This is a genomic window from Rhodococcus sp. NPDC059969 (genome assembly GCF_042738325.1).
Taxonomy (GTDB): domain Bacteria; phylum Actinomycetota; class Actinomycetes; order Mycobacteriales; family Mycobacteriaceae; genus Rhodococcus_F.
On the sequence record NZ_JBHWUF010000002.1, the window covers coordinates 367,386 to 424,400 of the forward strand.

At 62.8% G+C, this 57,015-nt stretch carries 51 protein-coding genes (1 of these 51 cut by a window edge); 27 read left to right on the plus strand and 24 right to left on the minus strand.

Translation table 11 applies throughout. The annotated features are described in order from the left end of the window. Positions 1-151 precede the first annotated feature (151 nt). The 4 genes from cobF (at position 152) to ACFWAD_RS10690 (ending at position 4,260) form a co-directional block, all read left to right on the plus strand. Positions 152-892, plus strand: a complete 741-nt coding sequence (gene cobF / locus ACFWAD_RS10675; protein ID WP_378543465.1) for a precorrin-6A synthase (deacetylating) — start codon at positions 152-154, stop codon at positions 890-892. A gap of 75 nt (positions 893-967) precedes the next feature. After that, a complete protein-coding gene (locus ACFWAD_RS10680; RefSeq protein ID WP_378532549.1) occupies positions 968-2,134 on the plus strand; it encodes a diguanylate cyclase in 1,167 nt (388 codons plus the stop codon). Between the two features lie 43 nt (positions 2,135-2,177). Then, positions 2,178-3,353, plus strand: a complete 1,176-nt coding sequence (locus ACFWAD_RS10685) for a diguanylate cyclase domain-containing protein (RefSeq protein ID WP_378543468.1) — start codon at positions 2,178-2,180, stop codon at positions 3,351-3,353. A gap of 40 nt (positions 3,354-3,393) precedes the next feature. Continuing rightward, entirely contained in the window at positions 3,394-4,260 is an 867-nt protein-coding gene (locus ACFWAD_RS10690; protein WP_378532554.1) for an Fpg/Nei family DNA glycosylase, read from the plus strand. Here the strand turns inward: ACFWAD_RS10690 and ACFWAD_RS10695 are convergent. After that, positions 4,253-5,128: a LysR family transcriptional regulator gene (locus tag ACFWAD_RS10695; RefSeq protein ID WP_378446383.1), complete on the minus strand. Its 876-nt coding sequence runs from the start codon at positions 5,126-5,128 to the stop codon at positions 4,253-4,255. The two genes, ACFWAD_RS10690 and ACFWAD_RS10695, sit on opposite strands and share 8 nt — an antisense overlap. Positions 5,129-5,200: 72 nt before the next feature. Between ACFWAD_RS10695 and ACFWAD_RS10700 the strand changes: the two genes are divergently transcribed. Next, entirely contained in the window at positions 5,201-6,433 is a 1,233-nt protein-coding gene (locus ACFWAD_RS10700) for an MFS transporter (protein WP_378543471.1), read from the plus strand. Between the two features lie 46 nt (positions 6,434-6,479). Here ACFWAD_RS10700 and ACFWAD_RS10705 read toward each other — a convergent pair whose 3' ends face one another. From ACFWAD_RS10705 to ACFWAD_RS10730, 6 genes are all read right to left on the minus strand, one after another. Continuing rightward, positions 6,480-7,259: a DUF427 domain-containing protein gene (locus ACFWAD_RS10705; RefSeq protein WP_378543474.1), complete on the minus strand. Its 780-nt coding sequence runs from the start codon at positions 7,257-7,259 to the stop codon at positions 6,480-6,482. A gap of 57 nt (positions 7,260-7,316) precedes the next feature. Next, entirely contained in the window at positions 7,317-7,793 is a 477-nt protein-coding gene (locus tag ACFWAD_RS10710) for a nitroreductase/quinone reductase family protein (protein WP_378543477.1), read from the minus strand. Positions 7,794-7,992: 199 nt separating this feature from the next. Next, the gene (locus tag ACFWAD_RS10715; RefSeq protein WP_378543480.1) at positions 7,993-9,786 is read right to left on the minus strand and encodes a DEAD/DEAH box helicase family protein; all 1,794 of its coding nucleotides are present in this window, start codon (positions 9,784-9,786) and stop codon (positions 7,993-7,995) included. Continuing rightward, on the minus strand, positions 9,786-10,646 hold the full coding sequence (locus ACFWAD_RS10720; protein WP_378543483.1) for an SDR family oxidoreductase: 861 nt from the start codon (positions 10,644-10,646) through the stop codon (positions 9,786-9,788). Before ACFWAD_RS10720 ends, ACFWAD_RS10715 begins: the two co-directional genes overlap by 1 nt. 59 nt (positions 10,647-10,705) lie before the next feature. Next, the gene (locus ACFWAD_RS10725; RefSeq protein ID WP_378543486.1) at positions 10,706-11,608 is read right to left on the minus strand and encodes a dihydrodipicolinate synthase family protein; all 903 of its coding nucleotides are present in this window, start codon (positions 11,606-11,608) and stop codon (positions 10,706-10,708) included. A 33-nt stretch (positions 11,609-11,641) separates the two neighbouring features. Further along, entirely contained in the window at positions 11,642-12,427 is a 786-nt protein-coding gene (locus tag ACFWAD_RS10730) for an aldolase (protein ID WP_378532569.1), read from the minus strand. A 166-nt stretch (positions 12,428-12,593) separates the two neighbouring features. Here ACFWAD_RS10730 and ACFWAD_RS10735 point away from each other — a divergent pair, with 166 nt between their 5' ends. Together ACFWAD_RS10735 and ACFWAD_RS10740 are read left to right on the plus strand one after the other, a co-directional pair. Beyond that, complete coding sequence (locus ACFWAD_RS10735; RefSeq protein WP_378532571.1) at positions 12,594-13,184, plus strand: helix-turn-helix domain-containing protein; 591 nt, start codon at positions 12,594-12,596, stop codon at positions 13,182-13,184. After that, positions 13,181-13,606, plus strand: coding sequence for a hypothetical protein (locus tag ACFWAD_RS10740; RefSeq protein WP_378543491.1), 426 nt, complete (start codon positions 13,181-13,183; stop codon positions 13,604-13,606). The genes ACFWAD_RS10735 and ACFWAD_RS10740 overlap by 4 nt, the downstream gene beginning before the upstream one ends. 7 nt (positions 13,607-13,613) lie before the next feature. On the opposite strand, the gene ACFWAD_RS10745 is transcribed toward ACFWAD_RS10740, so the two are convergent. From ACFWAD_RS10745 to ACFWAD_RS10755, 3 genes are read right to left on the minus strand one after another with little or no spacing between them, the layout of a single operon-like run. Beyond that, complete coding sequence (locus ACFWAD_RS10745; RefSeq protein WP_378543494.1) at positions 13,614-15,086, minus strand: carboxylesterase/lipase family protein; 1,473 nt, start codon at positions 15,084-15,086, stop codon at positions 13,614-13,616. Then, positions 15,083-16,612 (minus strand): carboxylesterase/lipase family protein, encoded by a 1,530-nt coding sequence (locus ACFWAD_RS10750; RefSeq protein ID WP_378543497.1) that lies wholly within the window; start codon positions 16,610-16,612, stop codon positions 15,083-15,085. Before ACFWAD_RS10750 ends, ACFWAD_RS10745 begins: the two co-directional genes overlap by 4 nt. 29 nt (positions 16,613-16,641) lie before the next feature. Further along, on the minus strand, positions 16,642-18,051 hold the full coding sequence (locus ACFWAD_RS10755) for a dihydrolipoyl dehydrogenase family protein (protein ID WP_378543500.1): 1,410 nt from the start codon (positions 18,049-18,051) through the stop codon (positions 16,642-16,644). A gap of 82 nt (positions 18,052-18,133) precedes the next feature. Here ACFWAD_RS10755 and ACFWAD_RS10760 point away from each other — a divergent pair, with 82 nt between their 5' ends. Continuing rightward, entirely contained in the window at positions 18,134-18,886 is a 753-nt protein-coding gene (locus tag ACFWAD_RS10760) for an SDR family oxidoreductase (protein ID WP_378543503.1), read from the plus strand. Beyond that, positions 18,886-20,208, plus strand: coding sequence for an NAD(P)/FAD-dependent oxidoreductase (locus ACFWAD_RS10765; RefSeq protein ID WP_378543506.1), 1,323 nt, complete (start codon positions 18,886-18,888; stop codon positions 20,206-20,208). The genes ACFWAD_RS10760 and ACFWAD_RS10765 overlap by 1 nt, the downstream gene beginning before the upstream one ends. 3 nt (positions 20,209-20,211) lie before the next feature. Here the strand turns inward: ACFWAD_RS10765 and ACFWAD_RS10770 are convergent, their stop codons facing one another. Further along, the gene (locus ACFWAD_RS10770; RefSeq protein ID WP_378543509.1) at positions 20,212-20,715 is read right to left on the minus strand and encodes a hypothetical protein; all 504 of its coding nucleotides are present in this window, start codon (positions 20,713-20,715) and stop codon (positions 20,212-20,214) included. A 172-nt stretch (positions 20,716-20,887) separates the two neighbouring features. On the opposite strand from ACFWAD_RS10770, the gene ACFWAD_RS10775 reads away from it, so the two are divergent. The 4 genes from ACFWAD_RS10775 to ACFWAD_RS10790 are packed head-to-tail and all read left to right on the plus strand — an operon-like array spanning position 20,888 to position 25,029. Then, positions 20,888-22,882, plus strand: coding sequence for an ArnT family glycosyltransferase (locus ACFWAD_RS10775; RefSeq protein WP_378543512.1), 1,995 nt, complete (start codon positions 20,888-20,890; stop codon positions 22,880-22,882). Between the two features lie 45 nt (positions 22,883-22,927). Next, positions 22,928-23,398, plus strand: coding sequence for a MarR family winged helix-turn-helix transcriptional regulator (locus ACFWAD_RS10780; protein ID WP_378543515.1), 471 nt, complete (start codon positions 22,928-22,930; stop codon positions 23,396-23,398). 37 nt (positions 23,399-23,435) lie between these two features. Then, a complete protein-coding gene (locus ACFWAD_RS10785; protein WP_378543518.1) occupies positions 23,436-24,251 on the plus strand; it encodes an ABC transporter ATP-binding protein in 816 nt (271 codons plus the stop codon). Beyond that, positions 24,211-25,029: an ABC transporter permease gene (locus ACFWAD_RS10790; protein WP_378543521.1), complete on the plus strand. Its 819-nt coding sequence runs from the start codon at positions 24,211-24,213 to the stop codon at positions 25,027-25,029. The genes ACFWAD_RS10785 and ACFWAD_RS10790 overlap by 41 nt, the downstream gene beginning before the upstream one ends. A gap of 12 nt (positions 25,030-25,041) precedes the next feature. On the opposite strand, the gene ACFWAD_RS10795 is transcribed toward ACFWAD_RS10790, so the two are convergent. Then, entirely contained in the window at positions 25,042-25,485 is a 444-nt protein-coding gene (locus ACFWAD_RS10795) for a helix-turn-helix domain-containing protein (RefSeq protein WP_378446399.1), read from the minus strand. A 942-nt stretch (positions 25,486-26,427) separates the two neighbouring features. Here ACFWAD_RS10795 and ACFWAD_RS10800 point away from each other — a divergent pair. Continuing rightward, positions 26,428-27,240, plus strand: coding sequence for an FAD:protein FMN transferase (locus ACFWAD_RS10800; RefSeq protein WP_378446401.1), 813 nt, complete (start codon positions 26,428-26,430; stop codon positions 27,238-27,240). A gap of 2 nt (positions 27,241-27,242) precedes the next feature. Here ACFWAD_RS10800 and pgi read toward each other — a convergent pair whose 3' ends face one another. Next, entirely contained in the window at positions 27,243-28,898 is a 1,656-nt protein-coding gene (gene pgi, locus ACFWAD_RS10805; RefSeq protein WP_378532595.1) for a glucose-6-phosphate isomerase, read from the minus strand. A 92-nt stretch (positions 28,899-28,990) separates the two neighbouring features. On the opposite strand from pgi, the gene ACFWAD_RS10810 reads away from it, so the two are divergent. Beyond that, positions 28,991-30,445, plus strand: a complete 1,455-nt coding sequence (locus tag ACFWAD_RS10810; protein WP_378543526.1) for an NAD-dependent succinate-semialdehyde dehydrogenase — start codon at positions 28,991-28,993, stop codon at positions 30,443-30,445. 74 nt (positions 30,446-30,519) lie between these two features. On the opposite strand, the gene ACFWAD_RS10815 is transcribed toward ACFWAD_RS10810, so the two are convergent. Beyond that, the gene (locus tag ACFWAD_RS10815) at positions 30,520-30,846 is read right to left on the minus strand and encodes a chorismate mutase (protein WP_019744757.1); all 327 of its coding nucleotides are present in this window, start codon (positions 30,844-30,846) and stop codon (positions 30,520-30,522) included. 316 nt (positions 30,847-31,162) lie between these two features. Here ACFWAD_RS10815 and pcrA point away from each other — a divergent pair, with 316 nt between their 5' ends. Beyond that, on the plus strand, positions 31,163-33,655 hold the full coding sequence (gene pcrA / locus ACFWAD_RS10820) for a DNA helicase PcrA (protein WP_378532599.1): 2,493 nt from the start codon (positions 31,163-31,165) through the stop codon (positions 33,653-33,655). A gap of 76 nt (positions 33,656-33,731) precedes the next feature. Here the strand turns inward: pcrA and ACFWAD_RS10825 are convergent, their stop codons facing one another. Continuing rightward, positions 33,732-34,754: a M23 family metallopeptidase gene (locus tag ACFWAD_RS10825; RefSeq protein WP_378532601.1), complete on the minus strand. Its 1,023-nt coding sequence runs from the start codon at positions 34,752-34,754 to the stop codon at positions 33,732-33,734. Between the two features lie 232 nt (positions 34,755-34,986). On the opposite strand from ACFWAD_RS10825, the gene ACFWAD_RS10830 reads away from it, so the two are divergent. The 3 genes from ACFWAD_RS10830 to sucD all read left to right on the plus strand — a co-directional run bounded on the left by ACFWAD_RS10830 (position 34,987) and on the right by sucD (position 39,095). After that, positions 34,987-36,828 carry a hypothetical protein gene (locus tag ACFWAD_RS10830; RefSeq protein ID WP_378543529.1) on the plus strand — a complete coding sequence of 614 codons (1,842 nt, stop codon included), beginning with the start codon at positions 34,987-34,989 and terminating at the stop codon, positions 36,826-36,828. A 179-nt stretch (positions 36,829-37,007) separates the two neighbouring features. Further along, a complete protein-coding gene (sucC, locus tag ACFWAD_RS10835) occupies positions 37,008-38,177 on the plus strand; it encodes an ADP-forming succinate--CoA ligase subunit beta (RefSeq protein ID WP_003946426.1) in 1,170 nt (389 codons plus the stop codon). Between the two features lie 15 nt (positions 38,178-38,192). After that, positions 38,193-39,095 (plus strand): succinate--CoA ligase subunit alpha, encoded by a 903-nt coding sequence (sucD, locus tag ACFWAD_RS10840; RefSeq protein WP_322001789.1) that lies wholly within the window; start codon positions 38,193-38,195, stop codon positions 39,093-39,095. A 42-nt stretch (positions 39,096-39,137) separates the two neighbouring features. Here sucD and ACFWAD_RS10845 read toward each other — a convergent pair whose 3' ends face one another. Next, positions 39,138-39,773, minus strand: coding sequence for an IMPACT family protein (locus ACFWAD_RS10845; protein WP_378543532.1), 636 nt, complete (start codon positions 39,771-39,773; stop codon positions 39,138-39,140). An 86-nt stretch (positions 39,774-39,859) separates the two neighbouring features. On the opposite strand from ACFWAD_RS10845, the gene ACFWAD_RS10850 reads away from it, so the two are divergent. From ACFWAD_RS10850 to purH, 4 genes are all read left to right on the plus strand, one after another. After that, complete coding sequence (locus tag ACFWAD_RS10850; RefSeq protein WP_378543535.1) at positions 39,860-40,909, plus strand: DUF5336 domain-containing protein; 1,050 nt, start codon at positions 39,860-39,862, stop codon at positions 40,907-40,909. Positions 40,910-41,027: 118 nt separating this feature from the next. Continuing rightward, complete coding sequence (locus ACFWAD_RS10855; protein WP_378543538.1) at positions 41,028-42,569, plus strand: DUF6350 family protein; 1,542 nt, start codon at positions 41,028-41,030, stop codon at positions 42,567-42,569. 6 nt (positions 42,570-42,575) lie between these two features. After that, positions 42,576-43,295, plus strand: a complete 720-nt coding sequence (gene purN / locus ACFWAD_RS10860; protein ID WP_378532610.1) for a phosphoribosylglycinamide formyltransferase — start codon at positions 42,576-42,578, stop codon at positions 43,293-43,295. Further along, a complete protein-coding gene (gene purH / locus ACFWAD_RS10865) occupies positions 43,288-44,847 on the plus strand; it encodes a bifunctional phosphoribosylaminoimidazolecarboxamide formyltransferase/IMP cyclohydrolase (RefSeq protein ID WP_003946407.1) in 1,560 nt (519 codons plus the stop codon). The genes purN and purH overlap by 8 nt, the downstream gene beginning before the upstream one ends. Before the next feature lie 79 nt (positions 44,848-44,926). Here the strand turns inward: purH and ACFWAD_RS10870 are convergent, their stop codons facing one another. The 3 genes from ACFWAD_RS10870 to ACFWAD_RS10880 all read right to left on the minus strand — a co-directional run bounded on the left by ACFWAD_RS10870 (position 44,927) and on the right by ACFWAD_RS10880 (position 47,168). Further along, positions 44,927-45,148: a hypothetical protein gene (locus ACFWAD_RS10870; protein ID WP_003946391.1), complete on the minus strand. Its 222-nt coding sequence runs from the start codon at positions 45,146-45,148 to the stop codon at positions 44,927-44,929. Between the two features lie 451 nt (positions 45,149-45,599). Continuing rightward, positions 45,600-46,568 carry an alpha/beta fold hydrolase gene (locus ACFWAD_RS10875; protein ID WP_317827313.1) on the minus strand — a complete coding sequence of 323 codons (969 nt, stop codon included), beginning with the start codon at positions 46,566-46,568 and terminating at the stop codon, positions 45,600-45,602. Positions 46,569-46,595: 27 nt separating this feature from the next. Further along, positions 46,596-47,168: a DUF4126 domain-containing protein gene (locus ACFWAD_RS10880; protein ID WP_283302094.1), complete on the minus strand. Its 573-nt coding sequence runs from the start codon at positions 47,166-47,168 to the stop codon at positions 46,596-46,598. An 85-nt stretch (positions 47,169-47,253) separates the two neighbouring features. Between ACFWAD_RS10880 and ACFWAD_RS10885 the strand changes: the two genes are divergently transcribed. From ACFWAD_RS10885 to ACFWAD_RS10895, 3 genes are read left to right on the plus strand one after another with little or no spacing between them, the layout of a single operon-like run. After that, entirely contained in the window at positions 47,254-47,670 is a 417-nt protein-coding gene (locus tag ACFWAD_RS10885; protein ID WP_378532617.1) for a VOC family protein, read from the plus strand. A gap of 54 nt (positions 47,671-47,724) precedes the next feature. Beyond that, positions 47,725-49,101, plus strand: coding sequence for an ATP-binding protein (locus tag ACFWAD_RS10890; RefSeq protein WP_378446415.1), 1,377 nt, complete (start codon positions 47,725-47,727; stop codon positions 49,099-49,101). Between the two features lie 9 nt (positions 49,102-49,110). After that, positions 49,111-51,048 carry a VWA domain-containing protein gene (locus tag ACFWAD_RS10895; protein WP_378543541.1) on the plus strand — a complete coding sequence of 646 codons (1,938 nt, stop codon included), beginning with the start codon at positions 49,111-49,113 and terminating at the stop codon, positions 51,046-51,048. Here the strand turns inward: ACFWAD_RS10895 and ACFWAD_RS10900 are convergent. Then, positions 51,045-52,070, minus strand: a complete 1,026-nt coding sequence (locus tag ACFWAD_RS10900) for an agmatine/peptidylarginine deiminase (protein WP_378543544.1) — start codon at positions 52,068-52,070, stop codon at positions 51,045-51,047. The genes ACFWAD_RS10895 and ACFWAD_RS10900 overlap by 4 nt on opposite strands. Beyond that, positions 52,067-53,014, minus strand: coding sequence for a nitrilase-related carbon-nitrogen hydrolase (locus tag ACFWAD_RS10905; protein WP_378543547.1), 948 nt, complete (start codon positions 53,012-53,014; stop codon positions 52,067-52,069). Before ACFWAD_RS10905 ends, ACFWAD_RS10900 begins: the two co-directional genes overlap by 4 nt. 149 nt (positions 53,015-53,163) lie before the next feature. On the opposite strand from ACFWAD_RS10905, the gene ACFWAD_RS10910 reads away from it, so the two are divergent. Further along, complete coding sequence (locus tag ACFWAD_RS10910) at positions 53,164-53,781, plus strand: TetR/AcrR family transcriptional regulator C-terminal domain-containing protein (RefSeq protein ID WP_378543550.1); 618 nt, start codon at positions 53,164-53,166, stop codon at positions 53,779-53,781. On the opposite strand, the gene ACFWAD_RS10915 is transcribed toward ACFWAD_RS10910, so the two are convergent. The 3 genes from ACFWAD_RS10915 to ACFWAD_RS10925 all read right to left on the minus strand — a co-directional run. Further along, entirely contained in the window at positions 53,778-55,304 is a 1,527-nt protein-coding gene (locus tag ACFWAD_RS10915; protein ID WP_378543553.1) for an APC family permease, read from the minus strand. The genes ACFWAD_RS10910 and ACFWAD_RS10915 overlap by 4 nt on opposite strands. After that, a complete protein-coding gene (locus ACFWAD_RS10920) occupies positions 55,301-56,200 on the minus strand; it encodes a universal stress protein (protein WP_378532628.1) in 900 nt (299 codons plus the stop codon). Before ACFWAD_RS10920 ends, ACFWAD_RS10915 begins: the two co-directional genes overlap by 4 nt. Before the next feature lie 90 nt (positions 56,201-56,290). Then, positions 56,291-57,015, minus strand: the 3' portion of a protein-coding gene (locus tag ACFWAD_RS10925) for a gamma-aminobutyraldehyde dehydrogenase (RefSeq protein WP_378446420.1). The gene runs 706 nt beyond the window's last position; 725 of the gene's 1,431 nt are visible here — the last part of the coding sequence; its start codon lies off the right edge, out of view; it ends in the stop codon at positions 56,291-56,293.

Here is a 57,015-nt window from a genome sequence, read left to right on the forward strand (position 1 = left end):
ATCCGGCCCCCACCGATATCTACACTCTCATTTTCGTCGGCTGCGTCTGTTGTTTATAAGAGACCGGGAATCAGTCTAGGGCCTAGCCTGCTGTGCGCTTTTATTAACCTCCGGCGTTTAATAAAGGCGCACAGCAATATAGCCTCAGCGCATGCGCGAACTCTTGGTGATCGGTATCGGTGCGGGTGATCCCGACCAGGTGACTGTTCAGGCGATCAAGGCCATGAACAGGGCCGATACCTTCTTCATCATCGGAAAGGGTGACGAGAAGCAGGCTCTGGTCGACCTGCGAACCGGCATCCTCGACGAGCACGTTCATCTCGACTACAAGGTGGTCGAGATCACGGACCCACCGCGGGACCGAACCCCGACCGATTACGAAGGTGTCGTCGAGGACTGGCACGAGCGCAGGGCAGCGAAATTCGAAGCGGAATTCGCGGCCGAACCCGGAGTGGGCGCGATTCTCGTCTGGGGTGACCCTTCCCTCTACGACAGCACTCTGCGGATCGTCGAGCGCGTGCTCGCTCGCGGGAGAGTGTCGTTCGACTACTCCGTCATCCCGGGGATCACGAGTGTGCAGTCGTTGGCTGCACAACACCGGATCGTCCTGAACCGCATCGGTGAACCCATCCACATCACGACCGGCCGCAAACTGGCCGAGGGATTACCTGACGGAGTGGACAACGCCGTCGTGATGCTCGACGCGCATTGCACGTTCACTCAGGTGGCCGAAGACGACGCCGAGATCTGGTGGGGTGCGTACCTCGGAACCTCGGACGAGGAGTTGATTTCCGGCAAACTGCGCGACGTCGAAGATCGGATCGTCGCGCGTCGGGCGGAGCTGCGAGAGAAGCACGGCTGGATCATGGATACGTACCTCGTTCGGCGCTGACGACCGGCCACAGATTGCGTCGTCGATCCTGCGCTCTTGATCCCGAATGACGGTCTGCGCACCTATGATCTGCGCATGACATCGTTCGGGCAGGATCGACGGCAGTCGATTCTGCCCGCACCGCGTGGCCGTGAAAAATCAGCGGTGAAGTCGGCTCTGGATCTTCTCGCCCAGTGGTATCGGAACCCTGATCGATTCGACAGTTTCAATCGATACCTCGCCGCGAAGGGCCTGGAGCTAGCTGTCCGATTGCTGGTTGTCAGCTCCCTGACGACGGTCATCATCGCGATGACTCTGTTGCGCTTCAGCGATGCGGGCGTTCACAACCACGTCACCAGTGTCGTCAACGCCGTGATCATCGCCGTCACGGTCGCGGTGATCGTGCTCTTCTGTCTCTTACCCGAAATCACACGTCGGTGGTCGTATTTCTTTGTCGTCTACTGCGAGGTCGGCGTCTTCGTCGGTGTATTCCTGAACAGCGATCCGTTCATCGGGTTGATCCAGTGTGTGCTCTTCGCGCTGATCGGCGGTTACATCGCTTACTTCCACAATGCGAGACTCCAAGCAGTTCACATCGCGCTGTCCATCGTGGTTCTGGCACTCGTCGGGCGAAAGGTCGCGGACTACGCGGACCCTGCGTTGGCCACTGCACTGTGTCTGATCATCGCCACCGCGATCGTCGTCGTGCCGTTTGCATGCCAGTTCGTCCTCTCACTTCTCGGATCCGACGCCGAAAGTTCGGATGTCGATCCGTTGACCGGCCTCCTGAATCGGCGCGGGCTGCAGCGAGCAGTAGTCGAGTTGGGGGCAACGGGACATGCGTCGAGCAAATCGTCTTATGTCGTCGCGATTGTCGATGTCGATTCGTTCAAGAGCGTCAACGACTCGCACGGGCACGAAGAAGGCGATCTTGTACTTCGTCAGATTGCTGATCGACTGCGGTGGTGTGGCAGCGAAAACGCACTCTTCGCCAGGTTCGGTGGGGACGAGTTCGTGTTGGTCGACATGATAGACACCGGTGCAGCGCCTGCATTCGAAGACAAGCTGCGGAGGCACTTGCGAATCGACGATCGTGATCCGGCAGTGACGACCAGTGTCGGAGTGGCGATCACCTCTGCTCAATGGTCGGCGATCATTTCCGACGAGGAGTTGACGGAACTGTTTCGAGTAGCCGACACCTCGATGTACCGAGCGAAGGCCGGCGGCGGCAATCAGGTTGTGATGTGCGAAGAAAAACCGTGATATTTGTCTGATTGCGGGGAGTTGACTGGATTACCCTGACCTCATGGGAACAACCGGGGGTGCAGAGCGTTCGGACGTCGTCGCGTCGCAACGACCGCTCTCGGGTCCAGCATTTCGGATGATCTCTTCGCAACTCGTCGATTGGTATCAGCGGCCGGATCAATTCGATACTTTCAATCGCTACCTTGCGGACAAGGGGCTGACCATCGCTTCACGTTTTCTGGTCGTCTCCTCGTTGGTGCTGGTCACGGTCATCATGTTCTTGACTCGATTCAGTGCACAGGGGCCGACGAGCGCGCATGCGCGCACTGCGAATCTGGTGATCATCGTCGTAACTGTGATGATGGTCCTTGTTCTCTCGACGAAGCGCAATCTGTCTCGCTCGTGGTCATACGCCTTCGTGCTCTATTCAGAAGTGGGAATTGCCGCAGCAATGCTGTTGTACTCCAATCCACTTGCGGCATTGGCGCATGCAGTGATGTTCTCCGTGATCGGCGGTTACATCGCGTTCTTTCACAATGCTCGACTTCAGAGCCTGCACATGTTGTGGGTGTTCGTCGTAGTCATCGGGATCGTGACACGCATTGCCATTGTCGAGAACTATTCCGATATTCCGGTTCTTCTCGCGCTGGTTGTTCTAGTGGGTGCAGCGATCTACGTGATTCCCTTTGCCTGTCAGTTCATACTCTCGATCCTCAGTACCGATGCGCTGAATTCGCAATTGGACCCGCTGACCGGATTGCTGAACAGAAGGGGGCTGGCAGACGAAGTACGGCTCTTACTCGAGCGCTCGCACAAGCACTCGACTCTCTTGGTTGTCGCCGCGGTCGACATCAATCGATTCAAAGCGATCAACGACGAGTACGGGCACAGCGTCGGCGATGCGGTGATCGAAAAAGTCGGATCGCGACTGGTCGACAGCGCCGGACCGACGGCGTTGATCGCACGGATCGGGGGCGACGAGTTTGTAATCGTCGATTCGGTCGATCAACGCTCGGTCGATCGACTCGCGCACGAACTTCGGCGTCCGACGATCACCTCGCCCGATCATCCACCGGTGGCGATAAGCGTCGGAATCGCGAAAGTGGCAGGGCCTTTCGACTCGGTTGACGATGCGTTGGTCGCCTACCCGACTCTGCTGCGGCGAGCGGATCGGGCGATGTACGCCGCGAAGGCGCGAGGTGGGCACTCGGTGGTTCTGCAGACTGAAACCGGCTGAGCGCGCTGTGAGTGTCCGTGGTCGGCGCTAGTCTGTTGCCATGCCTGAACTACCCGAGGTGGAAGCACTGGCAGGGTTCCTTCGTCAGCACGCGGTCGGCGCAGTGGTAGGACGCGTCGACATCGCCGCACTGAGTGTGCTCAAGACCTTCGATCCGCCGATCACGGCCTTGCAGGGGCGTGACGTGACGGGCGCCGCCCGCTTCGGAAAGCATCTGGCGCTGGACTGCGACGGGTTGTGGTTGGTCACGCATCTCTCCCGTGCCGGTTGGATGCGGTGGCTCGACAATCCGTCGGCAGCACCGCCGAAGCCTGGCAAGGGGCCGTTGGCGCTACGCGTTCATTTCTTCACACCCGAAGGGTTGACGCCGGCGTTCGATCTCACCGAAGCAGGTACCAAGAAGCGCCTGGCAGTCTGGGTGGTCAGCGATCCGCAAGAGGTTCCAGGCATCGCGCGATTGGGGCCGGACGCGATGGCTGTGACGGAAGCGGAGTTCGCAGAAATTCTGGGCGGCACGTCGGCCCGGATCAAGAACTCGATAGTTGATCAGTCGCTGATCGCCGGTATCGGTAACGCCTATTCGGACGAGATCCTCCATACCGCGAAGCTCTCGCCCTTCGCGACGTCGTCGCGCCTGACTCCGGAGCAGATTTCGACGCTGTACACCGTGATGCGATCCACGCTGGCCGATGCGGTCGAGCGTTCCGAGGGTCAGGACGCGGCCCGACTCAAGGGTGAGAAACGCTCGGGGATGCAAGTACACGCGCGCACAGGACTTCCCTGCCCGGTGTGCGGTGACGTCGTACGCGAAGTGTCGTTCGCAGAACGCTCTTTTCAGTACTGCGCGACGTGCCAGACGGGTGGTAAGCCATTGGCGGACAGGCGAATGTCGAAATTACTCAAGTAGCGAACTGCGCCGCGAGCAGTTCGACGAACTCTCGGGCGAGGGCAGACGAATGGGTGGGTTCGGTTATTGCGTGGACGATCCGATGCGGTGCATCGGTGATCGGAATGCAGATCAGTTCGGGATGTAGGGCGCTCATGGACTGGGGGAGCAGGCCGACGCCCAAACCGTTGGCGGTCAGTGAACAGATCAGGTCTACGGAGTTGGCTTCGAGAGTTTTTCCGCGTGGGACCTGTGATTCGGCGAAGGCCTGGTCGGTTTGGACACGGGCCTCGCTGCCCGAGGCGAAGTCCACGAGAGTGTGATCTCGTAGGTCTTCGAGCCTGATCGACGAGGCCTGGGCAAAGGGATGGTCGGGAGCGACAAACGCTGCGGTCGGTTCACTCCACAACGGTGCCGCGGCAAAGCTCTTGGGTAGGCGGCCGGCGGCCAATCCGACAATGCCGACGTCGATCGCGCCGGACCGAACTCCCTCGATCACTACTTCACTGCCGTAGGGCCGCGCGGTGATGTTGATGGCGGGATGCCGCCGTGTCAGATCTGCCAGCGCGCGGCCGACGTCGACGCGTCCTGCCGAGGTGATGGTGCCTACCGTCAGCCGCACCTGCTCGTTGCTCCGAGCCGAGACATCGCTGACCAGTCTCGACATGGCGCCGAGTACCTCGCGGGAGCGCGCAACAAAAACCTCGCCGGCAGCAGTCAGGCCCACGTTGCGACTGTTCCGGTTGAACAGTTCTACTCCCAGTTCCTTTTCGAGGTCTCTGATCTGGGCGCTCAGGGCGGACTGGGAAACGTGCAACCGCGCGGCAGCCCGGCTGAAGTGTCTGTCTTCCGCGACGGCAAGGGCGTAGCGAATGTGACGTAGTTCCATATCACCAATCTATCGTTTTCAGCGATAGATCATGCGTATCCATCTATTGGACGCACGACGGTGTGGAGGGTCATGCTTGGCGACATGATTTCAAGCGACGCGCGTCCGAGGCTCGGACTACCGACAGTGCTGCTGATGGCTGCAGCGACGGGCCTGTGCGCGGGCGGTAACTATTTCAATCAGCCACTCCTCGATTCCATCGCGAATCACTTGAATGTGTCGGCCTCGACCGCAGCCGCGACGGTGACCATTGCGCAGGTCGCGTATGCACTCGGATTGATACTCCTGGTTCCGGTGGGCGACATGGTGGACCGACGCAAGCTGACGGTAGGGCTCATGCTGCTGGCGGCGACCGGTCAAGCGGTCAGCGGATTTGCGCCGAACTTTGCCACGCTGGCAGTGGGAATCGCAGTCGCTGGAGTCTTTTCGGTCGCCGCGCAGGTACTGATCCCGTTTGCCGCCTCACTGGCCGAGCCTGAGAGGTCCGGTCAGGTGGTCGGCACGATCATGAGCGGACTACTGATCGGAATCCTGTTGGCGCGCAGCGTTGCCGGCGTGCTCTCCGGACTGGGAGGTTGGTCGACGGTATACAAGGTGGCGGCGGTGCTGATGGTGGGAATGGCCGTGGCATTGTGGCGATCTCTGCCTTCCGATTCCGCAGATCGCCCGAAGGCCGGTTACGGTGCCACGCTTGCTTCGGTAGGAAGGTTGGCTGCGACGTTGCCGCGACTGAGAACTCGATCGGCTATGGGCGGGTTGGCCTTTGCTGCTGTCAGCACTGTTTTCACAACCATGGCCTTTCTGCTCTCCGACGAATTCGGCTACAGCGACACTCAAATCGGCCTCGTCGGACTTCTCGGTGTGGCAGGAGCGTTGATGGCGACAGTGGCAGGCAGACTGGCCGATCGGGGATTGGGTCAGGTGGCAACCGGCGGCGCCATTGCGATTCTGTTGGTCTCGTGGCTTCCCTTTGTCGCCGGTGCCGCGCACATAGTGTGGTTTCTTGTTGCCATCGTTCTTGCCGATCTCGCGCTGCAGGGAGTACACGTCAGTAACCAGAATGTGATCTACGCCCTTGTCCCCGAGGCACGTTCGCGTGTGAACTCCGTGTACATGACTACCTACTTCGTCGGTGCTGCCGTGGGTTCGGCAGTGGGATCAGTGGTGTGGAAGTCGTACGGCTGGAACGGAGTATGCATCGCCGGGTTGGTCTTCTCCCTTGCAACGGCGTTGGTGTGGATGCACGATCGCCGCCTGGAGACGGCTGAACTGCGAATCCCGGAATCCCCTGTCGCGGTGGGATAGGCAGCCACCTTCTCGATTCCAGCACCTTTCAGATCCCTGCACCTTCTCAGATTTCGGCACCGTCCACCAGGATCTTGCCGACGCGTTCGGGATAGAACGACACGTGGTCGTCGATCCCGGACGCTTCGGCGGTGGTGAACGGATAGAACCACGCCAGATCGTCGATCGGTGCGAGTTCGCTTGTGCCGGTGAAGGACAGATACGACGCGGTGCCCTTATACGGGCAAGCAGTGGTGGTCGGGGACGCGACAAAGTACTCGCTGCGGACGTCGATTCTCGGAATGTAATAGCGGGTAGGCAGGCCGGTTTCGAAGAGCAGTCGGGGTCGTGTCGTCTCGGCGACCAGTACGTCGCCGACAAAAACCTCGACGTGCCGGGACGAGGGGAGTGCGTCGATACGTACGTATGGATCGCGGGCGTGGACAAAGACCTGTTGATCTTCTTCGAACCAGGCGTCCATGCGATCCCAGTAGAACGCGACGTACTCACTCAGGTCCAGGGAACCGTCGAACTGTTGAGGGTAGGACCAGACGGCGTCCTCGGCGCGGCGATCCCCGATCTCGATAGTCCAATATGTGGCGTCACCCTTCCACAGGCAATGGGTGGTCGTCGACGTCGGGACGAGGAATTCGTTGCGAACGTCGGTGAGGGGGATGTAGTACATCGGCAGGCGGCCGCGTTCGAACAGATACACCGAACGAGTGGTGTCAGCGACGGCGTGACCAGCGAAGAATGCTCGAATTCGGCGGGGGTTCGGCTCGAGTGCGATCCGCCCGTTGGAAGCTTTGACCTGTGTGTCTTCTGCGTGAGTCAGTGCTGTGGACATTCGTGAATGCTCCTGAGATTTGGCAGGTTGTCCTTCCCATCCTGCGCCCGGCAGCAGCTATTTGACAGGGTGGAGCCGAAATACGCGGATCTGGCGCCCGAATGCTCGATCGGCGTAGGTTTCGTACGGCGGCCACGCGGTGGTCGCGAGCGTCCACAGTTTCTTACGCGTGGCGCCCTCCGCCAGGGTTGCACCGACCTGAATTTCGACGCCCTTCACCGTCACGATCGCAGTGGGGTTGGCCATCAAATTGAGTGTCCACGCTGGATGCGTATCCTGCCCCCAGTTGGATCCGACGACGACGAACGCATCGCCGTCGGGTGCGTACAGGAGTGGCGTGGTGCGAGAACGGCCGGTCTTTCGGCCCGTCGTGGTGAGCAGCAGCTGAGTCACGGTGTTCTCTCCGACCAGCGAGAGCTTGCCTCCCGACACTCTCTGCACTGCTCGATCGAGCGGAACCAGATCCTTACCGAGATCCGAGAACCATTGTGTATGGCCGACATTGCGCATCAATGACCGGTAGATATTGCGCATCGGACCCCTCGCATTCTCGGCACTGTTTCGAGGCTGGTGCACCTCGACTCGAAAGAGTCTGCCACGTCAGGTCACAGATACCTGAGTCCCAAGGTCCCGAAAAGAATGAAGCGGTCGGCCGAATTCGGTTTTGGTGGAGTGGAATTGGGGCAAATCTCTGAAACCGCCCGTTTTTGGTCGGTGGATGTTCGCTGGAAGGTCAGGCCTCCGAAGTCAAGACGTCGGGCTCGAGCCATTCGACACCGAGCAATTCGGACAGCGACCGCAGTCCGGATCGATCGCCCCCTTTCAGGCCGGTCACGGAATTGAGATTGCGCAACATGACCGTGGCGACGTCCTCTTCCTTGGTGCCCACGCCGAAGGGTATTACCCACGGGCACGTTTGGTAGTCGCGATGTGACCGACCGAATGTCTGTTCTGCCGCGATTCCTGAGTATCGCGGTTGATGAAAGATCCCCGTCCGTGGCATCGAGGATGCGTGAGAGCCGTCCGGGAGCGCTTCGTTGGCATGGAGCGAAATCGAGGTTGTGACATTGAAGACGACGACGGGTGCGTCCCCGCGTTGAAATCGCAGACGCTGGCCCTCCTTGTCCGCTACCGAACCGAACAGTTTCGCGACCGAGATTCCGGCGTCTTCGATCATCTCGACCAGCGGATCGCCTGCCGTGGAGACGAACTCGACGGCCACCAACACCTGCTTGCCTGCCTTGACCTGGGCTTGCGCCCACTGAGCTGTCGACTCGGCACGGATCATTCCCGCCTTCTGCCGATAGCGGAGAACCAGCGCACGACCCCGAGCAATGTTGCGGCTCTTACGGGCCAAGCCCATCTCGTACGCGTACTCGGCCCACTCCGTCTCGTACTCGGCGCGCTGGGCATGCGTGAGGTCGATCGGCATACCGTCCAGTGGAACGGGTCCCCACGGCGTCGGTCGATGAATCATCAAGGGCGGTTTACTGTTCGACATCCACCCTCGTACGGTCTCGAGCGCCTGGGATTGCAGTGTCGGTGATTCCTTCGCCTCAGCGCTCCACGTCCACTTCCCGTAGGACTTGTCCAGCGGAAGACCGGACTCGACAAGCCTGGCGCCGAGGTCCGACCAGTATTCGGAGGGCTCCGAATGCAGCTGCGCAAAAAGTGGTGCCAGGTAACGCTGATCGGCTGGAGTATGTCCCGGAGTTGCTGTCACGGACAGGACGAAGGGCGCCTGGTCGTGCGCATTCGAAAAGCGCGCAACCTTCTCGAAAGCAGCGGTGCGCTGTGTGTCGTTGCTGTACAGCTGCGCCTCGTCCGCAATCACCACACCGAACGTGTACTTGGGACGCCCGTTTCGTGCGATCAGTTTCTTCAATTGGTCAGGCGACATGATCAGCCAACGGAAGCCGCCGTCGCCCACCGAGGCGATGGAATAGCGCCAATGCGGAATGGTGATCTGTGCCGGTCGATCGACGAGGACGAGGATGTTGGTTTCGCCGCGCTCTTCGGCAATCGTCTTGGCAGCCATCACCGCGATGAGCGTTTTACCCAGGCCGGCATTGTCTGCCAACAGAAATCCGCGTTTACCGGCGCGAGCAGCGTCGACGACGGCGCTCGCCCCCGAAACCTGCTCGGGCCGAGGAATTTTGGGTGCAGCAACGGGACGTTCGCCGGTGCTGTCATTGATGTCGTCCTCGACCCACTGCTGATACGAGAAGGGGAGTGCCTTGAATGGAGCGAGTTCTACGGGCAACTCCGTACCGACCCACGCGTAGCTCTTCCATTTCTTGACGAACTGCGCACCAGGCGCCGGCGTACGAAAGGGAACGTCGAGGAGCCAGACTCTCTCACCAGGGCCGGCAGTCGGCACATCCGGCATCGTCGCGCGTGAGCTCTTCTTTGCGACAGCCTTCTTCGGGGCGGTCTTTCTGGTCGTGTTCCTCTTGGGTGCAGCCTTCTTCGGTGCAGCCTTCTTTGCGGCAGCCTTGCGTGCCGTGGTTGCTTTGCGTGGTGGCATCAGGCGGTTTCTGCTGTGAGGAATTCACGCAGCGTGAGCGCAGGCCGGCCGACAAGGTCCTCCACGGTGCCCGTGATCAGCGACAATTCACCCTGCGCGATTGCGGTGTACGTCGATACCCACGCGTCGAGTTCCCAGGCCGGTGCGTTGTACGACGCCCGTGATTCGTAAGCTTCCTCGACAGTTTCCTCGACGTACGTGGTCTGCTTGCCCGTGACTTCAGTGATGATGCTCGCAGCCTCGGAGAGCGTCAGCGCCTCCCGTCCGGTCAGGTTGTACGTCTGTCCGACATGGGAATCCAGATCCTTCAGGACCGAGACAGCGACGGCAGCAATGTCGGATCGCGCTACAGCGCCCACGAGACCGTTTCCTGCGGGGCCCCGGATCACACCGTCTTCGCCGGCGAGAGCGGGTAGGAAATCGAGGTAGAAGCTGTCGCGCAGGAAGGTGAATGCGAGTCCGGAAGCACGGATGTGTTCTTCGGTGACCCAGTGATCGCGCGCGAGCGTGAACGTTGCGTCCGGAGCGGCGCCGAGGAAAGACGTGTACACGATGTGCCTGACCCCGGCCGCCGCTGCGGCGTCGACGAAGGTGCGATGCTGATCCAGGCGATCTGCGCTTTCGGCCGCCGACACCATGAAAAGGGTGTCGATTCCCGCCAAAGCCGCCAGCGCGCGCTCGCGATCCCCGTATGTGGTCTCGGCGGAATCGGCACCGGCGAGCTGCGGTAATCGATTGACCGAGCGTGCGATCAGCCGCTGCGGGACACCGGCGTCGGCCAACGACGCGGCCACCAGGCCGCCGATATGACCGGTAGCGCCGGTGACGGCGATCCTCGCAGACCGTGAATCTACGGACATGGTGCCCCTCCTTCGGTCGGTGTGCATTCCATCTTGCCGGAACCCACCCCCACGTCAGGTCACGACGCGACGATTACACCGCGAGCCACCGACAACGCATCGGACAGTGCAGTCCTGGTGTTGTCGTCGAGGGGCAGCAGGGGCCGGCGGGGAAGGCCGGCGTCGACGCCGAGAAATTCCAATCCGGCTTTGACCGTCGACGGCAGTCCGCGACTGATGAGGACCTTCAGTAGTGGCTCGATCTGTTCGAACACAGCGGCGGCACCCGACCGCTCACCGGATTCGAGTAGACGCCAGAAGTGCACCACCTGCCCTGGGGCCAGACACGGGGCTGCCGTGCACCATCCGCGTGCACCGGCAGAGAAAGATTGCAGTGCAAGAGGATTGCTGCCGTTGAAAAAGGGGATCGTGCCACCGCTCAGTTCGTTGATGCGGTTCATCCGGGTGATATCGCCGGTGGATTCCTTGATCATCGTGATGCCGTCGACGGTGGAGACGAGATCGACGAGAAACTCCGGCGACATGTCGATACCGGTGGTGGCCGGATTGTTGTAGATCATCGTCGGAATGTCGACGGAATCGGCTACCGCAGTGACGTGTTCACGAATCTCCTGCTCACCCAGATGCCAGTACGACGTGGGAAGGATCATGACTGCGTCGGCGCCGGCGTCTGCCGCGATCGATGCTCGGCGAAGTGCTCCCGCCGTCGTCAGGTCCGATACGCCGACGACGGTGGGGACTCGGCGGTCGACGTAGTCGAGGGTCTCCCGGGCGACTGTCTCCCATTCCGCGTCGTCGAGATAGGCGCTCTCGCCGGTACTGCCGAGCGGAGCTATCGCGTCGACACCACTGCCGATCATGTTGTCGAGGAGCGTGTGTAGCGGCTTGGAATCGAACGCTCCGGTATCGCGGTCGAACGGGGTGATGGGATAGGCGACGATTCCCTTGATGGTGCTGCTCATGAGATTCTCTGTTCTGTTGGTGAGAAACGAAATTCAGTTGGTCAGCGTGTCTGGGTGATTGCGGAGAGCGCGGCGGGCGTAGTACGCGAAGTTCGCCTCGCTGCGCCGAGGAGTCAGCGTCCAATCGTGTGCCTCTTTCGCCAGGCGAGGCGGTAGCGGCTTGATGTCGCCGGCAGCCATCGCCAGCAACTGCAGCCGCGCGGCCCGCTCGATCAGATGTCCGAGGGAGCATGCCTCTTCGACCGTGTTGCCGACGACGAGTTGGCCGTGGTGGGCGAGCAGAATTGCCCGCTTGTCGCCGAGTGCAGCCGAAATGATCTCGCCCTCCTCGTTTCCCACAGGAACTCCGGGCCAGTCGGCAAGAAATGCGCAATCGTCGTAGAGGGGTGCGATGTCCATTTGGGACACGACGAGGGGAATTTCGAGCATCGACAACGCCGTCGCGTGCAATGGGTGCGTGTGGACGATGCAGTTGACGTCGGGTCGGGCGCGGTAGATCCAGCTGTGGAACCTGTTGGCGGGGTTCGGCATTCCCTCCCCGTCCAGAACCTCGAGATCCTCGTTGACAAGCAGGAGGTTGTCCTCGGTGATCTCGTCGAACCCGAGGCCGAGTCGCTGGGTGACAAACGTGCCGGGCTGCTCACCGCGGGCGGAGATCTGGCCGGCAAGGCCGGAATCGTGGCCGGCCTCCGACAGCGCCCTGCAGGTCAACGCGATTTTCTGTCGAAGGGTCCAACTACCTGTGGTTACTTCGGTGAGCATCTTCGTCTCGGCGGTGGCCATGAGTTCTTGCTTGCTCGCATGCATCGTGTCGGTCATGGGGTGTGCCTTTCTCGGGACCCAGGAGTAGATGACATTCAGTCACCTACAGGACACAAAGTGTCATATAGGACGGAATTGCGCAACCCTGCGTTCGTATGGTGCTGGTCATCGCAGGTCAATGTGTTGGTAGGGTGATGACACAAAGTCTCGTGAGGGGAATCGAATGGCAGCGTTTCTGCGGACACATCGGCGTCGTGCCGGTCTGACGCTCGAGGGCCTGGCCGAGCAGACCGGGCTGACGAAGAGCTATCTCTCCAAGGTCGAGCGGGGTATCAGTACCCCGTCGATCGCGGTGGCACTCAAGATTGCGCGTGTGCTCGATGCCGATGTGGGGCAACTGTTCTCGGACAGTATGGAGGGAAATGCCATGACGATCGTGCGCGCGAAGGACCGCGTGATCGACCCGGCCACCTCCGTGCAGTCTTCCGTCTACGATCCGATCGCGCCCTCACTGGTCGGAAAGGCCATGCAGCCGTTCGTGGTTCATCCGTCCTCGGTGATGGGTCCCAAGTTCATGGACCACACGGGAGAGGAGTTCGTGTTCGTGCACTCCGGATCTGTGGAATTCGAAATCCCCGGTCAGACGATGCACCTCGACGCCGGCGACAGTTTGTACTTCGACGCGAATACGCCGCACCGGATGCGGTCGGTGTCGGCGGATCGTGCGGTGGTGCTGGTTGTCGTCTACGACAAGCCTTCGGCTGGATCACCCAGCGGTGACTCGCTGGAAACGCACTGCGGGGTGAGCAGATGACGCTCGGGACCGATACGACACTCACGCTGCTCGCGGCGGGTCTGATCTTCCTGCTCTCCCTGTGCCTGGGCATCTGGAAATACCAACAGATGGCTACCTCGGACAATCACCTCGCCCATCCGTATGTCGACATCGCACACCGCGCAGCACTGATGTACTCGTTTGCAACGCTGTTGATCGCGGTGTTCGTCGAACTCAGTGCGTGGCCGACGTGGATCAACTTGACCAGCGCAGGAGTGGTCGTATTCTTCTTTCTTGCAGCGATATTCAGCTACATCGCTCACGGTGCGATGAAAGACACCGACAACCAGTTCGAGTCCGCCGGTCCGCCCCTGCACCTCGGAATGTTCCTGCTGATTCTCGGAGAGGTCGGCGGATTCGCCGTCCTACTCGCAGGTTTCGTGAAAGGCCAGTTTTTCTGATCGGGCTTCAACGCCTGTGCTCGTAGCCGATCCAGGCCCGTCGACGCTCACCCATCGGGTCGTCCTCCACCCGGGACGTCTCGTCGAAGATCATCGTTTGCCGCTCCGGAACGGAGTAGACGGGCCATTCCCGGTCCGGCACTCCGTGGCGGGCGAAGTGGATCCAGTGGCGCTGCATGGTGGAGGTCACCGCGGTCAGTCCGCGGCGACCTCCGACTGCGGTCAAGGCCGTCGTGAGTGCATCCGAACGCCCGAAGACCGCAAGCAATTCGGTGGCGTGGGTAGCGCCCATGCCGACGAGTCGGAGCAGTCGCGGCGCAAAGTCGTAGCGGTAACTGTAGGTCGGAGCCACCTGGCAGTGGCCCTGGGCGCACAGTATCGCCGGTTCCCAGAAAGTGATGTCGCCGCCGAGATCTGCGGCAGCAAACCGGTGTGGATACGTGGGATAGGCCGCAAGCGCGCGTTCTTTCACGTCCGGCGGAGTGTGGGAGAACATCTTCTCGATCCGAATCGGATTTGTAGGCAAGATGTCGAGAACGCGCGGAAAAATCCGCCCCTCATGGAGATTCGAACCGACCAGCAACGGGACGGGGTGGGCTTTTCCCGCTGCGAACACGTCGAGCGGGTGTTCGGGAAGGACATCGTCACCCACTACGGGAGCAAATGCCCGCGTTCCGGGTTCTTCGTCGGCGCCGCGGCGCGCAAGTTCTTCGCCGGAATCCACCAGGTCCTTCACCGAAGCGGAGCGCAGCCACGATGCCGGATCGGTATCCGGGGCCTGTGCGATCTCGAGGAACTCGCGTGCCCAGCGGTGCGCTCGCTCTTTTCCGTATGCGGAAGCGGCCGGCGGACTTTGCGCGATGGCCCGGGCGAACAGCCCTCGTGCCGCCGGCGTTGCCATCAATGTGGTGACCGCGTTGGCGCCGGACGATTCACCGAAGACGGTGACGGCGTTCGGGTCGCCACCGAAAGCGGCGATGTTGCGTTGGACCCACGCCAGTGCCGCGATCTGATCACGCAATCCGAGATTCGCCTCGAATGGTTGCTCAGCAGTGGAGTATTCGCTGAAATCGAGGTAACCCAAGGCGCCCAGTCGATACTGGACAGAGACGTAGACGATGTCGCCTCGCTCGACCAGGGTCGTTCCGCGGTACATGGGCGTCGACGGATTCCCACCGTTGTACGCGCCGCCGTGAATGAAGACCATGACCGGTCGCAGCGAATCAGAAGGTAGCCGAGGGGCCACGACGTTCACGAACAGAGAGTTCTCGTCGAAGTTGCTCTTGCGCTGCGGAGACGGAGAGCCGAATGCTTCCGCCGGGCGGACACCATTCCAAGCCTCGACATGCTGTGGTGCGCGAAATCTCCAAGGACCGATCGGGGCCGCTGCGTAGGGGATTGCTCGCCAGGTGCGCAGTCCTCGATCGAGGCGGCCGCGCACGATTCCGGAATCGAGAGTGATCTCGAGAGGGCTCGTCACGGTAGAGGGATGTCGGTGCCGTGGCTGCGGTAACCGCTGTATCCCGCCCAGGCCAAGCGTTGTTCGCGTCTGGGATCGTTCTCGACGCGCACGATCTGGTCGAAGATCATGGTCCGACGCTCCTGCGCGTCGTAGCGCGGCCACGATCCGCGCGGCGAGCCGTGCTCGGCGAAGTGAAGCCAGTGTCCCTGAACGGATTCGGTGACTGCGCGCAGTCCGCGTCGACCACCGGGAAGAGTGAGGCCGCGCCCGATCACCGTGTCACCGATACCGAAGACTGCGAACATCTCGAATCCGTGGGTGGCGTCGAGGCCGAGCCAACGCATCATCGTCGGCGCGAAGTCGAATCGGTAGGCGTACGTCGGCGCCGATTGTGCGTGGGCTTGCATCAACTCCACGGACGGGTGCCAGAACGTGACGTCGCCGCCGACGTCGATCGCGGACTGCTCGTCCGGATAACCGGGATAGGTTGCGAGGATGCGTTTCCCGGCTTCGGGATCGGTGAGGGCGAACATGGTGTCGATGCGCGACGGGTTGGTCGGGAGTGCGTCGAGCACTTTCGGGAACAGCGTTCCCTCTCGTCTGTTGGTTCCGATGATCATCGGAACCTGGTGTGCCGATCCCTCTTTGAATGCGTCCAAGGGGGAGCGCGGAAGGAAGTCGCCGTCGACGACCGGTCCGAAGGGATGTAGTCCAGGTGTGTTCGCGAGTACTTCGGCGCCCAGTCGGCTTCCGGCTCGGCCCAATTCGACGGCTGTCGCCGAGGTCAGGGCTTTCGCGGGAGGTAGACCGGAATTGAGGATCTCGACGAAACGCGCACCCCAGGCGTGTGATCGCTGAGTGCTCGAGACCAGATCCGGAGCCGAACTTTCGGCGATAGCCCCGGCGAAGAGTCCCTTGGCGGCCGGAGTGGCCATCAGGGTGGTGACGGCAGTGGCTCCGGCGGATTCACCGAAAATCGTGACTTTGTCGGGATCCCCACCGAAGGCGGCGATGTTGCGTTGCACCCACTGCAGCGCCGCGACCTGATCGCGCAGTCCGAGGTTGGAGTCGAATACGCGCTCGGATGTGGAGAACGGGGTGAAATCGAGGTAGCCCAGAGCGCCGAGCCGGTAGTTGATCGAGACGTAGACGACATCGCCGCGTTCGACGAGGGACACGCCGGAGTACAGGCCGGTGGCGGAGGTTCCGATGGTGTTGGCCCCGCCGTGGATGAAAACCATGACGGGACGCGGAGTATTTCCGGTGTTCGCCGGACCGAGCACGTTGAGCGTCAGGCAGTCTTCGCTGCTGGGCTGGTACTTCCCGGGCGCGAGCAGCAGCCCCTTCTTGTGCTGGACAGACGCGTCGCCGAATCTGGTCGCGTCGCGTTCTCCGGACCACGGCGTGACCGGCTGGGGTCGCGTCAGACGCAGTGTTCCGACCGGCGGCCGGGCGTAGGGAATTCCGCGCCAGGCACGAAGTTTTCCCACCCGGCGGCCGCGCAGAATGCCGTCGGCCGTGGTCACAAGTATGTCGGACGCCATGTCGCGACTATACGTACTTCGGGATCGCGTCAGCGGCGAGCCTCCAGCAATCGAAGCCAGACCTCACTGACCGTCGGATACGAGGGCACCGCATGCCACAGAGTTTCCAGTGGTACGGCGCCGACCACCGCGATTGTCGCCGCATGCACCAGTTCGGATACCTCGGGCCCGGCGAAGGTAGCGCCGAGGATCACGTCGGTGGCCTTGTCGATCACCAACTTCGCGCGTCCCGAGTAGTCGTCACGCAGCAGTGAAGATCCAGCGACGGCGAATTCGATCTCGACGACTTCGACGTCGTAACTGTCGTCGCGAGCTTTCTTCTCGGTGCGTCCCACCCAGGCGATCTCGGGTGAGGTGAATACCACCTGGGGAACTTGCCCGTTGTCTGACGACGCCGTGTATCGAGGTCCGCGCAGTCCCCGACTCTCGGCTCGCGCTGCGATGACGTCTCCGCACACTCTCGCTTGATACTTGCCCATGTGTGTCAGGGGTGAACGGCCGTTGATGTCGCCGACTGCGTAGAGCCACTCACCTTGGGCACAGAGGTGGTCGTCGGTGGTGACGTACTTGCCGTCCTCGAGGCCGATGGCGGACAAGCCGAGATCGGCAGAGGTCGGACCGCGGCCCGCCGCGACGATGACCTCGTCGACCTCGATCACGCCGGAAGAGGTCTCGATGCTGACGGGTCCTCCGTGGATGTGGCCTTCGCCGGTGTCCTTGGCATCGGGGCGTGAGACCGAGTTGACGTCAGTGCTCAGTCGAACATCCACACCGCGGGCGCCGAGTGCTTCGGCAACCATCGTTCCGGCAAACGGTTCTGCTGATTTCAACAGGGCATCGCCCCTCACGAGCAGCGTCACGTGAGCGCCGAACGACGACAACCACGTTGCGCACTCCGTTGCGACCACTCCGCCGCCGATGACCGCCACTCGCGAGGGAACCTCGTGCAGGTTGGTCGCATCGCGCGAGGTCCACGGGAGCGCCTCGCGCAATCCCGGTGTCTTCGGGACGGTGGCAGTTGTGCCCGTAGCGAGTACGACTGCCTGGCGGGCGCGGAGCTTACGGGTCCCGTCGACGGTCACTGCTCGCTCGCCGTCGATCACTCCGTGGCCTTTGATCACGGTGATGCCCACCGAGGTTGCCCAGTCGACCTGGGACGAATCGTCGTGGTTGTGGGTGAACGAGTCGCGCCGTTTCAGGACGGCCTCGACGTCCAGCGGTCCGGCCGGGATCCCGGGCAAGGCGTCGGCCGCTTCGAGGACCTGCCCTGGACGCAGTAACGCCTTGCTGGGCATACAGGCCCAATACGAGCATTCACCGCCGACCAGTTCGTGTTCCACGATTGCGGCGGTGCGATTGCTGCCGGCGATGGCGTATGCGGCGGCGTTCTCACCAGCGGGCCCACCGCCGATCACGATGACATCGAATTCGTCGGTCATGGCTCCACGGTATGCCGGATCGGTCCGAGTTCGCTCGGTTACTGCCGGGTACGAGAGCTCGATGGTGGCTACAGTTGCACCCATGACGCGGCAGAAGATTTTGATCACGGGTGCCAGTTCAGGTCTCGGGGAGGAGATGGCCAGGAGATTTGCTGCAACAGGTCGCGATCTCGCGCTGTGTGCCCGGCGGACGGATCGCCTCGACACATTGCGCGAGGAGTTGGTGGCGCAGCACCCGTCGATCAGCGTTGCAGTGCGCGAACTCGATGTGACCGAACACGATTCCGTCGTCCGGGTTTTCGGCGAGCTTCGCGACGAGCTGGGCGGTCTGGACCGGGTGATCGTCAATGCCGGGCTCGGCAAGGGCGCGAAGATCGGTACCGGCAAAGCGCACGCGAATCTCGCAACAGCTCAGACGAACTTTGTCGGTGCGCTTTCGCAGTGTGAAGCTGCGCTCGAGATCTTCCGCGCGCAGGACGCCGGGCACTTGGTTCTCGTGTCTTCGATCAGCGCGGATCGGGGGCTACCCGGGCCGAAGGCGGCCTACTCGGCGAGCAAGGCCGGGGTAGCGGCTCTGGGTGAGGCGCTCAGTATCGAGTTGTCGCGCACACCCATTCGGGTCACCACGCTGCTGCCCGGCTTCATCAAGACCGACATGTCAGCCGGCGCCGGCGACGATGCTGCGCTCATGGCCAGTTTGGACGAAGGCGTCAGCGCGATGGTCGACGCCATCGAGAAGGAAACCACACGGGCGGCGCTGCCCGGCCTCAAGTGGAAGGGGATAGATGCGGCCCTACGATTCCTGCCCAACTCCGTGACAGCGAGGTTTGTCTGATGAGCATCCACATCTCGAACGGCAAGCCCCGGGTAGTGATCGTCGGTGGCGGCTTCGGTGGCCTGTACGCGGCGAGACGACTCAAGAAGGCCGACGTCGAGGTAGTTCTGATCGACCGGGGAACCAGCCATGTCTTCCAGCCGCTGCTCTACCAGTGCGCCACCGGCCTGCTCTCCGAAGGGCAGATCGCAAGTCCGCTGCGGCATCTACTCGAAGACAACAAGAACACGAACGTCGTTCTGGGCGAGGCAAAGTCGGTGGACGCGGACGCCGGGATACTGACCGCCAGCCGCTTCGACGGGTCGACCTTCGAATTGCCGTACGACTATCTGATCGTGGCGGCCGGAATGCGTCAGTCGTACCACGGTCAGGACGAGTTCATCAAATGGGCGCCGGGGATGAAAACCCTCGACGACGCTCTGGCAATCAGACGCAGTCTCATTGCCGCGTTCGAGATGGCCGAATCGCTCCCGACGGCGGAGGAGCGTCGACCGTGGCTGACCTTCGCCGTGGCGGGCGGCGGACCCACCGGTGTCGAATTGGCCGGGCAGATCCGTGAATTGGCGATGCACGCGCTGACCAACGAGTTCCGGTCCATCGACCCGGACGAGGCGCGGGTGCTGCTTTTCCACGGGGACGATCGTGTGTTGCCCTCGTTCAGTCGCAAGCTCTCGGCCGCAGCCAAACGCACTCTCGACGGGATAGGCGTCGAGACTCACCTCGGTGTGCACGTCACCGACGTGTGCGAGACCAGCATCGAGACGACGGACAAGAAGACAAAAGAGAAGCAGCAGTACGAGACTCGGACGATTCTGTGGACTGCGGGCGTCGAGGCAGTGCCGTTTGCCGAGGCCTTGGCGACGGCGCTGGGTGTGAAGCAGGTCGGTGGTGGCCGCATCGAAGTCGAAGCCGATCTGACCGTCCCCGGTCACGCGAACGTCTACGTGGTTGGCGACTTGATGTCTCGCGACGAGCTCGCCGGGGTGGCCGAGGTTGCGATGCAGGGTGGCAGGCACGCCGGGGCCAGGATCGCGGCCACCGTCGAAAGCGGTGTACCCAACCGAAAGCCTTTCAAGTACCGCGATCTTGGAACTGCGGCGTACATTTCGCGTCGCCACGCGTTGCTTCAGGCAGGGCCGGTTCAGTTGTCCGGGTTCATCGGATGGGTGTCCTGGGGAATCATCCACATCGCGTTTCTCGCCGGGTTCCGCAACCGCGCCAGCACGGTGCTGAACTGGGGTGCAACCTTGGCGTCGAAAACTCGTCGGGAACGGGCAATCACGTACGGTGATCCGGAAACCGCTCGGCAGCCGTACAACTGAGGGCTACTCCGTTGTGAACACGGGGTTTCCGGTGGCGTCGATCATCCACCACAGGCTGCCGATGCTCTGTCCGAGCATGTCGCCGGGAACCTTGTCGTCGAGGTACCGATAGACGGGCTTGCCGTTGACGGTGATCTGGAACGATCCTTCCGGCCCGTCGACGGTGCCGATTGCGGCGTCAATGCCCTCGACGATCGGTGAATCGGAGACCGAGGTGACCGCCGGCCAGTAGCGCAGGCACGCTTCGTCACACGCGCCGGCTTGGGAGTTCTCCTCGTCCGGGTTGTAGACGTAGACCGTCATGCCCTCGCCGTCGACGGCGATCGTCCCGAGCGGGGAGTTCGCGGTCTTCAGCAAGGGAGCATCGGCAGCGGCAGGTGGAGACAGCGACGTCGAGATGGCGGTGACGTTGTCCGCGCTGTCCCCGGAGTCGAGGGCGTCGGGCGAGCACCCGGTGAGGACGAGGGCGGTACTCGCTACCGTCGCGAACAACCACTGTCTGCGCATGACGTCTCCGTTCTGGGCGGGAGTGCTCGGGACAAGCAATCGGGGATACCCGTTGCGGACGAGCTGAAAACGCGATGCGGGTGCGGACAGTCCTGACTGGAAGTCGGGTGTCTGACAGGAAACTGCCAGGACCGTGCCAGCCGACGGCCAGGTTGTGGTCGGACAGTGTGGTGTGACCCAGACCAGCGATCAATTGCTCTCCGCACCTCAGACAGCAGGAGAACCGCGCTCCCATGCCGAGAATTTGTGGCAACGTATCGCTCTGGCTGTACTTCTCGTCGGCACGGCGATCGTCTATATCTGGAACATCGCGATCAATGGCAACGCCAACGCGTTCTACGCGGCTGCGGCGCAAGCCGGCTCCCAGAATTGGAAGGCCTTGCTGTTCGGCTCGCTGGACACGTCCAACTTCATCACTGTCGACAAGCCTCCGGTCTCACAGTGGGTAATGGGACTGTCCGGGCAGCTCTTCGGTTTCAGCAGCGCGAGCATGTTGATTCCCGAGGCCCTGATGGCTGTGGGCGCCGTGGCCCTGATCTACGGCGCCGTCACGCGATTGTCGGGCGCGGGGGCAGGGTTTCTGGCGGGAGTGATCTTGGCGTTGACTCCGGTTGCCGCGCTGATGTTCAGGTTCGACAATCCCGATGCGGTGATGGTTCTGCTGATGACTGTGGCCGCCTACTGCACTGTCCGTGCGTTGGAGAAAGCGAGTCCACGTTGGCTGGCATTGGCTGGGGTCGCACTGGGCTTTGCGTTCCTGGCGAAAATGCTCGAAGGACTGATGGTGATGCCGGCGTTGGCGATTGCATATCTCGTCGTAGCACCTACCTCGTTGCCGAAAAGGTTACTCCACCTTGTCGGCGCCCTGGTGTCGATGATGATCGCTTCCGGATGGTTCGTCATCTTGACTCTGCTGTGGCCCGCCGACGCGCGTCCCTATCTTGCAGGCTCGACGGACAACAATTTCATGAATTTGGTACTAGGGTACAACGGATTTGCGCGAATACTCGGCCGGAGCGGCGGAGGGGCTCGAGGTGGGGCGTCCGGTCCGTCGCCGGAAGCGCTCGATGCTGTATCCGGTGGCCGTGGTGGGGGAATGGGCAACGCCGCCCCGGGTATCGGCCGTCTCTTCACCGGTGAGTTCGGATACGAGATTTCGTGGTTGCTGCCTTCTGCGCTGATGGCATTCTTCGTGATTCTCGTAAGTCGGGGGCGACGGCCACGAACAGATGTGATCCGTGGTGGCGCGTTGATTTTCGGTGTGTGGTTGGTTGTCGATGCATTGGTGTTCAGCTTCATGAGTGGCACTATCCATGCGTATTACACTTTGGCGATCGCACCCGCCATCGCTGCTCTGGTCGGCATCGGTGTTGCCGAGATGTGGTCGATCCGCGAGCGTCTGCTCGGACGAATCGGCTTGGCAGCGATCGCCCTGACGGCCGGAGTCTGGGGATGTGTTCTTCTTCAACGCAATTCGAACTGGCTGCCCGAGCTTCGGTGGGTGCTGCTGGCTGCTGTCCTCATCGGCTCGGTGGGGCTCGTCGTCACTTCTGGTTCGCAGCGGCGGATTCTCACGCCGTTGTTGATCGCCTGCGCACTGATCGGCGGTCTCGGTGGTGGCACGGCATACGCGGTGGCGACGTTCGAACAGCCACACACCGGTGGGAGCCCTGCGGTAGGGCCGAAGGCGCAGAACAGTTCTCGGGACGGTCAGTCCGTCGGTGCTAGTGGAATCGGCGGCAGCGGATTCGGTGGTAGTGGATTCGGGGGTGGCGCTGATAGTTCCGCACTGGATTCGATGCTTCGGACGACAACCACGAGATGGTCAGCGGCAATTGACAGGTCCTCGGCAGCAGCAACTTTGGAATTGGGAAGCAACACTGCGGTGATGGCGATCGGTGGTTTCAGTAACGACCCGGCGCCCACCCTGGCCGAGTTCGTCTCGGATGTGACGAACCACCGTGTCACGTACTTTGTCGAGCCCACGCAGACACAGTCTCAGTCTCAGGCACCGGAAGAGGGTGGTGATCGAGGCGGCGGAAAGGTCGGCGGAAATGCGCGAGCGGGAGGTGGCCACTCCGACATCACCACGTGGGTGCACGCCCACTTCACCCCGACTTCCGTGGACGATTACACGGTCTACGACATGAGTTCTTACACCGCGTAAGCCGACCTCTCGACAATAGCTCTGTTGCAGAGCTATTGTGAGGTTGTGGATGAAACCGGATCAGGCTTTGCGGATGACGTCCTGGAGACGCTCGGTCAATTGCGCCGGGGCACCAGGAAGGCGTCGGGGCGGCCGTTTGCGGAACGACCGCTCGGCGGCGCCCAGATCGAACTCGTCAGGTTGCTACGACGCAACCCGGGCCTGTCCGTGGCCGAGGCTGCCGGGCGATTGGGTGTCGCGGCAAATACGGTGTCCACCTTGGTTCGTCAGCTGGTCGACGAGGGAGTGATCGAACGCGTCGCCGACGAGGCCGATCGACGCGTCGCGCGTTTGGTGCTCTCGGACGAGGCGCGCGCCCGCGTCGAAGTATGGCGTGATCGACGGAGTGTGATTGTCGGTCAGGCATTGTCGAGTCTGACCGCAGAAGACAGGACGAGTATCGAGGCTGCGCTACCGGCCCTGTCTCGATTGGCGAGCGCTCTGGCAGCAGCCGGATCAGAAGGCGAGGGGCAGTGAGATGCTGACACAGTGGTGGAAGAGCCGAGCGGCACACATGCCTGACCCTGGCGCGCCCGCGGTCGAGATCGACTCGGTAACATACAATTTCGGCGATCATCGCGCGGTGGACAACTTGAGTCTGGTCATCAACGCGGGGGAATGTTTCGGCCTGTTGGGTCCCAACGGTGCAGGAAAGACGACGACGATCAGGATGCTCAACACCCTGCTTCCACTGCAGGATGGTGACATTCGAATTCTCGGTCGATCCGTTCGCAGCGAAGCGATGGCCATTCGGCGCTGTCTCGGGTACGTGCCACAGCAGCTCTCGATCGAAAGTGCATTGACCGCACGCGAGAACGTGACCTGGTTCGCGAGGCTGTACGACGTTCCGCGGTCCGAACGACGCGAGCGCGTCGACCAGGCGCTCGAGATGGTGGATCTACTCGATTCGGCGGATCGTCTCGCGTCGAGTTTCTCCGGCGGTATGGTGCGACGGCTCGAACTTGCGCAGGCTCTGGTGAACCGACCGTCGCTGCTGGTGCTCGACGAACCGACGGTGGGGTTGGATCCCATTGCCCGCGAATCCGTCTGGCAGCGAGTGGCAGAGATGCAGAAGCTGTACGGCATGACCGTGCTGCTCACTACGCATTACATGGAAGAAGCCGACGAGTTGTGTGATCGTGTTGCGTTGATGCATCACGGTGAACTTCGCGCAGTGGGCGAGCCGAGCGCGTTGGCCTCCGAACTGGGACCGGATTTCACTCTCGAAGACGTGTTCCGCCGTTACACCGGCGACGATCTCACCGGCGACAAGTCAGGAGGTCTACGTGATGTCCGCACTGCCCGTCGCACAGCGCGCCGCTTGGGCTGATCCCACAACCAGCGGTCCCGCACGATTGCTGTCGAGGATTTACACATTTTGCCTCGTGGAAGTGCAGAAGTTGCGGCACGACCGATCTGAATTGGTTACGCGCGCAATCCAGCCGATCCTCTGGTTGGTGATCTTCGGTCAGACGTTCAGTCATATCCGAGCGATTCCGACCGGCGACGTTCCCTATCTCGACTTTCTCGCACCGGGCATCATTGCTCAGTCCGCTCTTTTTGTTGCAATCTTCTACGGAATCCAGATCATCTGGGAGCGTGACGCGGGAGTACTCACCAAATTGATGGTCACGCCGACGCCGCGCGCCGCACTGGTGACGGGTAAGGCATTCGCCGCCGGTATCCGCGCTGTCGCCCAAGCAGTGGTGGTCGTCATCGTGGCGGCACTGCTGGGTGTGAGTATGACGTGGAACCCGCTCAAACTGCTCGGGGTCGTGGTCGTCGTTGTGCTGGGCTCCGCGTTTTTTGCCTGCCTGTCGGTCGCGATCGCGGGAATCGTGCTGAAACGAGATCGATTGATGGGCATCGGGCAGGCAATCACGATGCCACTGTTCTTTGCCTCCAACGCGCTGTACCCGGTCGAACTCATGCCGACGTGGGTTCAGTGGCTCAGCCGCATCAACCCGCTCAGCTACGAGGTGTCAGCGCTGCGGGGTCTGCTCATCGGAATGCCGACCGATTACGCCGTCGACTTCGGCGTGCTGATCGGGGCAGCGCTGCTCGGAATCGTCACCGCCTCGGCACTATTGGGCCGGTTGACTCGCTGACCTTCACCACGACTAGTCGCGCGTGAACGGTGGGGTGTACGTGCTGCAATCCGGGGGGACGGCCGGGAGTCCTTCGGACGAGCGAAGTTTCTCCGCAATGGACGAGAGTAAATCTTGCGATTCGGGGGAGAGATCAACCGCTTTTATGGCCAGAGAACGTAATTCGCTGTCGTGGAACTCTTCGACAACCGAACGGTCTTCTTCCGGAATCAGTTCGGGATCGTGACGAGGCGTCGGACCGAAGAAGTACTCGGCGGCAACGCCGAAGTAATCGGCCAATGCCAAAACGACTTGCTCGGACGGATTTGTGCGCACGCCACTGCGGAGTTGCGAGAGGTACGGTGTCGAAATCTTGCATCCTCGTTGTGAAAGGGCTTCCACAACTTGCGCGTTGGTGAGTCTAGGGGCTGTGGCCGGGTACAAGGCGTTCAAGCGGTCCTTGAATGAATCGGTCACAATTCCTCCCTCGAGCGTGACCCAGCGTCACAGCTACTTCGCAGTTTTCACATAGTAGACGACACGGTTATTCTGGACTCCGGTCGAAAGTCCTTTCACCTGCGAATATTTGGTGCGGCGACATTCCAAAGACTTTGCAAAGTATGTGATTTACACCGCGTACTGACCGTTCGTTTTGCCAAGTGGCGCGGGGGTGGCGTATAAGCAAAATGGCGGTGGTTACCCCGTTGCGCTGCAGGTTCTTTCGGCCGGTCCTATCCATGTGGGTCGATGCATGACGGCCCTGCCTGTAACGTGCACGAACCGCCGGCAGGCGACGGTCGCTGCATTTCGCGGAAGTTGGCGCGCCGTCCTCACTTGGTGATCGAGTCGACGCCCGCGAGCAGTAACGGGCGCGCACTTTTTGTCATTCGCGAGTGGGCGGTCGGCCGAGTCGACCTGTCGGTCAGGTGTTCCCAGTGGGTCCGATCGAAGTCGTTGCTTTCCGAAAAGCGGCCGATCGGTATGTCACCGATGTTGGAGCGCAATACATCTCGTCGCTCGCCACTATTTCATACGGTGCCGTCGGCGCCGTCGGCCTGTGCCCGGACATTTTTCGGCAGCCTTCGGCGACGACGCACGGGTCTCGTGACGCAGCACCCCGTAAGGACACGTCGAGGATCGCCTCTGCATCTTTCGAGTCGGAATTGCCTGTTGCGTCTGTAGTGGTCGGCGTGCGTTGCAGCGAGACGCCAGTCAGGGCGGTACAGCGGGTGAGAGTGACGCGCGGCAATTCTGTCGCACAGGTCTTCCGATTCGTCGCTGTCCCGTTCCTGTCTCGGCTGCCGAAACGCTGCACGCCGTGCACCACGCTTGCCTCGACCCTGATCAGCGGCTTATGGCACGGGGCTTGCTGACCGGCGCATACTGGTTACAACGCGGTGTTTGAAGGGCAGGACTGGCATGGTCAGTGTCGAGAAGTGGGCGATGTGGGATTCCGCCGTGGAGGTGGATGTCACCGAGGGCGCTGCGCTGCCCACTGCGCACGCGTTGATCGCAGCTGCCATCGACGAGACCGAGACAGTGTGCGACCTTCGCCGGGGCGACGCCGAGATCCACGCCGTCAATCTCGCTCAGGGAACTCCGGTCAAAGTGACACGACGTATGTCGGCTCTGCTGCGCTCCGCGCTGTGGGCGGCCCGCATGACCGGCGGTGCAGTCAATCCGCTTGCCGACAACTACTCCGAGGACGAATCCATCCCTCCGGTGCACCCCACCCCGACGTTCGAGGACGTCCAACTCGACGGTGACGTGGTGTACGCGCCGTGGGGTGCGTCATTCGACATCACCGGAGTTGCCAAGGCGGACACAGTCGATCGCGCCGCGCAGATCGTCGCTGCCGAATTGCAATGTGGTGTTGCCGTGCGGATCGGCGACGTGATCGCCACTGCCGGCCATGCGCCCGCCGGAGGCTGGCAGATTCCGGTGCCGGGCAGCGAAGAAGTCGAGCTGATCAACGGAACCGCGATGGCGACGGCGCGGGCGGTAGAGCTGCCCTCCTGGGAACCCAACCAGGAGCGACCCTCCACGGAGTGGGCGCAAGTCTCGGTGATCGCGGATGACGCAGTGTGGGCGTACGCCGCGAGTGAAGCAGCATTGATCCGAGGTATCAGTGCCATCAAATGGGTTGAACAGCAAGAGCTTCGCGCTCGGCTCGTCGACCGATCCGGGCGCGTGTACACAACGGAGAGTTGGTTCGGCCCAGCCGCCGCGTGAAGTCAGGCCCGTCCGCGCTCCTTGCGGTACCACTGCACCAGAGCATCGGTAGATGTGTCGCCGAGGTCGCCGGGTGCCTTTTCGGAGGACAGTGCAGGCCCAAGTTCGAGTGCCTGCGTCTTGCCGAGTTCGACGCCCCACTGATCGAACGGATTGACCCCCCATACGGCACCTTCGACAAATACCTGGTGCTCGTAGAGGGCGATCAACTGACCGACCACCGAGGGTGTCAATTCCTTCGCCAAGATGGTGCTCGAAGGCCGGTTGCCTGGCATTACCTTGTGCGGCACCAACTCTGGTGCCGTGCCCTCCGACGCGATCTCTTCGGCCGTCTTGCCGAACGCGAGAACCTTGGTCTGAGCGAAGAAGTTACTCATGAGCAGATCGTGCATGGATCCCGTGCCGTCCGCCGTCGGCAGATCGTCGGTGGATTCCGCGAACCCGATGAAATCGGCAGGCACGAGCCAGGTGCCCTGATGCAGGAGCTGATAGAACGCGTGCTGCCCGTTGGTTCCAGGCTCGCCCCAGAAGATCTCACCGGTGGACGTGGTTACCGGTGAGCCGTCGGCGCGCACCGACTTGCCGTTGGATTCCATGGTCAGCTGCTGCAGGTACGCGGGAAAGCGCAACAAATCGTTGGAGTACGGCAGAACTGCGCGGGACTGAGCTCCGAAGAAGTTGGAGTACCAGAGCCCGATGAGACCGAGGAGTACCGGCGCGTTCTGCTCGAGCGGTTGGTTTCGGAAATGCGTGTCGATCTGGTGGAAACCGTCGAGGAACTCCGCAAAACGGACAGGTCCGACGGCGCACATGACCGACAAGCCGATCGCCGAGTCGACCGAGTAGCGCCCGCCGACCCAATCCCAGAAACCGAACATGTTCGCGGTGTCGATGCCGAACTCCGCCACGCGGTCACCGTGGGTGGAGACTGCGACGAAATGCTTGGCTACGGCGGAGACGTCTTCGCTGCCCAGGCCGGCGAACAGCCAACGCTTTGCCGCAGTCGCGTTGGTGAGCGTCTCGAGGGTGGAGAAGGTCTTGGACGCGACGATGAAGAGCGTCGTCTCCGGATCGAGGTCGTCGAGCTGCCCGACCAGATCGACAGGGTCGATGTTGGAGACGAACCGGACGCTGATTCCGGCGTCGGCGTAATGCCGTAGCGCGCGATAGACCATCACGGGCCCGAGGTCGGAACCGCCGATACCGATGTTGACGATGGTGCGGATGCGCTTGCCGGTGGCGCCGGTCCACTCGCCACTGCGCACGCGATCCGCGAACGCGCCCATCGCGTCCAGAACCTCGTGAACGTCCGCGACGACGTCCTGACCGTCGACGGTCAGAGCAGAATCCTTCGGCAGACGCAGCGCTGTGTGCAGCACGGCGCGGTCTTCAGAGGTGTTGATGTGATCACCCGCGAACATCGCGTCGCGTCGTGCTTCGACGCCGGCCTCGCGGGCAAGGTCTACGAGCAGCGTGAGAGTCTCGCGGCTGACACGATGCTTGCTGTAGTCGATGTGAAGATCACCGGCGTCGATCGTCAGCTCTCGCCCTCGGGCTGGATCGTCCTGGAAGAGTTCTCGCAGGTGAACGCCTTCGATGTCGGCGTAATGAGCGCGCAGTTTCTGCCAGGCTGAGGTTCCGGTGATATCAGTGCTCACGATCATCGACTTTAGTGGCACGGGCTGGAAACTTCCTCGCGAGTCTTACTCGCCCGCAGACGTACGCGCCTGCGGCGAGCATCATGGAACCCATGGACACATTCGAATTCATTCGATCAGTTCCCACCCAGTTGTTCGTCGGCGGCCGGTTCGTGCCCGCGGAGAACAACGCGACCTTTCCGGTGTCGGATCCGGCGACCGGGAAACCGTTGACCGATGTAGCCGATGCGAGCCCCGCGGACGCGCTACGCGCCCTCGACGAGGCAGTGGCGGTCTCGCCGAAGTGGGCGAGCACACCTGCGCGCGAGCGTGGGGAAATCCTGCGAGCCGTCTTCGAGAAGATCACCGAGCGCGCCGAGGACGTGGCGCTGCTGATGACCCTCGAAATGGGTAAGGCGCTCGCCGAAAGCCGCGCCGAGGTGAAGTACGGGGCGGAGTTCTTCCGGTGGTTCAGCGAGGAGGCCGTTCGCATCGGCGGGCGCTACACACCGGCGCCGGCGGGCAACGGCCGGATCCTCGTCACGAAGGCGCCGGTGGGACCGTGTCTGGCCATCACGCCCTGGAACTTCCCGTTGGCGATGGGTACCCGGAAGATCGGACCGGCCTTGGCTGCCGGATGCACGATCATCGTCAAGCCCGCCTCGGAGACCCCGTTGACGATGCTGCTGCTCGCCCAGCTCATGGCCGAGGCAGGGCTGCCAGACGGTGTCCTCTCGGTGTTGCCGACGTCGAAATCCGGTGAAGTGACCGGCCCGCTCATCGACGACCCGCGACTGCGCAAGCTCACCTTCACCGGGTCCACCGGCGTCGGCAAGATGCTCGTGGAGAAGTCCGCGAAGCGCTTGCTCCGCACGTCGATGGAACTGGGTGGCAACGCACCCTTCGTCGTGTTCGACGACGCGGACGTCGACAAGGCCGTCGAAGGCGCGGTCCTGGCCAAGCTCCGCAACGGGGGCGAAGCCTGCACTGCCGCCAACCGCTTCCACGTCGCCAACGCGGTGCGTGAAGAGTTCACGTCCAAACTGACCGAGAAGATGGCGGCATTCACGATGGGACCGGGGACTGACCCGGAGACCAAGCTCGGGCCGTTGATCAACCAGGATCAGCTCGACACCGTCGCAGAGCTGGTCGCAGACGCGGTGGACGCCGGGGCAAAGGTGCGACTGGGCGGCGAAGCGCCAGGTGGTGAAGGGTACTTCTATCCCGCCACGGTGCTGGCCGACGTTCCGGCGAGCGCACGGATTCTGAAGGAAGAAGTGTTCGGGCCCGTCGCCGCAATCACCGGTTTCGACACCGAAGACGAGGGAATCGCGGCCGCCAACGACACCGAATTCGGATTGGCCGCATACATCTTCACGAAGGATCTCGACCGTGCACTTCGCGTTTCCGACGCTCTGGAATCAGGAATGATCGGCGTCAACCGCGGAGTGATCTCGGACGCGGCAGCGCCGTTCGGTGGTGTGAAGGAATCCGGATTCGGCCGCGAGGGCGGGACCGAGGGGATCGAGGAGTACCTCGACACGAAGTACATCGCGCTCGAGAGCTGATACACACGCGAACGGCCACATCGGGACTGCCAGAGGCATCCGATGTGGCCGTTCGCGAATGATCGGCGTGTGCGCTAGTGGCCCAGGCGTCCTCGGCCCAGACGCAGGAGCAGCATCGCGAGGGTATGGCCTTCCTGGCCGAGCTCGTTGAACCGTTCGAGGACCTTCATCTCCCGGCTGTGCACCAGACGCGGACCACCGGATGCCATCCGGGTGCGGCCGATGATCTGGGAGACCTCGGAGCGGCGTTTGATGGCCGCGAGGATCTCGGCGTCGAGACGGTCGATTTCTTTCCGTAGTTCGTCGATCTCCGCCTCACTCTGGGGGATCTCGACGTCCGTCGGAGCAGTATTTACAGTATTTACAGTATTTCCATTGGGTGCTGCAGCCTGGGTGCTCATTGCTATTCGTCTCCTCTTCCTACTGCGTGGATCGTGGTCTCGGCTCGGGTCGTTACCGATCCAGGCACACTGACGAAAATGCCCCGGATCCGATTCGGACCAGGGGCGGGTGAGCTGTTCAGATCACGTGCACCGAGGTCCGGGGCACGTAAAGTAACGCCACAGCGGACCGACGGGGTCGGCCGCGTTGTCGCGAACGGAAATGCTGAACATAGCGTCCAGTTTGCCATGTTCGACACAAGGAATCCAAGTGCCTCTACCAGCAGGTGGACGCACTGACGACCGTGTCGGTGGACGCCGGTAGCGTGGACAGGCGATGAACACGTACCCAGCACTCGGTGAGCACGACGGACATTCCCATCACGACGGGGGCGGCGCGCGGGGACACGACGCGGGTTCGGACGCCCTCCTCGAGGGACTCAACCCGCAGCAACGCGAGGCTGTGGTCCATACCGGTTCGCCGTTGCTGATCGTCGCGGGTGCCGGCTCGGGCAAGACGGCAGTGCTGACGCGTCGCATCGCCTATCTGCTGGCCGAACGGGGCGTCACTCCCGGCCAGATCCTGGCCATCACCTTCACCAACAAGGCTGCAGCCGAGATGCGTGAGCGTGTGGCCGCGCTTGTCGGACCGCGCGCAAACGCCATGTGGGTATCGACGTTCCACTCGAGTTGTGTTCGCATCCTGCGGGCACAGGCGGCGCTCCTGCCCGGTCTCAACTCGAATTTCTCGATCTACGATTCCGACGACTCGCGTCGACTGCTGACGATGATCTCGAAGGACCTCGAGCTCGACACCAAACGATTCTCCGCGCGGCTTCTCGCCACGCACATCTCCAACCTCAAGAACGAACTCGTCGGACCGGAAGAAGCGGTTGTCGCGGCCGATCAGGATCCGGCGGAACTGCCGCGACTGATCGCCAAGGTCTACGGCCACTACCAACAGCGACTGCGTGCTGCGAACGCACTCGACTTCGACGACCTCATCGGCGAGACCGTTGCGCTCTTGCAGGCGTTTCCGCAGATCGCCGAGTACTACCGTCGCCGCTTCCGTCACGTACTCGTCGACGAGTACCAGGACACCAACCACGCGCAGTACATGCTGGTGCGTGAACTGGTCGGCGGTGCCGGTGAGTCCGACCACGCTGTTGCACCGGCAGAGCTGTGTGTCGTCGGTGACGCCGATCAGTCGATCTACGCATTCCGCGGAGCCACCATCCGCAACATCGAAGAGTTCGAACGCGACTACCCGGACGCCCGAACCATCCTGCTCGAACAGAACTACCGCTCGACGCAGAACATCCTCTCGGCGGCCAACTCCGTGATCTCCAAGAACACGGGACGACGAGAAAAGCGCCTGTGGACCGATTCCGGTGAGGGCGAACTGATCGTCGGTTACGTTGCAGACAACGAGCACGACGAAGCATCGTTCGTCGCCTCGGAGATCGATCGCCTGGTGGACCAGGGCGAGACCAAATTCGCCGACATCGCGGTCTTCTACCGGACCAACAACTCCTCACGTGCGCTCGAGGAAATCTTCATCCGACTCGGTGTGCCGTACAAGGTGGTCGGCGGCGTTCGCTTCTACGAGCGCAAGGAAGTTCGGGACATCGTCGCGTACCTGCGCGTCCTCGCCAACGAGGACGACACCGTGAGCCTGCGACGCATTCTCAACACACCACGACGCGGTATCGGTGATCGAGCCGAAGCCTGCGTCGCCGTGCACTCCGAGCACCGCAACATCAGCTTCGCCGCCGCACTGCGCGACGGCGCGGAAGGCAAAGTGGCGCTGCTCAATACGCGTTCGCAGAAGGCCATCGCGTCGTTCCTCGAGATGATGGACGGACTGCGGGCCCTGCTGCCGACAGCAGCGGCCGACGAGGACGAACCCTTCGAACTCGGTGACATCGGTGAGGTCGCCGAGGCGGTGCTCGAGCGCACCGGCTATCGCGCCGAACTCGCTGCGAGCAGCGATCCGCAGGACGGCGCTCGGCTCGACAACTTGAACGAACTCGTCAGCGTGGCAAGAGAATTCAGTTCCGACGCACGAAACGCAGCGGGGCTGATAGATCCGGACGACGAGGAAACGGCAGCCATGCGCGAAGGTGAACCCGATCCGGGTTCGCTCGCCGCGTTCCTCGAACGCGTATCGCTTGTCGCCGACGCCGATCAACTACCGGACTCCGACGACGGCGTCGTGACCATGATGACGCTTCACACCGCCAAGGGCCTCGAGTTCCCGGTCGTCTTCGTCACCGGCTGGGAGGACGGACAGTTCCCGCACATGCGTGCCCTCGGCGATCCTGCAGAGCTGTCCGAAGAGCGTCGACTCGCCTACGTCGGCATCACCCGAGCCAGGCAGCGCCTGTACCTGACGCGCGCGATCATGCGTTCGGCATGGGGGCAACCGATCCAGAACCCGGCGTCACGGTTCATCCAGGAGATCCCGGAGGACCTGATCAACTGGCGCCGCGAGGATCCGGGTACCGGTGGTGGATTCGGAAGTGGTAGGCCAGGTTACGGCAGCGGAAGCCGGTACGGCAGCCAGGGCGGCCAGGGTTACGGCGGCGGACAGGGCTATGGGGGTGGGGCAGGCAAGGCTGCGTCGACTCCCAGTTTCGGAGCCGCGCGTGGCCGCAACAACGTTCTGGTCCTCACCACGGGTGATCGCGTCAGTCACGACAAGTACGGTCTGGGGACCGTTCTCGAAACCAAGGGCACCGGACCCACCGCGACGGTCACCATCGACTTCGGTAGCGCGGGCAAGGTGCGGTTGATGCTCATCGGTGGTGTGCCGATGGTCAAGCTGTAGAAGGCAGACAAAAACTTCCGGCCCGCACCTTTTCAGGTGCGGGCCGGAAGTTTTTTCAGAAGTGTCGGGCTTGCGATCAGTCCTGCTCGATACCGAGGCTGATGCCGCGCGAGGCGAGCCAGGGGAGGGGGTCGATCTTGTTCTCGCCGGCGAGGTGAACCTCGAAGTGAAGGTGCGGGCCGGTGGAGAAGCCGCGGTTGCCGACAGTGGCGATCTGGTCGCCGGCCATGACCTGCTGACCGACGGTGACGGTCGAGGTGTCGATGTGGCCGTAGACGGTGATCGTTCCGTCCGCATGCTGCAGGCGGACCCACATGCCGAATCCGGAAGCCGGGCCCGAATCGATGACCTTGCCGTCGGCGACGGCGACGATGGGAGTCCCGATCGGGGCAGCGATGTCGACGCCCGCGTGCAGGGTGCCCCAGCGGGTGCCGAAGTTGGACGTGAAGGTTCCGACTGCGGGCAGAACGAACAGCGGGCGACGGGCAGCGGCTTCGCGTGCGGCGCGCTCGTCACTGAAACGCTGGCCCTTGGCAAGCAGATTGCTGAACTGGGAGAGATCGGTCGGCGCTGCAACGTTGAGGACCTGGGGAGCGTCGGCCTCGGTGGTGGCTGCCGTGGAGGTGGCCGGAGCGAACTGAGCGGCCTGCGGTTCTGCGGTGGTGCCGATCGCGGAGGACTCGTTGGCGAGTGCAACTTCCGAGTGGTCGGCGGAGGAAGGGGAACCGTCGTTGATGACTGCCTGGCCCGCAGCGACAACTGCGCCGGCTGCAACGGCCAGAACGGCGGCGCGGCCCTTGAGGGCGGAAGGAGGGGTGGGGAGTCGGTGGGCACCGCTGCGGCGAACCGGAGATTCGACATCGACTGTCGGTGCGGAGGAGGAGTAAGTCGGAGCGCTGATCACGTCGGACTCGACGAACTCGTGAGAGTCGGATTCTGACGACGTGGAGGATGAATTTCGAATGAACATATCGGTAGAGATCTCAGAACTTTTAGTCTCGGTGTAACGCCTGGCCGAGTGCGTTGGATAAGTGGTCGTGACCTCGTCATCTGCTGGGTTCGAGAACCTACTAGCGGTGAACTGGCTGCGGTGATGCATATGCCGGTTCTCTCCTCGAGTTCGTGATCAGCCCGTGACTTAGACCGACTGACGGTAACGAAATGATTGCGATGGGCGCAAGCCGTAGCGGAAACCTGTCCGATTATGTGACGTGCCTCACAGGTTGACCTGGGAATATGTCGATTCGGGCAAAACGGACGAATCATCTCGTTTCGTGATCAAGCGTGTCACAACGGGATCACCGGTCCACACAGGCACTACCGTCGATCGAGTGTCCACAACACCTGGAACTACGTCGCAGGCGCGTTTCGACGATCCCCGAGTGAAGTCGGGGGCGCCCCTCGCGGCGGCAACCGGATTGCTCGGAGCCCTCGCAGTGGCGGCCGGTCCCGTCGTCGGAGTCGGGAGTGGCCGCGGGATCGACACGACGGGGGCTCTTGCTTCTGCAGCTCTCTTCGCCGCTGTCTGCGTGATCATCGTGCCGCTGGTTGCAGTGCTTGCTTCGAGTCGCAGACCCGCTTTTGCCGGTGGACTCCTGGCAGGTATCGGCGCGGTGTCGCTCGGGGCCGCAATTCTGGACGTCCAGTTGTTCGTCGACGCAATCGATGCAAACCGCTTGGACCTTTTCCGTCCGATATCTGCGGGTTCGATCGATGCAGGTCCGGGTGCCTACCTCGCACTCGTCGGCCACGGCCTCCTTGTCGTGTCCGGCGTCCTCGGGCTCATGGTCGTCCATCGTGAATCTGAACGAGACGGATACGGCAGTGCACGCGCCGCAGAATTCGACGGGCGATCGGTTGGCGGGCGGATCGGTGGGTGGCCGACAGCGCTGCTGATTCTGGCCGCGGTGGTGTTCGTGCTCTCCCTGTTCGGTCCTTCCTTCAGTTCGCAGGATCCGATCTTCCTGGTGAAACCACTCGTCGACTCGGCGGCGGCCACCGCTGTCGGTACGGGATTGGTCGGCGTCGCGGTACTCGTGGCGGTCGCGGCGGCATTGACGTCCATCTCGCTGCCGGTCGGCTGCGGCGCGCTGATCGGTGTCGGTCTCGGCGCGCTGGCAGTCAGCGGCACCAGGGTGGTGGCCGGGTTCGCAGCCGGTGATCGGATCGGGGTCGGATCGGGTTCCGTCGTCGGGGCGCTGGCAGCGGTGGTCATCGTCGTCATCGGAGTTTCAGCGCACTATCTGGCGTCCAGCCGCGAAGCTGACGCGATTCCCGCCGCCAGTGAGGTCCGCGCTCCTGCGAAGACGACGAAGGGGGCACTCAAAGCAGCCATGGTGGCTCAGTCCCGGGCAGCGCAAGCGCGGGTGAACAGACTTCACCGCGTTGCCGGAACCGGCGCGGTTGTCACGGCAGTACTGGCGACCCTGGGCGCGACCCTTCCGGTCCTGTCGTTGCCGGCGGGCATCCCGGAACCGTCGATTCTTTCGTCTCGAGTTGTCCTGCTCGCCGCTGCCATACTGCTGCTCGCCGCACTGGGTCTCTTCGTTCCGGGCCGCGCCGCCGTAGTGCGTCCGGCCGTCGGAGTGTTGTGGACAACGGTCGTGATGGGAGTCGCCGCGGTCATGCAGTCGGCAGTCATCGCGACGGACGTACCGGGCGTCGGGTTGGGAGCCGGAGCCTTCGTCCTCTGCGGGGCAGCACTACTCGCCGCGGCGACGGGACTGCTCGTCTGGTTGGCAGGAAGCGCCGAACGTGAGGACGTCGACACGTCGGTAGGCGGCGGTTCGAGAGGGCTGCTACTTCTGGTCGGTGGGATCGGCGGCGTCGCGGTCTTGATCGGAACGGCGCTTCCGCTCTATCAAGGCGACGCGTACAGGGCGGCGTCAGTTCTGGAGTGGCCGTGGGGAATTGACGTCTGGGGACAACTGCTCGTCGGCGTCGCCGTCGTGATCGCCGCGGTGATCGCTGCGTCTGCGCGGCCGACACAGGGCGTAGTACTGCTGATCGGATCTGCCGCGGCAGCTCTGGTGTACGTCAGTGAGTGGCCGCTCACGTCATCGCGCATATCGGACGCAACGGTGGGGGTGGGTGCGATCACAGCAGCCACGGGCATAGTGTTGCTTCTCGTTGCAGCGTTCTCGAGCGCAAGAATCAGTGAGACTGATGCTTGACAAATTCGGTGTGGCCACCTTGCCGAATCGGTGAGGCGTGCCTCATTGGGCAATTGCGCGTGACTTGGGCCACATAGCATCAATGCGGGCGCAAACCGAACGCGGCAACTGGTTAAAGTCCAGAACAGACCCGCTCCTACCCCTCGAGCGGGTGACAACGCAGACGAGACGGTGAGCAGATGGATCTCTTCGAATACCAGGCGAAGGAACTCTTCGCCAAGCACGGAGTGCCGACTTCGGCTGGACGTGTTACAGACACAGTCGCCGGCGCACGCGAGATTGCCGAAGAAATCGGTAAGCCCGTGATGGTGAAGGCACAGGTCAAGGTAGGCGGCCGCGGCAAGGCCGGTGGCGTCAAGTACTCGCCCGACGTGGATGCCGCAGTGGCAAACGCCGAGGCAATCCTGGGCCTGGACATCAAGGGCCATGTCGTCAAGAAGCTGCTGGTCGCAGAGGCAAGTGACATTGCCGAGGAGTACTACATCTCCTTCCTGCTCGACCGCACCAACCGCACCTACCTGGCCATGTGCTCGGTAGAGGGTGGCGTCGAGATCGAGGTCACCGCCGAGGAGAACCCCGACGCTCTCGCCAAGATCCCCGTCGACGCAGTCAAGGGCGTCGACCTCGCGTTCGCGCGCAGCATCGCCGAGGCAGGAAAGCTGCCCGCAGAGGTGCTCGACGCAGCGGCCGTGACGATCCAGAAGCTGTGGGAGGTCTTCATCGGCGAAGACGCGCTCCTCGTCGAGGTCAACCCCCTCGTTCGCACGCCTGACGATCAGATCCTCGCCCTCGACGGCAAGGTCACCCTGGACGAGAACGCAGCGTTCCGTCAGCCCGGCCACGAGGCATTCGAGGATCGCGACGCTACCGATCCCCTCGAGCTCAAGGCCAAGGAGAACGACCTCAACTACGTCAAGCTCGACGGTGAGGTCGGAATCATCGGCAACGGCGCAGGCCTGGTCATGTCCACCCTGGACGTCGTCGCATACGCCGGCGAGAACCACGGTGGCGTCAAGCCCGCCAACTTCCTCGACATCGGCGGCGGAGCTTCCGCTGCAGTCATGGCTGCCGGCCTCGACGTCATCCTCAACGACGCACAGGTCAAGAGCGTGTTCGTCAACGTCTTCGGCGGCATCACCGCGTGTGACGCAGTTGCCAACGGCATCGTCGGCGCACTGAAGACCCTGGGTGACGAGGCCAACAAGCCGCTCGTCGTTCGCCTGGACGGAAACAACGTCGAAGAGGGTCGCCGCATCCTCGCCGAGGCCAACCACCCGCTGGTCACGGTCGTCGCAACCATGGACGAGGCCGCCGACAAGGCCGCCGAACTCGCTCACGCAGCGAAGTAAGGGACTCACAGAACAATGGCAATCTTCCTCACCAAGGATTCAAAGGTCATCGTCCAGGGCATCACCGGCGGCGAGGGCACCAAGCACACCGCTCTGATGCTTAAGGCCGGCACCCAGGTCGTCGGCGGCGTCAACGCACGCAAGGCCGGCACCACGGTCTCGCACGTTGCTGCTGACGGTTCCGCTGTCGAGCTCCCCGTCTTCGCGACGGTCGAAGAGGCAATCAAGGAGACCGGCGCAGACGTCTCCATCGCGTTCGTCCCCCCGGCCTTCTCGAAGGACGCCATCGTCGAGGCTATCGACGCCGAGATCCCGTTGCTCGTGGTCATCACCGAGGGCATCCCGGTGCAGGACTCCGCTTACGCTTGGGCGTACAACGAGTCCAAGGGCAAGAAGACCCGCATCATCGGACCGAACTGCCCCGGCATCATCACCCCGGGTGAGGCCCTCGTCGGCATCACGCCCGCCAACATTGCAGGCACCGGCCCCATCGGCCTGGTCTCCAAGTCGGGCACCCTGACCTACCAGATGATGTACGAACTCCGTGACTTCGGCTTCTCCACCGCCATCGGCATCGGCGGCGACCCGGTCATCGGCACCACCCACATCGACGCCATCGAGGCGTTCGAGAAGGATCCCGAGACCAAGGTCATCGTGATGATCGGTGAAATCGGTGGCGACGCGGAAGAGCGTGCAGCCGATTACATCAAGGCCAACGTCACCAAGCCGGTCGTCGGCTACGTGGCAGGGTTCACCGCTCCCGAAGGCAAGACCATGGGCCACGCCGGCGCCATCGTCTCCGGTTCCTCGGGAACGGCTCAGGCCAAGCAGGAAGCTCTCGAAGCTGCAGGCGTGAAGGTCGGCAAGACGCCGTCCGCCACTGCTGCTCTCGCTCGCGAGATCCTTCAGTCCCTGTAAGGGGCTTCGCCCCCGTGCGTGGTTAGGGAGTCTCCGGACTCCTTAACCACGCACAGTGGTATCGACCCACATCGACCCGGCTGGTTCCAACTGCCCGGCACCGGATGTGATGGATGCGACGACCGATTCGAGATCGTCGGCATCACGGGCGGCGAGTGTCATGACCGCCTTCGATCCGTACGTAGTTCCGAGCACCGAGACGCCCCGCGCTCTCAGTTCTGCTTCCACTCGACCGGCCTCTGAGTGCCGGATCGCCAAAGTGCGCAGGATTTTCCGCTCCCTGGCCACAAGCTCGGCCGAATCGAGAGCCACCGAGACCGCTCCCGAATACGCGCGAACCAATCCGCCGGCGCCGAGCTTGATTCCGCCGAAATAGCGCGTGACGACCACAATCACATCGACCAGATCTCGAGACTTGAGAACCTGAAGCATCGGCACCCCCGCAGTGCCACCCGGTTCGCCGTCGTCGTGTGCACGCTCGACGCGCGAGTTCGCGTCGTATCCGATCACGAAAGCCGAACAATGGTGGCGCGCATCGGGATACAGCGACTTCTGCTCCGCGACGAACTCCACGGCGGCTTCGGTGTCGTCGATCCGGCGAAGCGCGGCGATGAATCGTGAGTGCTTCACCTCGGTTTCGACGACGTGGTCGGCGCCAGGCGCGAGGGTGAAGGGCATCTGCCCATTGTCTCCCGTCGGTGTTAGCGTGCGAAGTCGAGACACATACGCTGGTAACCATCGAAGACCGTCTACGAGGAGAAGTCATGACGTTCACGCCGCAAGGGCCCAACTTCGGGCCACCGAATCAGCCGGCAGCGGGCGGTGGAACCAAGAATCTCGGATTCATCCTGCTCATCGCCGTCGCGGCGCTCGGCCTGATCAACTTCCTACTCGGTTTTGCGCCCTTCACCACGATCAGTGGAAGCAGCAGCGGAATCGGCAGCGATCTGGACACCAGTTCGAGCTTCTTCGAGTCGAGCATCTACGGCCTCGGGTTCATCTTCGCCGGCGGTGTTGTCGCCGGAATCTCGCTGCTCCCGAAGCAGTCGTATGCAGGCATTGCCGCAGCGCTCTCACTCACGGGTTTCTTCTCTTTGGTGTTCGCCGCGTTCTCGGTCGGTACCAGCGACTACGTAGATATCGGGCTCGGTTGGGGCCTGATCATCGTGCTGATTCTCTCGTTCGTGCAGACCGTCGTCGCAGTTGCGGCGTTGCTGTTCGAGATCGGAATCCTGAAGGCTCCCGCGCCGCGTCCGGTAGCCCAGCAGTACGGTCAGCCGCAGGGCTACGGTCAGCAGCAGGGTCAGCCCCAGGGCTACGGACAAGGGCAGTACGGTCAGCCTCAGCAGGCTCAGCAGGCTCAGCAGCAGCCTCAGTACCAGCAGAATCCGCAGTACGGGCAGGCGCAGCAGCAGGGATACGGGGGAGCGCACGCCGCCCCCGCCGACCCGACTGCTTCGCAGCAGCCTTACGGACAGAGCGCATCTCCCTACGGTCAGAACCCGGTGCAGAATCCGACGCAGACCCAGGCCGACTCGTCGTCGTCCGCAACGACTTCGTCTTACTATCCGCTGACCTCGCAGCCTGGTGGTCAGCCGAACCCGAGCTACTCGTCGGACCAGTTCACCGCTCCGCGTGGTTACGGCCAGCCGTACAACCAGCAGCAGACTGGCTCGACCGAGCAGCCGACGGGCTTCGAGCCGCCCACTTTCGAAGCACCGACGCCGCCCGCGGAACCTGAGCAGGGCAGCAGCGATTCCGCGGCCGAGACCAAGGTCTTCGGTTCCCAGAACCCTGACGAGCGTCAGCAGTAGTACTTCGTTTCACGAGCATGAATGTGGCCTCCGACCCGCTGCGGGTGGAGGCCACATTCCGTGAGCCCGACGGCGCGCCTGAGTGCGCGGCGCACTATCGAGTGAAACCCTCGAGGGGATGAGTTCTTTGATTGATGGCACCCGGTCCCGTCCCGCGTCCGCACGACCCGGACGCGGTCGTACTGGCGGCGGCCGCGTCGGCGGCGGTCGCCCGGCACCCAACCCGGACCTGGCACGCAAGTTGCTGACTGTCGCGTTCCGGCCGTCGGGCCTGACGATGCTGCTGATCGCGGCCGTTGTTGTGGTCACCTTGGTATCGGCGAGCAGCGATCTGACCGGAACCTTCGGCGCCATTGCCACTACATGGTTGGTCATCCACCAAGTGCCGGCGACTATCAGCGGCGTCCAACTCGGTGTACTGCCACTGCTTCCGACGGCGGTCATGATGTGGGTGGTCGCACGCCGATGCGCGTCGACTGCGGTGCACACCGACTCCCGTGACGACACCCTCCGCCTGGTGGGGGCCGCGGTAGCCGGACCGTTGACGATCACGGCGATCGCGCTCGCAGTGGTCGCCGACGCTTCCGCGGCGATTCCGCTGTCGAGCCCCAACACGTTGGCCGCTTTCGGCTGGGTCGCCGGGATTCACCTGCTCGCCGCGTCCGTCGGTGTTGCTGCTGCGCACTGGGATCGCGTCGTCGCCGAGATTCCGCCGTGGGCGTCCGCCGCTGTTCGACCGGCAACGGCCGCTTCGGCAGCGCTGTTGGCCGCAGGTGCCGTGGCCGTCGTGGTGTCACTGCTCGTGTCGTGGTCGACGGTCGGTGACCTGCTCGCGCGCGGCAACGGGTTTGTCGGCGTTCTGGGATTGACGGTGTTGTCGCTCCTCTATCTTCCGAATCTCGTCGTCGGCGCTGCCGCGGTGATGACGGGATCGACGGCCGATTTCGGCAACGTCTCCATCAGTGTGTTCGGCAACATCGGCGGAGATCTGCCACCGCTGCCCCTTCTCGGAGCCATTCCGGAAGGCGTCGCCGGCGGAATCTGGCCGATCTTGTTGATCGTTCCGGCGGCGGTGGGGGTGATGCTCGGCCGCGATTGCGCTCGACGCATCGCCGGGCAGGACAGTGTGCTCGCGGTGCTGACGGCAGCTGCCGGTGCCGGCGTCGTCATGGCTCTGCTTGCGCTTGCTGCCGGGGGAGACCTCGGGCAGTTCGGCACCGTCGAGGTCCTGTGGTGGGGCTTCGGTCTTCTGACTTTTGCGTGGCTGGGATTGTTCGGAACCGTCTCGGCGCTGTTCGCGATGTGGTTCTCGCATCGCGGACACATGAAGGACGAGGTTGCGCCGCCGGAGGCTGAACCGGCCCGAACATCCGAGCCAGAACTCGCGATCACGGCCGCGGCCACCCCGGAAGAGGCAGACGAGAACACCGACGAAGTGCTCGCCCAGGAATCTGCGGTAGTTGTCACCAAGGTCGTCGAAGCTGAAATCGTCGAGGAACCAGGCGAACCTGTGCAGGTCGTGACAGAGGAAACCGTCGAGATCGAAGTAGTCGACGCCGAAGTTGTCGCGGCACCCGAGACCGACCCCGCTGCCGGACCCGAGACAGAGTCCGGGCCGGAGACCGACCTGCCCTCGAAGCCGCAGGAGTCCAGCGACTAGGCTGTCATGCGGCCGATACTCCGGCCGCATCATCTTCCAGTTCTCAGGAGTAGTGCGCTGACTGCCTCGGCCGACAATCCGCAGCCGACAATGCCCGACAGGGTCCAATTTCGCGACTCGATCGCGCGGGTAGTCGTACTCGCTTCCGGCGCGGGAACCCTGTTGACCTCGCTGATCGACGCTTCGCATGCCGACGGATACCCGGCCGAGATCGTTGCCGTCGGTGTAGATCGTGACTGCCTCGCCGCCGAGCACGCCGCGGATTCGAAGATTCCGTCCTTCAAAGTGTCGATCAAGGCCTACGAAGATCGCGCCACCTGGGACGACGCGCTGACGGCAGCGGTGGCCGAGCACGACCCCGACCTGGTGGTCAGTGCTGGTTTCATGAAGATCCTCGGCCCCACCTTTCTCGCGCGTTTCGGCGGCCGAATCATCAACACTCATCCCGCGTTGCTGCCTGCCTTCCCCGGCGCGCACGCGGTTCCCGACGCTCTGGCGTACGGCGTGAAGGTCACCGGTTCCACGGTGCATCTCGTCGACGGCGGAGTTGATACCGGGCCGATCTTGGCGCAGGAAGCTGTGCCGGTGCATGACGACGACACCGAGTCGTCGTTGCATGAACGCATCAAAATTGTGGAGCGACGGTTGTTGGCGGACGTCATCGCCGCTGTTGCTACGCGCGGAGTGGTTTCCGATGGACGAAAGGCCGTGATCCCCAGTGAGTGAACGCAAGGCTGTGCGCCGTGCACTTGTCAGCGTCTACGACAAGAGTGGTCTGATCGAGCTGGCCACGGGCCTGCACGAGGCCGGTGTCGAGTTGGTCTCGACCGGTTCGACCGCGTCGAAGATCGCCGACGCCGGAATCCCCGTGACCCCGGTCGAGGCTCTGACCGGATTCCCGGAATGCCTGGAAGGCCGTGTGAAGACGCTGCATCCGCGCGTCCACGCCGGCGTTCTCGCCGATACCCGCAAGCCGGATCACCTCGCTCAGCTCGAGGAACTCGGCATCGCGACTTTCGAATTGGTCGTCGTGAATCTGTACCCCTTCACTGAGACGGTTGCCTCGGGCGCTAGCCCGGACGAGTGCGTCGAGCAGATCGACATCGGCGGACCGTCGATGGTGCGCGCTGCAGCCAAGAACCATCCGTCGGTTGCCGTCGTGGTCGATCCGGCTCGCTACGCCGATGTTCTGACTGCCGTTGCCGGTGGCGGATTCACTCTGCGTGAGCGCACTGTGCTTGCGGCGCAGGCGTTCCAGCACACGGCGTCGTACGACGTCGCTGTTGCGAGCTGGATGACGAGCACGATTGCCGCCGACGAAGACGGTTCGCTGTTCCCGGCCTGGGTCGGTGCCACGTGGAACCGCAGCGCTGTCCTGCGCTACGGCGAGAACCCGCACCAGGACGCCGCGCTGTACGAAAACCCCGCAGCGCCTGCAGGTTTGGCTCAGGCAGAGCAGTTGCACGGCAAGGAGATGTCGTACAACAACTACACGGACTCCGACGCCGCGTGGCGCGCAGCGTACGACTTCACGGATCCGGCAGTGGCAATCATCAAGCACGCCAACCCGTGTGGCATCGCCATCGGCACCGACATCGCCGACGCTCACCGCAAGGCGCATGCGTGCGATCCGGTCAGTGCTTTCGGTGGCGTGATCGCAGCCAACCGTGAGGTCACCGTCGAACTGGCCGAGCAGATCGCCGATATCTTCACCGAGGTCGTCATCGCGCCCTCGTACGAAGACGGAGCTGTCGAGGTTCTGCAGCGTAAGAAGAACATTCGCGTTCTGAAAGCTGCCGCTCCGACCGCTACCGGCATCGAACTGCGTCCGATCTCGGGCGGTACTCTGCTCCAGCAGCGCGACGTCCTCGACGCTGACGGGGACAACCCGGCCAACTGGACTCTCGCCAACGGTGAGGCTGCCGATGCCGAGACCCTCGCAGACCTCGAATTTGCTTGGCGCGCCAGCCGTTCGGTGAAGTCCAATGCGATCCTGCTGGCCTCCGGCGGCGCGTCCGTCGGCGTCGGCATGGGCCAGGTCAACCGCGTCGATGCAGCGCATCTTGCTGTTCAGCGCGCCGGTGACCGCGTCGTAGGTTCGGTTGCGGCCTCGGACGCGTTCTTCCCGTTCCCGGACGGTCTGCAGGTACTGCTCAACGCCGGCGTCAAGGCTGTTGTGCAGCCGGGTGGATCGGTTCGCGACAACGAAGTGATTGCTGCGGCCAAGGAAGCCGGCGTCACTCTCTATCTGACCGGCGCGCGCCACTTCGCGCACTGATTTCTGCTTCGCTGGCGGGCCTCGACTTCCTCTTCGTAGGTTGTCGGGGCCCGTTCTGCTTTCAGGCGGCCCGGTTCTTTCAGGCAGCGCTGCTGTGGGTGCCCTGGAGTTCGCGGGGTGAGCCGGTGATGACGACGCGTGAGGCTCCGCGACTGCGGATCTCGCTGATCAGTGCGCCGAGGGTGGCTTCGTGGGCAGCGTCGGAGTGCGAAAGATCCAGGGTGACGGCGTATCCGGTGAGGTCACCGGGCAGATCGACATACGGCGGCGCGATGGACAGTTGGTTGACTCGAAGTTTCATGTGGTGCTCCTGCGTGTGAAAGGTAAAAGAAAAGGCACCCGAGGCGTTTGCCCTGGGTGCCCGAGAACGAATCCGGTGAAACTGGGGATCATTCTCGGGGTATACCGCGCTTGTTGCCCATGTGCTCGGCCGACATTGCGGCCGAAAAAATGTGCTTGTCTGCGGTGCAGCTGCGCCACGAAAGTACGGATACGACGTTCGGGTGTAGCGACATGATGTCCGTTCCTTTCCGTGTGGCGTTGCTGGTTAATGGATGACCGTACAGCACGGATCGAGGGTTCGCACCAATAAAAAGCGCCGCGAACGTAAACACCGGGTGACTTCTGTCCCCGGATTTGCGGGATTGAAAGAGCCTCTGGTGCAGGTCAGGCGTAGAAAGCGAAAGTCCCTCCGCGATGCTTCGCGGAGGGAACTTTCTACCTGAAAAAAAGGACGTTCGGTCTGTACGTGATCAGGAGAACGAACGGACCCACGCTGTGAAGGGCTCCGAGAACTCTGCCGAGTACGGAAGCGGCGCGACGTAGTCGGCACCGGTGGACTGTTCGTCGCCGATGTCCTTGAGTACGAAGTTGGCGTTGCGCATCCGCACGGAAGTCAGCGCTGTATGTGAGAGCGCGGCATCCAGTGCTGCGACATCGGCGGGAATGACTTGGATGTCCTTGTCCGAGCAGCTCGTGAGAACCGGCATGCCCGCCGGTAGAGCCGCCACGAGCGCAACCGGGTCTAATGCGTCTTCCTCGGCGAGTGCCTTGGCGTTGGCGTGTACGAGTCCCGCATTCTGCAGCGGCTCGGGCAGGTCATCCGGAACAGTGCCCTCGGATCGCAGCGACTCGACGGCGTCGGCGAGCGCGACGCGCAGTTCGTCAGCCAGTTCGACCGGCAACTGACCGGCGCCGACGACGGCGTCGAGCTGGCGGTGAATCTGCGTCGTGAGTAGATCGAGAAGCCTGACGCTCAGTGGCTCGAGGAGTGCGAGGGCGCTGACTCTGGTGCCCTCCTTCGCAGTGGCGAGAGCCAGTGCGACGACGGCACCGTCGCTGTGTCCGACCACGAACAAGCGCTCGGGATCGACACCGGGTTGCCCGGCGAGGTAGTCCAGTCCGTCGGAGGCGGCGTCGACAAAAGTGTTGAAGCCGAGATCGGCGATGTCTTCGATCTCGTAGTCGCCGAGTGCGGTTTCGCCGCTGCCGAGCTTGTCGTAACGCAGGCTTGAAATGCCCTGATTCTCAAGGAGATCCGCGATGAAGCGGAGGGTTCCGATGTCACCTTCGAGGAGCGCGCTGTCGCCGTTGCGATCGGTGGGGCCGCTGCCGGCCAGAATCAGTGCGGCCGGGGCAGGTGCGTCGGGTGAGGCGGCCAGGCGAAGACTCCCGTACAGGGTGACGTCGCCGGATTGGAACGAGATCTCGGTGTCGGACATGACGACTTGTCTACCAGGTCCGCACATTCAGGCGGTGCGCAGACTCCGTACACGGCGCCAGCCGCGCCAACTGAACCACAAGAGTGCGGCGAGCAGCGGAATGATCAGGAACGGCAAGATCATCGCGATCAACGAGGTGAAGAAAGTCAGTACGTCCTCGATGACGGAAACGACAGGATTTGCCAGCCCACCGGTAGTGGCCGTACTGACCGCGCGAGTTCCGGTCTGGGCGGCGCTGAACGTCAATGCCGTCGGTGCACCGACGATGATGCCCGCGAGCGCGGCTATCGCAGGATCGAGATGGCTGAAAGCCGCCCAGGCAGCGATCACTCCGGCGATGGGTCCGGTGACGTTCCCGATCACCGACAACGCGTTGTCCACGAAGGGAATGAGGTCGGCACCCAGTTCGACCACTGCGGCGATTCCCAGTGCCACCAGTGCGCCGGTGGATCCGATCCACCGCATCGACTCGCCGACGGTGACCCCGAACAGTTCGAAATGCACCGCAGCGCTCAGCATCAACAGCGGCAGGAAGGTTCGCATTCCGGACGCTGCGGCGAGTCCGAGGCCGAGCATGGCGGGCAACACCCAGGTATCCATGGGTGGAGTTTAGGTCTACTGTGCGCCTTTATTAACCGCCGGCGGTTAATAAAGGCGCACAGCAAAGTCTCGGAAAGGACCTTCCATGGCGACAAACCCGCAACCGATGTTCTTCCTCAACCTGCCCGTCAAGGACCTCGGCAAGGCCACCACCTTCTACGAGTCCCTCGGATACTCCAAGAACACGCAGTTCTCCGACGAGAACGCGTCGTCGATGGTCATCAGTGACACCATCGTCGTGATGTTGTTGGCCGAGCCCTTCTTCAAGACCTTCACCACCAAGGGCATCGCCGACACTTCGACGTCGACGGAAGCGTTGCTCGGTCTCTCGGCCGAGACCCGTGAGGCCGTCGACACCATCGTCGACAAGGCACTCGCGAGCGGCGGTTCCGAGGGAAACGCGACGCAGGATCACGGCTTCATGTACAGCCGCAGCTTCCAGGATCCCGACGGCCACATCTGGGAAATCATCTGGATGAATCCCGAGAACATCGAGGGCTGAGCGACCGAACTTCCTCGGCGAGAGGCGAAACCCCGCAAACACTCGTAGCGTGGAGTGGTGACTGTCGCAAAAACCCTCGGAGAGCTACGCGCCTCCGGACACGTACAGCGAAGTGTCAAGGAAGAACTACGAGAGAATCTTCTCGCCGCGTTGCGGGACGGCCGTGACCCCTGGCCCGGGATAGTCGGGTTCGAGGACACGGTCGCTCCACAACTCGAGCGGGCACTGATCGCCGGCCACGACGTGGTTCTGCTCGGCGAAAGAGGCCAGGGAAAGACGAGGTTGCTTCGCACTCTCGGGCTCCTGCTCGACGAGTGGACGCCCGTCATCGAAGGCTCGGAACTGGGGGAGCACCCGTACGAGCCGATCACCCCGGCTTCGATACGTCGAGCCAAGGAACTGGGCGACGACCTCCCGATCGCCTGGCGCCACCGCAGCGAGCGGTACTCCGAGAAGTTGGCGACGCCGGATACCTCGGTCGCCGACCTGATCGGCGACGTCGATCCGGTCAAGGTTGCCGAAGGTCGGAGCCTCGGCGATCCGGAGACCATTCACTTCGGTTTGGTGCCCCGCGCGCATCGCGGGATCGTGGCCATCAACGAGCTTCCCGACCTGGCTGAGCGCATCCAGGTCTCGCTGCTCAACGTGATGGAGGAGCGAGACATCCAGGTCCGCGGATACACGCTTCGGCTTCCGTTGGACGTCCTGCTGGTCGCGAGCGCGAACCCCGAGGACTACACCAACCGTGGACGCATCATCACACCGCTCAAGGACCGCTTCGGTGCCGAGATCCGGACTCACTATCCGGTCGAACTGGAGGGCGAGATCGCGGTGATCGAGCAGGAAGCGCATCTGGCCGCCGAGGTGCCCGACTATCTCCTCGAAATTCTTGCCAGATTCACACGCCTGCTTCGTGAATCCACCTCGGTGGACCAGCGATCTGGTGTGTCGGCACGATTTGCCGTCGCCGGCGCAGAAACCGTCAGTGCGGCCGCAGTACGACGCGCGGCGGTGCTCGGCGAAGCTGATCCTGTTGCACGGCCGGTCGATCTCGAGTCCGTGGTCGAGGTTCTTCGAGGCAAGGTCGAGTTCGAATCCGGTGAAGAGGGACGGGAACTGGAGGTGCTCGAGCACCTGTTGCGTCGCGCGACGGCCGATACGGTTCGGGTACGTCTCGGCGGAATCGACTTGGGAATGCTGGTTGCAGCCGTGGAGATGGGCAATACGATCGTCACCGGTGAATCTGTCACGGCCAAGGCGTTTCTCGACGAACTTCCGGACCTCGAAGTACTGGACGAAGTAGCCGAACGTCTCGGCGCGCAATCCGACGGTGAGCGTGCCGCCGGTGCCGAACTTGCCCTCGAAGGGCTCTACCTCGCGCGCCGGATCTCCAAAGATCAAGGCCCGGGCGGCCGCTCGGTGTACTCGTAAGGGGCAGTGATGATGCACAATCCGCGGTACGGGCCTTACGACGGTGGCCCCGATCCGCTCGCGCCTCCCGTGGATCTGCGCGAGGCCCTGGCAGCAATCGGCGACGACGTCCTGTCCGGCACGTCGCCGCGCCATGCCCTCCGAGAGCTCCTGCGGCGAGGTAATCGTGACATGCGCGGGCTCGACGACCTTGCCGCCCAGGCGAACCGGCGTCGACGTGAGTTGCTGCGCCGCAACAACCTCGACGGAACTCTCGACGAGGTTCGCAAGCTTCTCGACAAGGCGGTGCTCGAAGAGCGCAAGGAACTGGCACGTGCTCTCGACGACGACGCACGGTTCAACGAAATGCGGATCGAGGAGTTACCGCCGTCGACAGCTCAGGCCGTGCAAGATCTGGCCGACTACAACTGGCGCAGCGAACAGGCTCGCGCGGATTACGAGAAGATTCGTGATCTGCTCGGTCGTGAAGTCCTCGATCAGCGATTCTCGGGTATGAAGCAGGCGCTCGAGGGTGCCACCGATGAGGATCGTGAGCAGATTCGCCAGATGCTGGCAGATCTGAATCACCTGCTCGACGCGCACTCTCGGGGCGTCGACACTCCGGAGCAGTTCGCAGAGTTCATGGACAAGCACGGGCAGTATTTCCCGGACAACCCCCGCAACGTCGAGGAACTTCTGGATTCGTTGGCGCAGCGCGCAGCGGCCGCACAACGATTACGGAACTCGCTCTCGCAGGAGCAGCGTGACGAGTTGGATGCTTTGGCGCAGCAGGCTTTCGGGGATCCGAGCCTGATGAGTGAACTGGGGCAACTCGACCAGTACCTTCAGGCAGCTCGGCCGGGTGAGGACTGGGAAGGCTCGCAACAGTTCCGCGGCGACAACGGGATGGGTTTGGGTGAGGGAACCGGCGCACTGCAGGACATTGCCGAGCTGGAATCGTTGGCGGACCAACTATCGCAGCAGTATGCAGGCGCAGCACTCGACGACATCGACCCCGAACTGCTCGCGCGGCAACTCGGCGACGAAGCCGCTGCTGACGCCCGCACCCTCGCCGACCTCGAAAAGGCTTTGCAGGAGCAGGGTTTCTTCGATCGCGCACCGGACGGTCAATGGCGCCTGTCGCCCAAGGCCATGCGGCAGCTCGGACAGACTGCTCTACGCGATGTCGCCGGGCAACTGTCGTCGCGAACCGGTCAACGCGACACGCGTCGGGCCGGTGCGATGGGTGAACCGACCGGAGCGTCCCGCGAATGGGAATTCGGGGACACGGAACCGTGGGACGTCACGAGAACGATCACCAACGCCGTCCTGCGTGACCCGGGCCGAATGCCGGTGCGGCTGAGCGTCGTCGATGTCGAGGTGGCCGAAACCGAACAACGTAGTCAGGCTGCCGTGGCTCTGCTGGTGGACACGTCGTTCTCGATGGTCATGGAGGATCGCTGGGTTCCGATGAAGCGCACCGCTCTGGCGCTCAATCACCTGGTGAGTACGCGATTTCGTAGCGACGAGCTGCAGTTGATCGCCTTCGGACGCCACGCGCACGTACTGACTCCGTCTGAGCTCGCCGGTTTGGACGGCGCGTGGGACCAGGGAACCAACCTGCATCATGCACTTTTGTTGGCGGCCAGACACCTTCGACGCCATTCCAATGCGCAGCCGGTGGTACTGATCGTCACCGACGGTGAACCGACGGCTCATCTCGAAGCGGACGGAGAAGCCAGGTTCGACTACCCGCCGAGTGCACGAACCCTCGGTTTGACGGTTCGCGCACTCGACGCGGTGGCCAGGCTGGGCGCCAAGGTCACGTTCTTCCGGCTCGGTGACGATCCAGGCCTGGCCAGGGTGGTCGACCGGATGGCGCACCGTGTGGGTGGACGCGTCATCGCGCCGGACCTGGACGGCCTCGGCGCCGCCGTGGTGAGTGACTACATGCGAGGTCGACGTTAGTTCTGTTCAGCGGGCTGGTGCTGGGTGATGCAGTGGATGCCGCCGCCACGTTCGAACAGCGGCCTCGCGTCGACAGTGACGACGGTGCGCCCGGGGTAAGCGGCTGACAGGATCCGGGCCGCTTCGGCATCGGCAGGATCGTCGAAGCTGCAGGCGATCACTCCGCGATTCACCACGAGATGGTTGATGTAGCTGTAGTCGACGAATCCCTCGTCGTCGCGCAGGATCTCGGGCGCAGGTACCCGGATGACCTTCCACGGCCGTCCGCCGACGTCGGTCGAGCGTTCGAACAACTCGATGATCGTCTTGCTGACGGCGTAGTCGGGGTGCACCGGATTGCGTTGGTCATGGACGAGTACCACTCCGGGGGAAGAGATTGCCGCGACGATGTCGACGTGTCCGCGCGTTCCGTAGGTCTCCTGATCGCGGGTCAATCCGCGGGGAAGCCAGATAACATGCTTGGCTCCGATGGTGCGGGCGAGTTCGGCCTCGATGTCCGCCTTCGTCAGTTCGGGGTTTCGTCCCGGATCGAGTTGCACGGTTTCGGTGACCAGCACAGTGCCGAGGCCGTCGACCTGAATGCCGCCGCCCTCGTTGACGATTGGTGAGTCGATCAATTGGGCCCCGGACTGCTCGACGACAAATCTGCCGATCTTCGAGTCTTTGTCCCACTGCGCCCAATCCTGTGCGCCCCACCCGTTGAACACCCAGTCGACTCCGCCGAGGCGGCCCTCGTCGGATAGAACGAACGTCGGCCCGATGTCGCGCATCCATGCGTCGTCGAGAGGCGCCTCGACGATGTCTACCTTCTCGGACAGGTACTTTCGCGCTTCTTCGACCTCGGCGGGATCGACGACGACGGTGACCGGCTCGAATTCGGCGACGGCGTGTGCAACTGCAGCCCACGTCGAGCGAGCTTCGTGTTGTTCTTCCGCGGTGTCCCCGAGGGAGTATCCGGCGCTGGGGTAGGCCATCCAGGTACGTTCGTGCGGTTCGCTCTCCGCGGGCATGCGCCAGGTCATCGCTTGGCTCCCGCAGTGTTCACCGGTGCGGTCAGAGTCGAGTAGGTGTCCGGACGACGCGTTGCCAGGAATGGGAACAGTGCCAGCCAGTCTTCACGGTGCTGCAGGTCGAGATCGGCGACCAGCACGGCTGATTCGTCGCGGGGAGCCTGAACGAGGATGCGTCCGTACGGGTCCGAGATGAAGGAGGAACCGTAGAAGGTGATGAGGCCTTCACTGCCGTGGCGATTGGGGACAACCATGAACGTGCCGTTCGCGATCCCGTTTCCGACGATCACCTGCTGCCACAGTGGCTGGGTGTCGAAGTTCGGGTGATCAGGCTCCGAACCGATCGCCGTCGGGTACACCAGAACCTGTGCACCGGCGAGGGAGTACGCACGAGCGACCTCGGGAAACCACTCGTCCCAGCACGTCGGGAGTCCGAACTTGGCGCCGAGCGCCTCGTGAACGGGGTATGGGTCCTCGGCCGGACCGCCTCGGAAGTAGGTGTCCTCGTAGTACCCGGCCGTCACCGGAATGTGGAGCTTGCGGGTACGAGCGAGAAGCTCCCCGCCGGGGGAGACGAGGATCGCGGTGTTGAACCCCAGGCCGTCCTCGGCTTCGCTGCGCTCGTACAGCGATGCATGAACGAGGACCTGGTTCTCGGCGGCGGCCTTGGCAGCGAAGGTGAGGGTGGGTCCGGTGAGCAGGTCTTCGGCTTCGCGTCCGGGATTGTCGCCGGCCGGGGTGGAGGCGGGGTAGCGGCTGAGCGTCAACTCCGGAAGGAACACCACCGCCGCTCCCAGCTTCGCTGCGGCTGCGATGCCCTCACTGAGTTCGGCGCGGAGGTCGTTCTGATCCTCGTGCCAGCGATGTTGGACGAGACCTACTCGCAGTGGGGCAGACGTGGAGGGCGAAGTCGCGGCGAGAGACTCAGGCGGCGTGAGGGCGGTGATCGTCAGCATGGGGTTTCCTCGGTGCTCGGGTATTCGACGTTCAACGTAAAACGAATATGATTCGTTAAGTATGGTAGGTGAGCGCTGATTGATCAAGGCCTTTCGGGGAATTGTTTTTTGCGGCGCCCCGAACGGTGTGGATCACTACAGGAGGACATATGCCGCGGCCACCGCAACGACTGCTCTCACCGGCGATCATCACCGAGGCAGCGATCGAGTCGGTGGACGAGTCCGGCGACTTCACGATGCCTGGACTCGCCGCAAGGCTGAAGGTTCGACCGTCGTCGCTCTACAACCACGTTTCCGGACGAGCCGAGATCGTCGAACTGATGAGGGCTCAACTGATGGCAGGAATCGACGTGAAGTCGGCCTCGGGGACCTGGAGTGAGACCGTCGCGGCGCTGGCAGCCGAGTACCGGCGAAGCTACGCCGCGCATCCTCGTCTGATTCCGCTCTTCACTGCGCAGACCGTGCAGGCCGGAGTGGCTTTCACCCTGTACAACGCATTGGCGCAGGCATTTGCCGATGGTGGCTTCGACCCGGCTGAAACACTGCACGCGATCACGACCGTCGACAGTTTTGTTCTCGGTTCGGCCTTGGACCTGGCGGCGCCGGACGTTCAGTGGGCGTCGGGGCCCGAAGCCAACGACGCGATGAAGGCGGCGTTGGCAACCTCCGGGAAGAATCCCGAACGTGCCGACGCCGCCTTCGAATTCGGCTTGCGGGTGTTGATGGCAGGCCTGATCGCGCAGGCTCCCGAAACCGCTCTCTCCTAGGACACGCTGAGGTCGTTCTCGTCGCGCAGTGCCTCCGTGTCGCGGTTGAGGGTCTTGCCCTCGAAGAACTCGGGATTGCGCACTCGCATGACCATCATCAGGACCGCGCCGAGGATGAGGATTCCGAACCCGAGGAAGAAGACCAGGCCGATCCCGCCGATGGATGCTCCGCTGGCGTTGTCCGGATTCATGCTCTCTTGGACCGAAATGACGAACACCGCAAGCAGCATGAGGCCACCGATGAGTGGGAACGTGAGCCGGAAGACGAAGTTTCGTAAGCTCTCGAAAAGCGTTTTGCGGAAGTACCACACGCACGCGAATGCCGTGATGCCGTAGTACCAGCAGATCATGATGCCGAGTGCAGCGATCGTGTCGAGCAGTGCACTTTCGGACAGGAACGTGACAACGCTGTAGAACACTGCGGTCACCGCGCCGGCCACGACTGTGGCGTACGACGGCACCAGGAAGCGAGGGGAGACCTCGGCGAGTTTCGTGGGGAAGGCTCCGTACGCGCCCATGGCGAGCATGGTTCGTGCAGCGGGCAGGAACGTGGTCTGCAGGCTGGCAACGGAGGAGACGAAGACGGCGAGGAACAGGAGCATTCCGCCCCAGTTACCCAAGACCGGGTCGGCGAGGGCGCCGAAGACGTTCTCGGAGTTGTCGGGGTTGCCGAGGCCGAGGCCTTCCTCGCCGACGCCGGCGTACATCATCGCGGCGACGGCGACCAGCAGGTAGGTCAGGAGAATGGTTGCGACACAGAGCAAACCGGCACGGCCCGGGGTCTTCTTCGGGTTCTTCGACTCCTCGCCCAGTGTGAGACAGGTATCCCAGCCCCAGAACGCGAAGATCGATCCGGTGAGTCCGATGACAAATGCGCCGATCGCGAGTCCGCTGAACGGGTTGAACCAACTCAGGTCGAAGGACAATCCGGCCGGGGCGTCGCCGGCACCGACGTGAACCAGTGCAACGACGGCGAAGACGACGAGCAACACCATCTGGAAACCGACGAGCGCGAACTGCACGCGCTCGCTGGTGGTGATTCCTCGACTGGCAATCCAGGTGGCCAGGGCGATGAACACCAGGGTGGTGCCGACGTTGACGAATTTGTTGCCCGGTAGATCGGCGATCGAGGGATTGTCGACCACCCGCGCTATGAACAGATAGAAGAAGTCGACGGCAATGGCCGCGAGGTTCGAGAGCACGATGATGGTGGCGATCACCATGCCCCAGCCGCACATCCAGCCGACGTATGGTCCGAATGCCTTGGTGGACCACGTGAATGACGCTCCGCAGTCAGGAGTGTCGGAGTTCAGTTCGCGGTACGCGTACGCGGTGAGGAACATCGGGATGAAGCCGGCGATGAAGATGGCGGGCATCTTGAGACCGACCGCAGCGACGATCAATCCGATGCTGGCCGTCAGGGTGTAACCCGGTGCCACGGAGGAGATTCCGAGGACTGCGCCGGAGATCATGCCGATCTTGCCGGTAGCGAGGCCTTTGGAACTCAGTTCGGTGCTGGTCATGACAGTGCCTCCGGCTGGGTGAATTCGTGCTTGGGCACTACGACCATGGGAACGGGCAACACGCGCAGCATCTTGGCGGCGGTGGAACCCAGGAAAAGTTTGCGGGGCTGGGCGAGGCGACTTGAACCGACCATCACGAGATCGCCGTCCTGCCAGTCCAGTTGACGCACTGCCGATTCCACGGTGGACCCGTCGGCGATGATGACCTCGATGGGGAACTCCGCGGGGAGCGCGGCTCTTGCGACGTCGAGTGTGTCCTGAGCGTGATTTCGTGCACGCTCCCTGGCCGACTCGGCGGTGTCGCGATGATCGCGCAGATCGTTCTGGGGGTCGAGCGCCACGAGAGAGACCAGTCGCAGCGGAACCTGCATCAGTTCGCTGGCGCGTACGGCGGTGTTCAAGACGATGTCGGCGCCGACGCGGGTGCCGAGTGCACAGGTGACTTCTCGTATTGCGGTAGCCGACGAGTGCCGCGTTCCGCGAGGCGCCAGTGCTACCGGGACGTGGGCTGAGTGCAGCAGTTCGGTCGAGACCGAACCTATCGCGTGACGGCCGAGCAGACCGTCGCCGGAAGCGCCCACCACGATCGCCAGCGCGTTCAGTCGGTCCACCTCGTCGAGCAGGCCCTGAGCGAACGACTCGTGGAAGCTCAGGTGTACTTCCACCTGGATATCCTCGGGCACCGACGCTTTCGCTTCGGCGAGCCAGTCGTGTGCACGTGCGGCGAGGATGTCGTCGTAGCCGGCTTCCGAGGGAACCTTGGCCGGCAGTGTCCGATCCGGTGGGAGGACCATGCAGATGTCGAGTTGCGCGCCGAGACTGCGCGCGAGCTGGGCCCCGAGGACCAGCCCGTCTTTACCGCTGGGTGTGGCGAGGTATCCGACGATAAGGCGCATGGTGGCTCTTTTCCGGATTGGAGGAATCTGCTGTGCGCCTTTATTAACCGCGGGGGGTTAATAAAGGCGCACAGCAGGAGGGGTGGCGACTCAGTCGTGTGAACTCATGACGTGCTTGAGGCGGGTGTAGTCCTCGACTCCGTAGGCCGAGAGATCCTTGCCGTAACCGGAGTACTTGAAGCCGCCGTGCGGCATCTCGGCGACGAGCGGGATGTGGCAGTTGATCCACACCGCACCGAAGTCGAGAGCAGCGGAGACGCGTTGCGTGACACCGTGATCCTTGGTCCAGATGCTCGAGGCCAGGCCGAACCGAACGTCGTTGGCAAGCGTGATCGCCTCCTTCTCGTCGGAGAAGCTCTGGACTGTGAGGATAGGACCGAAAGTCTCTTCCTGCACGATGTCGTCCGATTGCGCGACGCCGGTGATGACGGTCGGCTCGAAGAAGAATCCGGTTTCGCCCGAACGCTTTCCGCCGGTAACGATCTTGGCCGACGCCGGCAGGTTCGCGATCTTGTCGCTCACGGCGTTGAAGTGGTTGATGTTGTTGAGCGGGCCGTAGAAGGCATCAGGATCGGAAGGCGCTCCGGGTCGCAGCTTTTCGGCGTTACGCACGAGAGCTTCGACGAGCTGATCGTGGATGGATTCGTGAACGATCACGCGAGTGGCCGCGGTGCAGTCCTGACCGCCGTTGAAGAACGCTGCCTCGGCGATACCGGTGGCGGTCTTCTCGATGTCGACGTCGCCGAAGACGATGGCCGGGGCTTTGCCGCCCAATTCGAGGTGTGCGCGCTTGAGTTGCTGCGCCGCGGACACCG

Bases quoted from the DNA above. Each gene is read 5' to 3' on its own strand.
- ACFWAD_RS10685 (WP_378543468.1), top strand. From the start codon at position 2,178: ATGGGAACAACCGGGGGTGCAGAGCGTTCGGACGTCGTCGCGTCGCAA.
- pcrA (WP_378532599.1), top strand. From the start codon at position 31,163: ATGAACACGTACCCAGCACTCGGTGAGCACGACGGACATTCCCATCAC.
- ACFWAD_RS10875 (WP_317827313.1), bottom strand. From the start codon at position 46,568: ATGTCCGACACCGAGATCTCGTTCCAATCCGGCGACGTCACCCTGTAC.
- ACFWAD_RS10855 (WP_378543538.1), top strand. From the start codon at position 41,028: ATGAGTTCTTTGATTGATGGCACCCGGTCCCGTCCCGCGTCCGCACGA.
- ACFWAD_RS10740 (WP_378543491.1), top strand. From the start codon at position 13,181: ATGACGCTCGGGACCGATACGACACTCACGCTGCTCGCGGCGGGTCTG.
- ACFWAD_RS10765 (WP_378543506.1), top strand. From the start codon at position 18,886: ATGAGCATCCACATCTCGAACGGCAAGCCCCGGGTAGTGATCGTCGGT.
- ACFWAD_RS10915 (WP_378543553.1), bottom strand. From the start codon at position 55,304: ATGACCAGCACCGAACTGAGTTCCAAAGGCCTCGCTACCGGCAAGATC.
- ACFWAD_RS10800 (WP_378446401.1), top strand. From the start codon at position 26,428: ATGGTCAGTGTCGAGAAGTGGGCGATGTGGGATTCCGCCGTGGAGGTG.
- ACFWAD_RS10770 (WP_378543509.1), bottom strand. From the start codon at position 20,715: ATGCGCAGACAGTGGTTGTTCGCGACGGTAGCGAGTACCGCCCTCGTC.
- ACFWAD_RS10895 (WP_378543541.1), top strand. From the start codon at position 49,111: ATGATGCACAATCCGCGGTACGGGCCTTACGACGGTGGCCCCGATCCG.
- ACFWAD_RS10690 (WP_378532554.1), top strand. From the start codon at position 3,394: ATGCCTGAACTACCCGAGGTGGAAGCACTGGCAGGGTTCCTTCGTCAG.
- ACFWAD_RS10715 (WP_378543480.1), bottom strand. From the start codon at position 9,786: ATGCCACCACGCAAAGCAACCACGGCACGCAAGGCTGCCGCAAAGAAG.
- ACFWAD_RS10905 (WP_378543547.1), bottom strand. From the start codon at position 53,014: ATGCTGACGATCACCGCCCTCACGCCGCCTGAGTCTCTCGCCGCGACT.
- ACFWAD_RS10700 (WP_378543471.1), top strand. From the start codon at position 5,201: ATGCTTGGCGACATGATTTCAAGCGACGCGCGTCCGAGGCTCGGACTA.
- ACFWAD_RS10760 (WP_378543503.1), top strand. From the start codon at position 18,134: ATGACGCGGCAGAAGATTTTGATCACGGGTGCCAGTTCAGGTCTCGGG.
- ACFWAD_RS10735 (WP_378532571.1), top strand. From the start codon at position 12,594: ATGGCAGCGTTTCTGCGGACACATCGGCGTCGTGCCGGTCTGACGCTC.
- ACFWAD_RS10870 (WP_003946391.1), bottom strand. From the start codon at position 45,148: ATGAAACTTCGAGTCAACCAACTGTCCATCGCGCCGCCGTATGTCGAT.
- ACFWAD_RS10720 (WP_378543483.1), bottom strand. From the start codon at position 10,646: ATGTCCGTAGATTCACGGTCTGCGAGGATCGCCGTCACCGGCGCTACC.
- sucD (WP_322001789.1), top strand. From the start codon at position 38,193: ATGGCAATCTTCCTCACCAAGGATTCAAAGGTCATCGTCCAGGGCATC.
- ACFWAD_RS10790 (WP_378543521.1), top strand. From the start codon at position 24,211: ATGTCCGCACTGCCCGTCGCACAGCGCGCCGCTTGGGCTGATCCCACA.
- ACFWAD_RS10785 (WP_378543518.1), top strand. From the start codon at position 23,436: ATGCCTGACCCTGGCGCGCCCGCGGTCGAGATCGACTCGGTAACATAC.
- ACFWAD_RS10695 (WP_378446383.1), bottom strand. From the start codon at position 5,128: ATGGAACTACGTCACATTCGCTACGCCCTTGCCGTCGCGGAAGACAGA.
- ACFWAD_RS10755 (WP_378543500.1), bottom strand. From the start codon at position 18,051: ATGACCGACGAATTCGATGTCATCGTGATCGGCGGTGGGCCCGCTGGT.
- ACFWAD_RS10910 (WP_378543550.1), top strand. From the start codon at position 53,164: ATGCCGCGGCCACCGCAACGACTGCTCTCACCGGCGATCATCACCGAG.
- ACFWAD_RS10815 (WP_019744757.1), bottom strand. From the start codon at position 30,846: ATGAGCACCCAGGCTGCAGCACCCAATGGAAATACTGTAAATACTGTA.
- ACFWAD_RS10725 (WP_378543486.1), bottom strand. From the start codon at position 11,608: ATGAGCAGCACCATCAAGGGAATCGTCGCCTATCCCATCACCCCGTTC.
- ACFWAD_RS10705 (WP_378543474.1), bottom strand. From the start codon at position 7,259: ATGTCCACAGCACTGACTCACGCAGAAGACACACAGGTCAAAGCTTCC.
- ACFWAD_RS10880 (WP_283302094.1), bottom strand. From the start codon at position 47,168: ATGGATACCTGGGTGTTGCCCGCCATGCTCGGCCTCGGACTCGCCGCA.
- purN (WP_378532610.1), top strand. From the start codon at position 42,576: ATGCGGCCGATACTCCGGCCGCATCATCTTCCAGTTCTCAGGAGTAGT.
- ACFWAD_RS10885 (WP_378532617.1), top strand. From the start codon at position 47,254: ATGGCGACAAACCCGCAACCGATGTTCTTCCTCAACCTGCCCGTCAAG.
- sucC (WP_003946426.1), top strand. From the start codon at position 37,008: ATGGATCTCTTCGAATACCAGGCGAAGGAACTCTTCGCCAAGCACGGA.
- ACFWAD_RS10845 (WP_378543532.1), bottom strand. From the start codon at position 39,773: ATGCCCTTCACCCTCGCGCCTGGCGCCGACCACGTCGTCGAAACCGAG.
- ACFWAD_RS10680 (WP_378532549.1), top strand. From the start codon at position 968: ATGACATCGTTCGGGCAGGATCGACGGCAGTCGATTCTGCCCGCACCG.
- ACFWAD_RS10750 (WP_378543497.1), bottom strand. From the start codon at position 16,612: ATGGCGTCCGACATACTTGTGACCACGGCCGACGGCATTCTGCGCGGC.
- ACFWAD_RS10710 (WP_378543477.1), bottom strand. From the start codon at position 7,793: ATGCGCAATATCTACCGGTCATTGATGCGCAATGTCGGCCATACACAA.
- ACFWAD_RS10810 (WP_378543526.1), top strand. From the start codon at position 28,991: ATGGACACATTCGAATTCATTCGATCAGTTCCCACCCAGTTGTTCGTC.
- ACFWAD_RS10920 (WP_378532628.1), bottom strand. From the start codon at position 56,200: ATGCGCCTTATCGTCGGATACCTCGCCACACCCAGCGGTAAAGACGGG.
- ACFWAD_RS10850 (WP_378543535.1), top strand. From the start codon at position 39,860: ATGACGTTCACGCCGCAAGGGCCCAACTTCGGGCCACCGAATCAGCCG.
- cobF (WP_378543465.1), top strand. From the start codon at position 152: ATGCGCGAACTCTTGGTGATCGGTATCGGTGCGGGTGATCCCGACCAG.
- ACFWAD_RS10900 (WP_378543544.1), bottom strand. From the start codon at position 52,070: ATGACCTGGCGCATGCCCGCGGAGAGCGAACCGCACGAACGTACCTGG.
- ACFWAD_RS10825 (WP_378532601.1), bottom strand. From the start codon at position 34,754: ATGCATCACCGCAGCCAGTTCACCGCTAGTAGGTTCTCGAACCCAGCA.
- ACFWAD_RS10730 (WP_378532569.1), bottom strand. From the start codon at position 12,427: ATGACCGACACGATGCATGCGAGCAAGCAAGAACTCATGGCCACCGCC.